The organism is Nonomuraea sp. NPDC052129 (assembly GCF_040680095.1).
In the GTDB taxonomy this organism is placed as follows: Bacteria; Actinomycetota; Actinomycetes; order Streptosporangiales; family Streptosporangiaceae; genus Nonomuraea.
In genome coordinates this window covers 57,672-109,969 of sequence record NZ_JBFAVX010000043.1, presented here as the reverse complement: position 1 = coordinate 109,969, position 52,298 = coordinate 57,672, and the positions used below count along the sequence as shown (strand labels likewise).

Sequence of the window (52,298 nt, the reverse complement as noted above, 5' to 3'; positions counted from 1 at the left end):
TCGTGGTGGCGGGGGCCCCCGGGTTCGCCGCCGTCCCGGCGGTGTTTGACTTTGACTATCCAGCCCGAGCCCCGCGCGTGGGGGGGGGGGGGGTCCCCCGCCCCCACCGCCTGCCACCGGTGAGCCCACCACCGATGGGCTGGAGAGAGTCATGACCAGGAAGACGCTCAGCCGCAGGGTTCTCGCCGCCGGTTTTCGCGGCGTTGACGATGACGGTGGGCCTGTCGGCTGTGGCCGGCGCGACCTCGACGACGGCCGTACGGTCGGCGGGTACTTCGACGGCCTGGGTGTCACCGGAGTATGGAAATCCGAATCCAGCGAGATTTTCGCGGGGACCCATGGGTCTGCCGAATACCTGACCCGTGACTGCCTGGACGGGCGGCTGTACTCACGTAGTGTGCGCGTTAACTGGTTCACCTCGTTCCTCGCCGCCATTTCCTATGATGCCGACGGCGCCGATCCGGACTTCCGGGTCGATATCAACGGCAATTCAGAAGAGCACGCGACCGTGCGGTTCACGCTGCGGGCGGCATAGCTTCAGGTCGGCAAGTTATTCGGAAGCGATGGTCCACGTACGCCTTGACGGCTTCCTTGGCCGAAGTTACTTTGTGCGCATGATCAAGAGGAAAAAGCGGAAGCGTACGTTATGAGAGGGCCGTTCCGCAGTTGGCGGCACGTGCTCACCACCCTCTTACTCGTGGCGGCGACCCTGGCCATAGGCCAAGGCGCCGCGTACGCCGACTACCCCGGCGACCCGTGCAACGAGGCGGCGCAGGACGACATCGTCACCGTCAGCGGCGAGACCTGGGAATGCGCCTACGACGGGGACATCGACGACTACATCTGGAAGCCCACGTTCGAGGAGCTGGGACCGCCCGACTACTGGATCTTCAGCTACGGCTGGGCCACGTCCACCACGGGCGGCTATGAGCACGGCACCCGGTCGCGGGTGGAGTTCCTGCCGGACGGCGTTCACACCGGGGCCGACGGCTTCTCCCATCGCGACGGCAGCCGGTGGCGCACCACGCAGGTCAGCGAGAGTCTCCTCTACTACTGGGACGGCGGCGCCTGGGCGCAGTGCGGCGGCACCGGGCAGGTGTCGGGCTCGTCCTCCTTCACGTTCGCCCCGACCTGGGGCTGGGGCGGCGCCTGCGGCGAGGACCGCTACTACGCGACGACCGCCTGGTCGTGGCAGTGGACCGGCTCGGCGTGGAACGGCTCCTCGGCCTGGTCGGGCTTCCTCTGGGCGCCGTGCCGGGGCTGCCTGGCGGCGACGGACCCGCCGCCGCCACCTACCGGACGGCCCTCGGCCGACCCGCCCGCACCGCCGATCGGGCCACCTAGCCGCCTGAAGCTGCGCCCGCCGACCGGCACGACCCCGAAATCGGTCCGGATGTGAGGCTCAGGCGGTCCAATGAGCTTGGCCCGCCGTGCAGAACGCCGCCACCCGGCGGGTGGCGGCGACCTCTTCGGCGAAACGGGCTCTGGCCTTCGCCCTTTCCATCCGGTCGAGCCTGAGCGGCTTGCCGGCCGCCCCGGGTGCCGTCCTTCTTCGAAGACCTCGCAGGCGGCTCCCTGTCCGCCGGAGCCGAGCCGTCCGCAGAGCCGGTGATCGCCCACCTGCCGGTCAGCTCCTCGGGCGAATGGCGCTTGAACCATCGAGCCCCCCGCTTTCGATGGAGGAAGCCACCACGCGCGCCTCGGGCCGCAGGTGGGATCCAGCGTAGATCGGGTGACTGGCCGGGCACCTCAGGGCCCGGCCAGGGGATAGCCCTAGGACGGATCTTCGGGACGGTCCCTCGGGCACAGGCGGTCGAGCTGGTGGCGGAGCGCCGCCAGCGCGTCGTCGGCCGAGCGTTGGCCCGCCAGCACGCCCGAGCTCAGCCCGGCCGACATGGCGAGCAGCGCGACCGCCTCCAGCCGGGGTTCGGCGACGCCGGCCTTGCCGAGCTGCGTGGCGATGAACTCCTCCATCGCGTCGGGCGCCGTCAGGAACGGCAGGGCGGCCAGCGCCGGGTCCGTCATGGCCAGCACCGCATAGGAGGTGTAGATCAGGTGGAACGTCCGGCTCTGCGGATCTGTCGGCAGCGCCTCCACCAGGACCGCCTCGACCACCTCGCGCGGAGTGGGGCCGATGGCCGCGAAGCGCTCCTTGAGCCGGTCGGCCATCCGGGCGACCAGTTGCTCAAGGGCGAAGGCCATCAGCTGCTCCTTGGTCGCGAAGTAGTGCTGCACGAGGTGCAGTGAGACCCCGGCCTCCGCGGCGACCGCACGCATCGTGGCCGCGTGCAACTCTCGCTCGGGCTGGAGCGGGTCCATCTGGTCGGGCAGTCGTACGGGGGCTGGCTGGCGCTCGGCCCGGCCGTGTACGGGTCGAGCAGGACGGGCGCGCTCACCCTGCTCGACCCGGGTGGCCTGGAGAAGGTGCCGCTACGGTTCCTCCTCGCGCTCGTCGCGGCTCTGTTCGCGATGCGGGCGCCGAGGTCGTGGAGACCATGGCTGGCCCGGTTGCTGGCCGACCACGCGCTCGTCGAGCGAGCCGAGATCATGGCTCCGGTCCTGCTCGGCGTCCGTGGCTTCCGCCCGCATCGCAGTCCCGCCAGGCCGTACACCGACGAGGAACTGCGGCGGATCACCGTGCCCACGCAGCTCATCCTGGGAGGTCGCAGCAGGCTGCTACGGCCGCGCCGCGCGCTCGCGCGGGCGCGGCGGCTGATCGCCACGCTCCGTCACGCGGAGATCGTGCCGGGTGTCGGGCACGGCGTGCCACAGGAGGTTCCCGAGCTGGTCGTCGAACGGATTCTGCGGTTTCACGGACGGGAGGGATTGCGTTGACGAGTAGAGCACTGGTTCTCGGCGGCGGCGCCGTCGTCGGGATCGCCTGGGAGGTGGGGGTCCTGGCGGGCCTCGCCGCCAAGGGCGTCGACCTGCGTGACGCCGATCTCGTTGTCGGTACGTCGGGCGGGTCCCTCGTCGGCGCGCAACTCGCCGGCGGGATGGGTGTCGAGGACATGTACGGCAGGCAGATCGCCCCTCCGGTGGGCGAGCCGATCCCGAAGGTGTCACCGTTCGGGGTGTTCCGCTTGGTGTGGCAGCTGAGCAGGGCCAAGGACACCAAGGACTTCGGCGCCCGGATGGGCCGCATCGCGCTGGCCGCCAGGACCGGGTCCGAAGAGGAACGCCGGTCGCAGATCGCCAGGTGGCTCGGCGACGTGCCCGACTGGCCGCGGACCCGGCTGGTGATCACCGCGATCGACGCCGAGTCGGGGGAGCCCGTCGACTTCGACGGCGGCAGCGGCGTGGACCTCGTATCGGCCGTCTCGGCGAGCACCGCGGCTCCGGGCGTGCGGCCTCCCACGACCATCGGCGGGCGACGCTACATCGACGGCGGCTTGCGTTCGGCGGCCAACGTCGACCTGGCCACGGGGTACGACCGGGTCGTGGTCATCGCGCCGATGACCCGGGGCGGCGGTCGCGTCATGAAGGGCGTGACGGAGCAGATCGCCGGACTCGGCCGGCGGTCGCGCGTCACGTTGGTCGAGCCCGATCCGAAGACCTGGCGCTCGATCATCGGCCGCTCGGTCGGCAATCTGCTGGAGCCAGCGCGTCGCGCCCCGGCCGCCCTGGCCGGCCGAGAGCGGGGCGTCGAGCTCGCCGCCGAGGTCGCGGCGGTGTGGAACGACTGACCGTCAGGCGTGGCGAGCCCGGTCGGCCGGCAACCGCTGTTCGCGGAGCCGTGCTCCCTCGTACGGGCCGTGTTCTTCTAGAGGGGAGGTCCATCTCGATCGCCGATGGAGGCGCGATGCCCGCAGGATCGACCGACCACGACGTGATCATCATTGGTGCCGGATTCGCCGGCCTGTACATGCTCCACCGCCTGCGCGGCCTAGGCATGGCCGCCCGCGTCCTGGAGGCGGGTAGCGGCGTCGGCGGCACCTGGTACTGGAACCGCTACCCCGGCGCCCGCTGCGACGTCGAGAGCCTGCAGTACTCCTACTCCTTCGCCGAGGATCTCCAGCGCGAATGGACCTGGACCGAGCGGTACGCCGCCCAGCCCGAGATCCTCCGCTACCTCGATTACGTCGCCGACCGCTTCGACCTGCGCCCCGACATCCAGCTGGACACCCGCGTCACGGCCGCCTCCTGGGAGGCGCCCGGAGCATGGAGCGTCGAGACCGGCGGCGGCGAGCGTCTGTCGGCCCGCTATCTCGTCACCGCGGTCGGCTGCCTCTCGGTGGCCAATGTGCCCGCTCTGCCCGGTTCCTTCCGGGGGCCGAGCTATCACACGGGACGGTGGCCGGCCGAGGGCGTGGACCTGTCCGGGCGGCAGGTGGCGGTGATCGGCACCGGCTCGTCGGCCATCCAGTCCATTCCGGTCATCGCGGAGAGCGCCGAGCACGTGACGGTGTTCCAGCGGACGCCCAACTTCAGCGTCCCCGCGCACAACGGGCCGCTGTCGCCGGAGTACGACCAGTGGTTCAAGGCGAACCACCAGGACCTCCGCCGTCAGCTGCGTACCTCTCACAGTGGTCTCCTGGCCAACCCGAACCCCGACTCCGCCCTGGCGGTGACGGACGAGGCGCGGGGGCAGGAGTTCGAGGCGCGCTGGGAGCGGGGCGGCCTGGGCTTCCTCGGCTCGTTCTCCGACCTGCTGACCAATGAGGAGGCGAACAGGACGGCCGCCGGCTTCGTCCACGGCAAGATCCGGGCCACGGTCCAGGACCCGGCCGTGGCCGAGCTGCTCCTTCCCAGCGGCCACCCCATAGGAAGCAAGCGGCTCTGCGTCGACACGGGCTACTACGCCACGTACAACCGCCCGAACGTCACCCTCGCCGACCTCAGTACCGCGCCCATCCGGGAGCTCACCCCCGGCGGCGTGCGTACGGCCGAGCGGGAGCATCCGGTGGACGTGATCGTGTACGCGACGGGGTTCGACGCGATGACCGGGCCGCTGCTGGCCATCGACATCCGGGGCGAGGGCGGGCTGTCGCTGCGGGACAAATGGCGGGCGGGGCCCAGGAGTTATCTCGGGCTGATGAGCGCCGGTTTCCCCAACCTGTTCACGATCACCGGGCCGGGGAGTCCGTCGGTGCTGAGCAACATGATCGTCTCGATCGAGCAGCACGTGGACTGGATCGCCGAGTGCCTGGAGCGGCTGGACGGGCAGGTCATCGACGCGGATCCGCAGGCCGAGGACACGTGGGTGGGGCAGGTGAACGAGATCGCGGCGCTGACGCTGTTTCCGCGGGCGAACTCCTGGTACATGGGGGCGAACATCCCCGGGAAGCCTCGGGTCTTCATGCCGTACGTCGGCGGTGTCGGCGTATATCGGGATAAATGCAGTGAGGTGGCTGACAAGGACTATCAGGGATTTCTCCGCAGCTGAGAAGCCGCCCGGCCGCCGGGGGGACAGGTGATGACCTGGCCGCTCACCAGGTCATCACCGATGCTCAGATCAACTGCCGGATCGGCTGCCGGGGTGCCCGGTGCCGGGATGCCCGGATCAGCTGCCAGGCTGCCAGGGCGGCCGGGTCAGCTGCCGGCGATCTGCTCGCCCGCGTAGTCGAGCAGCTTCTCGGCCGTGCTGAAGCGGCGCGCGTCCTGGTCCCCGAGGAGCACGCCCACCACCTGCCTGCCGCCACGCTCCGCCGCGAACAGCAGGCAGTAGCCCGCCGCGTTCGTGTAGCCGGTCTTGACCCCCAGCACCCCGTCAGCCTGCGTGAGCAGTTTGTTGGAGTTGCGCCAGGTGTGCGCCCGGTGCGCGGATGTCTTGGCCACCTTGTGCACCGCGCGCCCGACGACCGTCTTGAACGTCGTGTCGCGGAGTGCCGCCTGCGCCAGCTTGGTCTGGTCGACGGCCGTGGAGTAACCGCCGTTGCTGGGCACGGGCAGGCCGTCGGCGTTGGTGTAGCGGGTGTCGGCGAGGCGCAGCGTCTTGGCCGCGGCGTTCATCTTGGCGACGAATGCCGCGTTGCCCGGCCCGTACGTCCTGGCCAGCGCGTTGGCGGCGTCGGCCCCCGACGGGAGCATGAGCCCGTACAGCAGGTCCCTGACCGTGAGCCGCTCGCCCTTCTTCAGCGAGGCGGTGGTGCCGCCGTACTTGGTCGCGTGCTTGACGTCAGCCGCGGTGATCGTGATGGTGTCGCCCAGTTTGGCCTCGCGGAGCACCACGTACGCCGTCATCACCTTGACGAGGCTGGCGACCGGGACGCGGCTCGTCTCCCGCTTGTTGAAGTGGATCGTTCCCGCTGAATCGACCACATACGCTGATTTTGCCGCCACAACGGGCGGGTCCGCCGCCTGCGCGGCCGCTGCGGGCGACGAGATCCCCACGACCACGGCGAGTGCGGCGCCGCCGATGAAACCCCCAATATGCATGCCGACATGGTCGCAGGTGATCACTGCTTAATTTGCCGAACTCTGTCCCAAGTTGAGGACACTCAGGCGGCCAGCACCTTGTCCGCCCGCTTCTTCCGGCGCCACACGACGAACCCGACCACTCCGCCGACGAACAGCACCGCCAGGACCGCCGCCGTGATCGGCGACCGCGCGGCGACCTGGAGCCAGGCCCAGACCAGCGCGCTCAGGCCGAACCACCAGATAGGCGCCCAGGTCAGGCAGCCCAGCGCGCTGGCCACGAGGTACCAGGGGTAGGAGACGCGCAGGGCCCCGGCGACCCACGGCAGCGTGTGCCGGAGCATGGGCACCCAGAAGCACCCGTAGACCGCGAACGCGCCCCACTTCTCCACGACCCGCTCGACCTTCGCGATCCGCTCGCGACCGAGCCGGACGCCGATGCGCGAGTCGTAGAGCTTCTCGCCGAGCCTGCGGCCGATCCAGTAGTACGCCTGGAACGCACCGAACAGGGCGATGATCAGCACGACTCCCAGCCAGATCGGCCCCACGGGTTCGATGGTGATCGCCAGCTGTCGCATCAAGGACCCCACCCCCCGTCGCGTGCTTTAGGTCAGCCTTACCTTAGTTGAAGGGGCAAGTCGTCGCCACAGCAGGGTGCAACTCGTCGACAACCAGGGTTCAACCACCTTCGCGTACCACTGTAGGTGAGCAAGAAGGAGCGTTGATCATGGCAACGAGAAGCACCGCGGTTCTGGCCTCCGGAACGGCCAGCACGGCCAAGCTCTTCGTGGCGGCCCTTGCCTTCACCGGAGCCTATGTCGGTTTCTCGGCCTATGACACCGCCAACTCCGCGCCGCACCCGGCGCAGACGGTCACCCTGTCGGCCCGGGAGCTGCCCATCACCTCCCCGACCACCGCCCGGACGCCCGAAGCCGCCAAGCCGGGCAAGATCAGCGTCAGCGCGCTGCCGGTCGGCGACGCCGGGTGTGTCAAGGCGTTCGTGGCCCGCAGCGTGGTGGTCAACTCCGAGCCCGACCACACCGTGTTGTACGGCTGGGAGCTGTCCCGCTGGAGCCCCGGCACCAACACCTGGCACTCCTACTTCGTCGACTACGACGGCTTCGCCGGTAGCACGAAGACCGTCCGCTGGAACCCCAGCATCGCGAACAACCCCGGCTGGTATCGCATCGAGCTCACCGTCGAGGGCGCCAAGACCATCAAGAGCGACCGCTTCCAGGTGAGTTGCTGACCGACCGCCGCGCCGCCTCCACCCAGCGCGGCACGCCGACCCGCTCGGCCACCTCCAGCGCCTTCTCATAGTGGGCCCGCGACGCGTCCGGCTGACCCAGCCGCACCGCCAGGTCGCCGAGCGTCAGGGCCACCGGCCAGAGCGCCACGACCCCGGTGCCGGCGCCCGCGATGCGGTCGGCGAACGGCTTGAGCTTGTCGTAGCAGTCGATCATCCGTTCGCGGTCGTCGAGCAGCATCCCGGCCAGCGCCCGCCAGGTCATCGCCAGCTCGTACAGGAAGTCGGGCCGCACCGGCGGGCGTACGGCGGCCACGGCCTTGGCGTCGGCCACGCGACCCGCGGAGGCGAGCGCGAGCGCGTAGGCGTCGAGAGTCCACTTCGCGCCGCGCTGGTGGGCCGCCGCGATCTGCCCGACCGTCTCGGCCGCCCGGCCGTCGACCAGGTGCAGGCAGAACGTGGTGATCAGCGGCAGGTCCTGGCGGCCCTCCAGCATGCCCGCCCGCTCGGTCATCCTGGCCGCGTCGGCGTAGGCCCGCTCGGCGCCGCGGTAGTCGCCGGCGATCATCAGCCGCTGACCGGAATACCAGGCGCAGACGGCCGCCGGCGCCGACAGGTCGTACTGTCTGGCCAGCCGGTCGGCCGCGGCGGCGTGCTCGTCGGCGATGGCGAACTCGCCGCGGGCCGCCGCGCATTCGAGCAGCACCAGGTGGGCCAGCGCCTGCGTGGCCATCTGCCCGGAGCGCTGGGCGACCTCCAGCAGCTCGCGGCCGATGCTCTCGCGGGTGTCGACCGCCGGGATGTCGTAGGACTGGCGCAGCCGCCCGCTGAGGGCCGCCGCCAGCAGCGTCGGGTCGCCGCTCTGCCTGGCCAGCTCCAGCGCCTCCAGCGACGCCTGCCGCCCCCGCTCGGGCGAGGAGGAGCCCTCCAGCTCCAGCGCCAGCGTGGTGAGCAGGCTCGCGCGCAGCGTCTGCTCCCCTTCGGGGAGCTCCATCAGCGCCTTCTCGGTGACGTCGACGATCTCCCACGCGGTGCGGGTGAAGTCGCGGGCCATCCCCTTGTGCGGTACGGCGAGCGAGGCCGCCACCCGCGCGGTGATCTCCAGGTCGCCCAGCGGCAGCGCGGAGTCCATGGCCTGGCGGCGCAGCAGCCGCGCCGCGGTCATGTCGCCGCACAGCGCCAGGGCCCTGATCTGGCGGAGCATGAGCTGCAACCGGTCCTTGGTGTCGCCGCCGGTGCGGTCGAACGCCGCGATGGCCTGCTCCCACAGCGTGGCCGCCTCGCGGTGGGCGAACCTGCGCTCGGCCTGCTCGGCGGCCAGCCCGGCGTAGTGGACGGCCTTCTCGGCGGCGTCGGCGAGGAAGTAGTGGTGCGCCAGCGCCGCCACGTCGGACGGCGTGCGCCGCTCGATGACCGACGCGACCGCCGCGTGCAGCCGGGTGCGGCGCAGCCGGGAGGCGTCGGAGTAGATCGTGTCGCGCACCAGGTCGTGATCGAACCTGAGCAGCCCGGGCCCCGGCTCTGTCACCAGCCCGGCCAGCAGCGCCGCCTCGACCGCCTCCACCACGGCGTCCTCGTCGCCCGCCACGTCGACCAGCACGTCGACGTCGACGTCGCGGCCGATCACCGCCGCCTGCAACAGGATCTGCTGGGCTCCGGCGGGCAGCCGGGAGATGCGTCGCCGCAGGACGTCGCGCACCCCGGAGGGCACCCGCGACAGGACCTCGACCGCGCTGGCCCGGTCGGCCGCCCCCTCGGAGTCGAGCAGGCGTACGGTCTCGCGCACGAAGAACGGGTTGCCGCCGGTGCGCTCGACGATGGACTCGACCGCGTCCTCGTCGATCTCGCGCACGCAGGTGGCCCTGACCAGCTCGCCCACGGCCTTGGGGTCGAGGCCGGACAGCCCGACCCGCACCGGGCCGAGCCGGGCGAGCGCGGCCAGCACGTCGGACTGGCGGTCGTCGAGCTCGCTCTCCCTGCAGGTGACCACGAGCAGCACCCGGCTGGTGGCCAGCAGGCTGGGCAGCGCGCGCAGCAGCGCCAGCGTCTGGTCGTCGGCCCAGTGGAGGTCTTCGAGCGTGAGCAACACCGGCGCGCGCCGCGCCACCCCCGCTAGGTAGCCGCCGACCGCCCGGTGCAGCCGGAAGCCGCCGGACACCTCGTCGTCGTCGGGATCGGGGTCGGCGTCGTCGAGCAGCGGCGCCAGCAGCTGGGCGTATTCGCCCGCGCCGGTCATCCCCACCAGGGCGCGCAGGATCTCCACCCACGCCCAGCCCGGTGGTGTCGCGCTGGAGTCGGGGCAGGCGCCGGAGGCGGTGATCCAGCCGTCGCCGGTTAGTTTGCCGTCGAGTTGGCGCAGCAGTGTGGTCTTGCCCGCGCCCGCGACGCCCGCGACGATCGCCACCTGGAACCTGCCGGTGCGGGCGGCGGCCGTGGTGAGCCTGGCCAGCTCGGCGTCGCGGCCGACGAACGGCTCGGGCTCCAGCGGCGGCGGCTCGACCGGGGCGGCGGGCCGGGGTGGCCAGGTGTCGGTGGGCGCCTGCACGGGCCTGGACGGCCGTGGCGCGACGCTCAGCTCCAGCTCGGGCGCCTGGGCCAGGATGTCGGACTCCAGCTTGCGCAGCGCCGGCCCCGGGTCGATGCCCAGCTCGTCGGCCAGGATGCCCCTGGCCCGGCGCAGCGCCGCCAGCGCGTCGCCCTGCCGGCCGCAGCGGTAGAGGCCGAGGCCGAGCAGCCGCCAGCCCTCCTCGCGCAGCGGGTGCTCGGTGGTGAGCGCCTCCAGGTCGGGCACGGTCTCGGCGGGCAGGCCGAGGCGCAGCCCGGTGTCGGCGTGCCGCTCACGCGCCACCAGCCGCAGCTCGGTCAGCCTGTTGACCTCGGCCTCCGCCCACTGCTGGTCGGCGAAGTCGGAATAGGGGGTGCCCCGCCACAGGCCGAGCGCCTTCTCCAGGCGGGCGCGCGCGGACTGCGGATCGCCCTCCTCGAGGTGCTCGCCCGCCGCCCTGACCAACTGCTCGAACTTGAGCGCGTCGACCTGGTCGGGCGCCACCCGCAGCGCGTAGCCGGAGGCGACGGTCACCAGCAGGCGGTTGGGCCCGCCCCGTGGACGGCCCGGCTCCAGCACCCGGCGCAGCCGGGAGATGTAAACCTGGAGCCCCGACTGGGCTCCCTTGGCCGTGTCGTCATCCCACAAGTCGTAAAGGAGCGTGTCAACCGGCACGACCTGACCTCTGGCCACGAGAAGTCGGGCGAGGACGGCCCGCTGCCGCAACCCGCCGAGGTCGAGTTCGTCGTCGTGTTCGTACGCCTCGACTGGCCCCAGAACTCGGAACGCCACCATGTCAGCCGCCACGCTATGCGGGCTTCCGAATCAGGCACAAGGGCCGTGATTGATTAACGCCTGTTCGGTTTGGGATTGTCACTGGGGGGCCTTCGAGATCGCGGACGGGGGCTCCGCGTCGGCGTTCCTGGCGTTGCGCCTGCGCAGTAGCGCCCACGCGCCTAGAGCGAGGCCGCCGAACGGGATCTCGATAGTGTAAGTCCAGAAGCCGAAAAGCAGTGCGGTCGCCGTCGCCGGGGCGGGTGCCACGCCGAAGGCGTAGAGCAGCGCGGCGACACCGCTCTCCATGATCCCCGCGCCGCTCGGCGTGACCAGCGCGCTGGTCAGCACGCGAGACAGGGCGAAGACGGCGATCGACTGGGCCAGCCCCGGATAGGCGCCGGTGGCGTGCATGCAGACGACCATGATCGCCCACTGGAAGCCCAGGAAGAAGACCATGGCCAGCGACAGGCCGATCGAGCGCGACCTCACGATCTCGGCGGTGTCCTTGCGCAGCCGCTCGAGCGCCTCGGAGGCGTGGAACTTCAGCCTGAGCAGGCGTACGAGGAAGTCGAGGCCCTTGCCCAGGAGGGCGGCGGCGCGGTCCCAGTAGAGGGCGGCGGCCACCACCAGGCAGAGCGCCAGGATCGACACCGCGCCCACCCAGCCGGCCTTGGCCACCGTCGGGTTGGGCGCCTTGCCGGCCGCCAGCAGTGCGATGATGCCGACGGCGGGCAGGATGAATCTAAACAGAGTGTTCCAGATGCCGCTGACCAGGGTCATCACCACGATCGAGCGGTTGGCGAACCCCCAGCCCCTGGTCATCGCGAACGTCAGCGCCACCCCGGCCGCGCCGCCGAACGGCAGCAGGTTGCTCACCGCGCTGCCCGCCGCGTTGAGCGAGAGCGCCTGCAGGTTGTTGAGACCTGGCAGCGAGTTGGTGAGCACGAAGGTGTAGGCCAGCAGACTCAGCAGCCAGACCGCGGTCATCAGGGCGATGGTGCCGAAGCTGAGGCTGTGGAAGAGCGCGCCGATCTCGCGCCAGGACACGGGCTTGCCGGTCAGCGAGTGGACGATCTGCGGCAGGTAGACCACGAGGGCCAGGGCCAGCGCCAGGGAGAGCGCGGACAGCGTGATCTGGAGCCATCTGTTCTTCATCGGGGTACAGTCTGCCGCTCGCGGGGGCGGACCGGATCATACTCGGGACTCATTTCGGCCACCGGTCCAGAGGATGACTGAGGCGGGTGCCGGGTGGAAGATCACGCCGTACGTACCACTCGGTGCCGAAGACGAGCCGGTAGAGCGGGCCGGGCACCTTGAGCATCACGGCCAGCGTGCGGTCGCTGTCGCCGCCGGTCGCCTGGGAGGCGTGCGCGGACATGGACGCCCGCTTCTGTTTCGCATATTTCCGGACATTTACCCGGTGGGTGATCGTCTCACTCGCCGAGTAAGCGCTCTCGAAGGTCCGTACGTCGAACTCGGGCGGGAACCGGTAGAACTTCCCCGCCAGCTTCAGCAGCCTGACCAGCGGGTCGCGGTTGACCGTCGCCTCCAGCACGACCGCCGTGCCGGCGATCTCCGCCGCCCGCCGCCCCACCCGGTGCACCTGGACGTGGTCGGGATGGCCGTAGCCGCCCGCCGGATCGTAGATCGACAGCAGATCGGCCTGCTCCTCCTCCAGGATGGCGGCCAGCTTTCCGGCGGCCTTCTCGGAGTCGGCGTCGATGAAGGCGTCGTCGGGCCGCTCCTCGGCGCGGCCGCCCTGCGGGCTCAGGCCCGAGTCGCCGTAGCCGAGGCACTCGACGCGGGCGCAGCCGAGCAGGGCCGCCGACTCGTACAGCTCCTTCAGCCGGGTCGCGCGCAACTCCTCGCCCGGCCCCATCTCGGCCAGGCCGCGCTCGCCGGCGGTCGCCACCACGAGGACCACACGGTGTCCCTCGGCCGCGAGCATCGCCATCGTGCCTGCCGTCAGCAGGGCCTCGTCGTCGGGATGGGCGTGGAAGAACACAGCGGTACGTGGAGGCACAACGCCCAGATTAGTCTGGGAGGGGTGCGGATCTTTCACGTGAGTGACTGTTACCTGCCGCGACTCGGGGGGATCGAGGTTCAGGTCGCCGACCTCGTGCGTACGCAGCGCGAGGCCGGCCACGCCGTCGATGTGGCGACCGCGACCAAAGGAGAGGCGCTGCCCGGCGTGCACCGGATCGTCGCCAGGATGCCCTTCGACCTGCCGGTTCACCCGTTCGGAGTGGGACATCTCACGCGGCGGCTGACCTCCACGCGGCCCGACGTGGTGCACGTCCACATGGGCGCGGTCTCGCCGTTCGCCTGGATGGGGGTGCGGGCCGCGAAACGGGCCGCAATTCCCTGCGTCGTGACCGTGCACAGCATGTGGGATCCCGTCACGCGCGGCGTCTACCGGTTGCTGCGACTGGTCTACGGCTGGCAGGACTGGGGGCTGGTGGCCACCACGGTCAGCAACGCGGCGGCGGCCCCGATCCGGTCGGTCGCGGGGGAGGGGGTGCCCGTGCACGTGGTGTCCAACGGCCTCGACCTGTCGGGCTGGCGGCTGTTCTCCGGGTCGCCGCCGGAGCCGCGCGAGGAGGTGCACATCGTGGCCGTGGGCCGTCTGGCGCCGCGCAAGCAGCCGGTCCGGCTGCTCAAGTTGCTCGACATGGTGCGCTCCCGGGTCCCCGAGGGCATTCCGCTGCGCGCCACGGTCATCGGCGACGGCCCGGCCCGCGCCCAGATGGAGCGTTACCTGGCCAGGCACGGCATGACGGGCTGGGTCTCGCTGCCGGGACGCTACACCCGCGAGCAGATCGCCAAGGTGCTGGAGTCGGCCGACGTGTTCGTGGCGCCGGCGCCACGCGAGTCGTTCGGGATCGCCGCGCTGGAGGCCCGCGCCGCCGGGCTTCCCGTGGTGGCGCGGGCGCAGAGCGGGGTGGCCGACTTCGTCCGGCACGGCACGGAGGGGCTGCTCGGCCGCAGCCTGGGCGACCTGGCCGCCGCCGTGGCACGCCTGGCCACGGATCCCGAGCTGCGGCAGCGCATGATCGTCCACAACCGCGCCGTCCCGCCGTCGGCGGGCACCTGGCCGATCGTCCTGGCGGGCTTCGACCGGGCGTACGCGGAGGCCATCGGCTGAGCCGACCGGGTCACGTACGACGTAGCACCACATAACCATCGCGATCGAACACCTTCGTATATCCCTCGGTCACCAGCCGGTCCACCTGGGCGCGCTGATCGTCGGGGGAGCCGAACGGGAACTGCCAGCGGGCCGTGTCGGCCGCCACCCACGCGGCGCCGCGCGGCTGCCCGGTCCAGAGCAGGACGGTGGTGCGGGAGGTCAGGGCCGGGCCGAGCGAGTTGGCGGCCTCCACGGTGACGCCGGTGGGCACCGTGGCCACCGCCGCGGCGGCCGATTCGGTCCTGATCTCCTCCGCCTTGTAGAAGGCCGGATGGTAGAGCTGGTCCAGGGCGAACTTCGGCACCAGGGTGAGCGCGACCACGAGCGCGCCCGCCGACCAGGCCAGCTTGAGCGAGCGGTCGTCGGCGCGCTTGATCCGGCGCAGCAGCCTGGACAGCCCGTCGACCCCCGCGAGGAGCAGGATCACCACGGTGAAGGCGTTGTACTGGAAGTCCGCCCGCCACCACGGCTCGCGGTCCGACAGCATGCGTTCGAGCACGTGCGGCAGCGCGACCAGCGACAGCGGCGACAGCAGGCAGAGCAGCAGCGTCGGCCAGGCCAGCAGGAACAGCGTGTCGACCTTGGTCTCCTCGCTGAACGGCAGCAGCAGCGCGTTCAGCGGGTCGCGCAGCAGCGTCAGGATCGCGCTCGGCGCGTCGGGCCCCAGGTGGCCGTAGGCCCAGAAGTCCTGGCTCTGGCCGCCGAGCAGCGAAATGAGCGCGCCCCGGGTGAGCATGACCCCGCCGAGGCCGATCGCGGCGCAGCACATCCCGCGGAACCTGTCGCCGGTGAGGAAGAGGTAGAGGCCGAAGCCGATCACCGTGAGGCCCATGTCCTCCTTGACCAGGAGGAGCGCGCCCATCGCCGCGAAGGCGGGCAGCAGCCGCCCCGCGTGGTAGCGCTCGATCATGATCGCGGTGAGCAGCGGGACGAACATCACCTCGTGCGCGTCGAACGCGATCGCCTGCGCGACGGGCCACGACAGCGCGTAGGCCACGGCGACCAGGTAGGCCGGGGCGGTGCCCAGCATCCGCCTGGTGAACAGCCAGATGAACGGGATCGCGGCGGCGAACAGCAGCGCCTGCGCCACGATCAGCGAGGCCGGGCCGTCATGGATCCAGTAGAAGGGCGCCAGCAGCGCGTAGATGGGCGAGAAGTGGTCGGCGAGCTGGAGGTAGTCCAGCCCCCGGCCGTGGAAGACGCCGACCATCGGGATGTACGGCGGCCGGAAGTGCGCGTAGTTGCGCACGGCCTGGTCCACGATCACCAGATCGAACGTGCTGGCGCGATAGGTGGCCAGCTTGACCAGGCCGAGTACGGCGTAGACGGCGGCCGAGACCACGGCGATCAGCCCGACGCGCAGGCGGTTCGGCGTGATCCGGGCCGTCCAACGGGCAGCGCCTGCTGCCAGAGCTTCCCCCGTCACGGGCAGCAAGCGTAGACCGATTCCATCTGGACCGCGTTCGCGGAAAAGTGCCCCCTGGACCGCGTTCGCGACAAGGCCGCCGCGCCGCGCCGCCCCCCGCGGCCGGTGCGGCATGCCGACGGAAGCGTCAGGTGCAGGCGCTCTGGATCTTCGTTACGAAGCTCTGCAGCTTCTGGACAGAGTCCATCGAGCCGGTGGGGTCCTTGGCGTCGATCTTGATGCCGTCGAGCCCGGTGGCAAGGTCATTGAGCGCGGCGGCGAGGTCGCCGTCGTACTTGCCGGCCAGGGTCTTCACCTTGGCGGCGGCCTCATCGCCGGCCTTCTCGAAGGCCTTGGGATCGGTCGCGGCCGTGGTCATGCTTCCGTTGAAGTCAGTCATGATCTTCGTGACTTCGCTGCCCATCTGGTTGCAGTCGACAGCGTTGCCGATGGCACCACAGGCGGTGGTGAGGCCGGCAAGAGAAAGCGTCGCGATCGCGATGGCGATGCGACGACGAGGGGGTGTCATTTCCGTGCCCTTCGTTGCGTTTAGCGACGAAGCGACATTATGGAGTAAACCTTGACAGGTGCTTGCACCCCACTAGCACCATCAGTATCAAGTCGTTGTAAAGCGGGCGACCAACTCTTGACAGCTCCTGGGCCCGACCAGACGATGTCGCATATAGAGCAACTCGGTGCGTAATACGCAACAAGGGGTGCCGGTTGACCACATCGAGCTTGATCTCCACGCTGCCGGGCCATGCCTACACCGACCCCGCGACGTTCGCCGAAGAGCAGGCCAAGATCTTCGAGAGCCTCTGGTTCTGCGCGGTCCGGTCCGGCGAGCTGGCCCGGCCGGGGACGTTCAGGACGGTCCAGGTCGGAAGCGAGAGCGTGCTCGTGGTCCGCGGCCGCGACGGCGAGCTGCGCGCCTTCCTCAACGTCTGCCGGCACCGCGGCGCCCGCCTCTGCCTGGAGGAGGCGGGCGAGGTCAGGCGGACGATCAGGTGCGCCTACCACGCCTGGTCGTACGACCTGGACGGCCGATTATCCGCCGCGCCCAACCTGGCGAAGATGCCCGACATCGACCGGGTGGAGTACGGGCTGATCCCGGTGAGCCTGCGCGAGTGGCTCGGCTACGCCTGGGTCTGCCTGGCCGACGAGCCGCCCTCGTTCGAGGAGACGGTGACGAGCGCGGCCACCGAGCGCCTGGGCGATCCGGCCGCGATCGAGCACTACCACGTCGACAAGCTCGCCCTCGGGCGCCGCATCGTGTACGACGTCAAGGCCAACTGGAAGCTCATCGTCGAGAACTTCATGGAGTGCTACCACTGCGCCACGATCCATCCGGAGCTGACGGCAGTGCTGCCCGAGTTCGCCGGCGGCTACGCCGCGCAGTATTACGTGGGCCACGGGGCGGAGTTCGCCGAGCGGGCCGAGGGGTTCACCGTGGACGGGAGCCCGGGGTTCGGCAAGCTGCCCGACGTATCGGCCGAGCAGGACCGGCGCTACTACGCGATCACCGTCAAGCCGCAGGTGTTCGTCAACCTGGTGCCCGACCACGTGATCCTGCACCGCATGGTGCCGCTGGCCGCCGACCGGACGATCGTGGAGTGCGACTGGCTCTACCACCCCGACGTGGTCGCCTCCGGCGCCGACCTGTCGCTTTCGGTCGAGCTGTTCCACCGGGTCAACGAGCAGGACTTCGCCGCCTGCGAGCGGACCCAGCCCGGTATGTCGTCACGGGCCTACCGGGCGGGCGGGGTGCTGGTGCCGAGCGAGCACCACATCTCGATCTTCCATCAGTGGGTGAACCAGCGCCTACGCGGATAGCGGATCGCCAGGTTGCCGTACTTCGCCTGGCCGCTCACCACCAGATAGAGGGCTCCCGGCTGAGGCCGGCCCGGCACCTCCGACGTCGCGGTGTTGCCCCACTCCGTGCGGAACCTGTCGATATCGGCCGCGGCACCGTCGGGCAGCACGATCTTGGCCGAACCGTACTTGAGGTCGAGGTCGATCTCGATGACCGGATGGGAGATGACCGCCTCCGACAGGTCGAGTTCGACGCTGCCGTACTTGGAGGCGACCCTGAGCCGGCGGGGGACCGCCCAGTCGCCTGATCGCTTGATGTGGCCGTTCTTGGACTCCAGTTCCACCACCTCGTCGGCCACGGGCCCGTCCACCGCGGGCCCGTCAGCCGGCAGGTCGGCGGTCAGGCCGGCCAGATCGCCGTATGTTCGTGCCGTGAGGGCCAGTTCGAGCCGGTCCTCCAGCTCCAGCTGGGTGAGACGGCCTTCCATGAACGCTTCCTGCAGCTTGCGCGCGCCACGCTCACGGTCGGCATCTGAGACGCGCATCTGTAAATCCGACATGTTCCGAGCATAGGTTCGCCCGCTTCAGAACGGGAGGCGTCGGCCGGAGGGCGTACGCAGATCGAGAGGGAGCGGCCGGGGGGAGGGCTTCGTCGGCCGGACGATCTGGAGTCTCTTCATAACACATGGATACCCAACGGATTGCCGTAAAGACCTCATGGCGGGGTAGCTTGAAGTGTGATGGCGGCGGACCCCTTCGTACACCCGGCACTCTTCTATCGAGGCGATCGGGAATATGTGGCGGCTACCACGGCTTTTGTCCGCGAAGGGCTCAGCTCGGGAGAGCCCGTCGCCGTCGCGGTTCCGCCCCGGAATCTCGCCCTGATCGAGGCCGGTCTGGGGCGCGACGCCGACGAGGTGCTCCTGCTCGACATGACCAGCGCCGGGCGCAATCCAGGACGCATCATCCCCGCCGTGCTGCGCGAGTTCGCGGACCGCCACCCCGTCGGTCACGTACGGATCATCGGCGAGCCCATCTGGCCGGGCCGCACGGTGACGGAATATCCCGCCTGCGCCCAGCACGAAGCCCTGATCAACTACGCCTTCACCGGGCGCCACGTCACGATCCTGTGCCCGTACGACCTCGACGGGCTCGACCCCGAGGTCATTCGTGAGGCCGAGCAGACCCATCCCGTGCTGCGCGACGGCTCCGGCGAGTGGCACAGCGGCGACTACGCGCCCCAGAAGGTCGTCGACGGGCACAACCAGCCGCTGGACGAGCCCGCCGACTTCCTCTCGCTCCGCTTCGACCACACCAACCTGGCCGCCGCGCGCGGGCTGGCCGCCGGGCGGGCCGCCGAGCTCGGGTTCAGCCGGGCCAGGCTGGACGACATCCGCCTGACGGTCGCCGAGCTGGGCGCCAACAGCCTCGATCACGGCGGCGGCGCCGGGCTGATCAGGGTCTGGGCCGAAGCCGACCGGCTGGTGTGCGAGGTCAGTGACTCGGGCCACATCATCGACCCGCTGGCCGGGCGGATGCCGGTCGATCCGCGCACTCCCGGGTCGCGCGGCCTGCTGATCGTCAACCTGCTCAGCGACCTGGTCCGCGTGCACACGCGAGCGGGCGCCACCGTGATCAGGGCCTACTTCGACCTGCCGGGCCCAGGAATCAACCCCTGACCCGCGGCGGTACCGCTGGCCCTACCGACCCTGAGGTGGCGGGCTGGACCCAGGGGCGGGTTCCCGCAGGTCAGCGGGCCGGTATCCGAAGTGCTACGACCTAGGTATTAAGGGGCGCTTCAGGGCCTGTTCGGGTCGATCTCCGATACTCCGGAAGCCCGTATTCCACGACCTTTGAAGCATGAAGGCATTGCTTGTCAGTGGATTCGCGGCCATCGGAACCGGCGCCGGCGCCATGCTCACCTTGCACGCGGAATCGGGGCTGGACCCCATGCACAGCGTGATCAGTGAGTACGCTTTTCAGCCCTTGGGATGGCTGCTGCCGACCTCGCTGACGCTGTTCGCGGTCGGCTCGGCACTGATCGCCGAGTCGCTGCGCCGGGCGGGCGCGAGCGTCTGGGTCGTGCTGCTGCTGCTGGCGTGGGGCGGGAGCATGTTCCTGATCGGTGCCTTTCCCACGGACCGTCCGGGGGTGCCGCTTTCGCTGTCGGGCGGCATCCATAGATATGCCGCCTTCGCCGCCTTCCTGGTGATGCCGGCCGCGGGGATGCTGCTGGCCAACGCGCGAGTCCGGTACGCCAGGGCCGTACGGGTCCTGAGCGCGGTGGCGCTGGGCGCGCTGCTGCTCGTCGTGGTCCCGTACGTCGTGCGGATGTTCGGCATCGAGTTGTCCAACGACGACATCCCCGCCGGGCTCACCCAGCGGGTCGTGGTCCTCACCGAGATCGGGGTGCTGGCCCTGGCCGGGATGTCGCTGCTCAAGCCCGCGGTTCAGCGCTCCCAGGGTGGCGTGTCGCCCATCTTGGCGTAGTACTTGGCCAGGTTCTTCTTGACCCTCTCGATGTCGCCCTGCGGGATCTTGACCCCGCCCCTGGCACCGTCCACGACCGCGGCGGCGGCGATCACGGCCCGTGGGACGACTTTCAGCTCACCACCGACGACGTCGGCGATCGGCAGCTTGTAGGCGCCGAACTCGTCGGCGTCGTCGCTGTCGTACCAGAGGAAGGCCTGGCGGTACTTCTCGTCGGGCTTCTTCTCGGCGTCCGCCCACTTACGCACCCGCTTGTCGGCCGCGGCCGCGTCCCATTCGCGATCACGGTCGGCGAGAGGCAGGTCCCGGAACTGTGTGACAGTCATATCCGCTGGCTACCCGGCTCCAGGGCGTGAAACGGGCTGATCTGGAAAGAGCTCGCCTATGGAAGCAACTGAGCAGACCATTCTGATCGCGTACGACGGCTCCGACGACGCCAAGGCGGCGATCGCCTTCGCGGGCACGCTGCTGCCCGGCGCGCGCGCCGTCGTACTGACCGTGTGGGAACGCCTGGCGCTGGCGTCGGCGCGGGCGTCGGCCGGGCTGATGATGACCATCGACGATTCGCCCGTCGAGGACGAGGCCGTCGGGCAGGCCATGAGGGAGCTGGCATCGCAGGGCGCGGAGCTGGCCAGACAGGCGGGGTTCGACGCTTCGCCGCGGTGTGAGCCGGACGCGTTGTCCGTGTGGTCGTCCATCGTGGACGTGGCGAACGAGATCGAGGCCACGTTGATCGTCACCGGGACGCGGGGGCAGGGCGGGGTGAAGTCGCTGCTGCTCGGGAGCACGTCCGACCGCGTGCTGCACCACGCGCGCCGGCCGGTGCTGGTGGTGCCCACGCCGGAGTAGTTCTGGCGGCGACGTGCTGCCTAGATTTTCGGATGCGCCGGGTTCATCCGGAACACTACGATGAGCGCATGACGTCGCGACTGGTGATGATGGCCCCGTAGGGGGCTTCCACCGACGACGTCTTGTTCGAGGCCCTGCTAGCGGGGCCTCGCATCGTGTCCGGGGCCTCTCGGGAGACACACGATGTACATCACGACCACCATCCCTTACGTCAACGCCCGCCCGCATCTGGGGCACGCGCTGGAGTTCGTGCAGGGCGACGTGCTGGCCCGGCACTACCGGTTGCGCGGCGAGCCCGTACGCTTCCAGACCGGCACCGACGACAACTCGCTGAAGAACGTGCTGGCCGCCGAGGCGGAAGGCGTCCCGGTGCGCGAACTGGTCGATCGCAACGCGGCCGCCTTCGAGGGGCTGCGCGAGTCGTACGACCTGTCCTTCGACTCCTTCATCCGGACGAGTCACCATCCGGGGCATCGCCCGGGAGTCGAGCGGATCTGGCGGGCGATCGACGGCGACCTCTACCAGCGGCACTACGAGGGGCTCTACTGCGTCGGCTGCGAGCAGTTCCACAACGAGGGGTCGTGCTCCGAGCACGAGGCGCCGTTGCAGCACATCTCTGAGCGGAACTGGTTCTTCCGCCTCTCGCGCTACCAGGACGCGCTGCTGGACCTGATACGCGGTGGGCGCCTCAGGATCGAGCCGGCCGCGCGGCGGAAGGAGGTGCTGGCGTTCATCGAGGCGGGTCTGGCCGACATCAGCGTCTCGCGCGCCGCGGACCGGGCCCGCGGCTGGGGCATACCCGTGCCGGGCGACCCCTCCCAGGTGGTGTACGTGTGGTGGGACGCCCTGGCCAACTACGTCACCGCGCTGGACGGTGGCGACTACGACCGCTGGTGGGCGGCGGAGCCGCGCAAGATCCATCTGATGGGCAAGGGCGTGATCCGCTTCCACGCGGTGTACTGGCCCGCGATGCTGCTCGCGGCGGGCCTGCCCCTGCCCGCTGAGATCTTCGTGCACGACTACCTGACCGCCGGCGGCCGCAAGATCAGCAAATCGGCCGGGACACCCGCCGACGCCGAGGCGATCGCGCGGGCCTGCGGCGCCGACGCGGTGCGGTGGTGGCTGCTGCGCGAGGTGCCACGGGTCGGCGACGCCGACTTCACCGTGGAACGGCTGGTCGCCAGGGCCGACGAGGATCTGGCCAACGGCGTCGGCAACCTGGTCAACCGGGTCGTCACCATGGTGCACCGCTTCCAGGACGGCGTGGTGCCCATTGTCGCCGTCGACGGGGAGGCCGGACATGGGCTCGTTGACGCCTGCGAGAGCGCACCGGGGCGGGTGCACGAGGCGCTGGAGGATTTCGACTTCCGCCGCGCCGCGGCCGCGGTCTGGACGATCGTCGAGGAGGCCAACAAGTACGTCGAACGCGTACAGCCGTGGCGCCAGGAGCCCGATGACAGGGCGACCTCGCTGGCGACGCTCGTCCACGCGTGCCGGGCGCTGGCCGGACAACTGGCGCCCTTTCTGCCCACCGGGGCGGCGCGGGTGGCGGCGGCGGTGAGCGGGGAACGGCTGCCCAGGCCCCAGCCGCTGTTCCCGCGGCTGGCTGGTTGTTGACGGGGTGTAGGGCGCGGCCTAGGTTGGCGGCACCGACCAGCCGGTATGGAGGCGCTCATGCCCACCGTCAACACCGTTCGCGGTCCCGTCGATGTCGATGAGCTTGGTCAGACCCTGATGCATGAGCACATCTTTGTTCTCTCTACCGAGTTTCTCGACAACTACGGCAAAGGTGCTTGGTGGGACGAGGAGTTCCGGGTCGCAGACGCCATCGGCAAGCTCCAGGCGGTGGCGGCGAAGGGCGTGCGGACGATCGTGGACCCGACGGTGTGGGGCCTCGGACGGTACATCCCCCGCATCCAGCGCATCGCCGCCGAAGTGCCGGATCTGCACATCATCGCCGCGACCGGCATCTACAGCTTCGAGGAACTGCCTCACCAGTACGACCACCGCGGCCCCGGCCTGCTCCTGGACATGCCCGACCCGATGATCGACGACTTCGTACGCGACCTCACCGAGGGCATCGCCGACACCGGGGTCAAGGCGGCGTTCCTCAAGTGCGTGGTCGAGCAGAAGGGTCTGACGCCCGGGGTCGAGCGGATCGGCCGGGCCGTCGCGCGGGCGCATGCGCGTACCGGTGCGCCGATCACCGTCCACACGAACTCCTTCACCCAGAGCGGGCTGACCGCGCTCGACCTCTTCGCCACGGAGGGCGTGGACCTGACGAAGGTCGTCGTCGGGCACGCGGGCGACACCAACGATCTCGACTACCTGATGCGTCTGGCCGACACGGGCGCCACGCTGGGGATGGATAGATTCGGGTTGGATGCCTACAATGCGACGTCCGACCGGGTGGCCACCATCGCCGCCCTCTGTCAGCGGGGATACGCTGATCGGATGGTCCTCAGCCACGACACCGCCTGCTTTATGGACTACTTTGTGGAGTCTTGGGATGACGCACTTCGCACGATGGCGCCCAACTGGCGCTACGATCACATCCACGATGAGGTCTTGGCCGCACTGCTGGACTCGGGTGTGACCGGCGATCAGATCGAGCAGATGCTGGTGTCCAACCCAAGACGCTACTTCTCGTAAAGTGGTGACATCGGGCGAGCAATGCGGGTAGGTGGAACTGGGTGACTTCGGAGCAGGCCTTGTCGATCAGCCTCGGGCTCCAGGGACCGTGTGTCATCGCCAGGCTCACGGGAGACTTCGACTTCGGGTCCGCGGCCGAGGTGCGTGATCGCGTCACCAAGGCGCTCGACCTGACCCAGCCACCCTTACTAGTCATCGACATGCAGGCGGTCAGCGTCTGCGATTCTTCCGGGCTTTCCGTGCTCGTTTATCTGCACAAGGCGGTGACCGCCTCCGGCGGCCGGCTGTTGCTTTCCGGGCTGAATGGCAGGTGTAAGCACCTTTTCGCGATCACCGCCCTCGACAAGTTCTTCGACATCCGCACCACCGCCGAACTCGCCATCGCGGAACTCAATGAACCGGGGAGTTCGCCGCCGTTTACCGGGTAGTCGCATTGGTATGTCGGCCGAAGAGCCCGACCTGCTCGGCATGTATCTGGAGCAGATCGGAAAGACACCATTGCTCTGCGCCGCGGACGAAGTGGACCTGGCACGACGGATCGAGGCGGGGCTCTACTCGGGCTACCTGATCAGCCGTGGCGAGGGCACACCGGAGCTCGAACACGTCCGCCGCGACGGGCAGCGTGCTAAGGACCTGCTCATCAGGTCCAATCTCCGGCTGGTGGTGGCCGCCGCCAGACGCTACGCCTTTCGTGGGCTCCCACTCCTCGACGTCATCCAGGAGGGCAATCTCGGGTTGATCAGGGCCGTGGAGAAGTTCGACTACAAACGTGGCTACAAGTTCTCCACCTACGGGATGTGGTGGATCCGCCAGGCCATCGAACGCGGCATCCACGACAAGAGCCGCACCATACGGCTGCCCACGCACGTCGCCGAAGAGCTGGCGCGACTGAGCAGGATCGCCCGGCAACTGGCCGCCGACCTGGGGCGCGAGCCCCGGGAGGCGGAGCTCGCCAAGGCCGCGGAACGCTCGCTCCGCCACGTCGCCGTGCTACGGCGGCTCGCCCAGGAGACGGTCAGCCTGGACGTGCCCGTCGGCGAGAACGGCGAGGGGAACATCGGCGACATGATCCCCGACGAGGACGGTCTCCAGGTGCAGGAGTTCACGGAGCGCCGCGCGTTCAACGCCGAACTGCACCAGGTGCTCACCTCGCTCCCGCCGCGAGAGGCATTCGTCCTCAGACTCAGGTACGGCCTGGCGGGCAATGAAGCCCGCAGCTATACCGAAATCGCGGATCGTCTCGGGCTCACCAGAGAGCGCATCAGGCAACTGGAGAAACAGGCGTTGAAACGCCTGCGACAGCTGCGTCCATTGCTCGCCTGGGCTTCGTGACGAGAGGTAATACGAGAGGTAATAGGGGTGTGGTCGGAAGACCGATTGACTCGGCCATTTTTCTGACGGTTAATCGGGGCCCTGATGCCGCTTTCAATGGCTTTCGACGGTTTTCGACGGGCGGAAGCGGCGGCATGTTGACGCTATGGGGGCAACATGGTCAAGGGTCTCGTCTGCTTCTTCTTAGCGGCCACGGTTTTGGCGGTGCCGACGGCGGTGCTTGTGGCGCCGGCCGCTGGGGACGCCGCTTCCCCGGCACCCGCCTTCACGAGGGTGGCCGCTTTCACGGGGGCTTCCGCTTTTGTCGGGGTGGCCGCGAGTCCGACGGCCACCCTCTCCAGCACCGCCAAGCCACACCTGGTCAAGTACAAGATCTACTTTGGCCGATGCAAGGACACATGCCTGGTCAAGGTGCGGATCACCAACATCTCCCGCAAAACCCTCTATGCCGTCAGCCTGAACGCCCGGCTCAAGGTCAACGGCAAGAAGGTCGGGTCCTGCTACGACTACGTCGGCACCATCCGCGCCAAACGCACCCGCTGGGGGTCATGCACCGTCAGAACCCGTACGCTCTCGAACATGTGGAACCGGTGGCTCGACGGCGGGATCCGCTTCGACCGTGACGTCACCACGGTCGTGCACTCCGAGTATTACCGCTGACCAGGACGCCAGGGGTCGCACCCGGTCCGGCCTCTGACCGTCAGGAGGTGACCATCAGAGCGAGGCCGATGAGAACCACGACCGGGACGAGCCAGACCACGGCCTCTGCGGCGAACTCCTTGTACATTACGTTGATCTCCCTTGAGACGCCCGTGCGGGGGCGGCGGTAAAACGTCCAGTGCGCAGCATAGCCGCCCGTACCTACTACTCCAGTTGTAGATGGTGATGTTCGTCGTCACTGCCGCGACTTGCCGCAGGTAGCGGACTTGCTGGGCAGCACCCGTTTGTCTCGCCCTCTGAGAAGGGCGCGGCCCGCCTGTAGTTACCGGTCGTTCTGGGCCATCTCGGGCCGCAGGTCCGATACGTGCACGATCAGGGCTCTGGCGAGGGTGTATTCCAGCGTGTGGCGGTCGGTCAGTGGGACGTCGTGGAGAGTCGGTGGACCGGAGGGGGAGACGACAATTCCTTTCACACCCCACGGTTTGTAGTCGGGCGAGGTGTAGACGTGGGCCTGGTGCTGGAGACGCGGGCACGCGTCCAGCGCCTCGGGGATGCACCGCATGCAGGTCGGTGGCTTGCTGAGGCGGCCGGACGCGGGGGCGTCTTCTCGTGGAAAACCCAGGACGGGCGCCCGGTGCCGGGGTCCAGCGCGGGACCTTCGCACACCTGGCACAGCCGGTGCAGCATGCATGTCCGCTGCCGGAGCGTGTGCATCTCCTGGTAGTTGACCTTCCCACGCCGATCGCACTTCTGCCGGGCCCACAGTACGGACAGGTTCCAATCGTCTGCCCGGGGATCGGTGTAGGACAACCGCCGCCCGCTCAGCGCCCACATGTCGTGGATGACGACTAGGTCGAGCGCGACGGTCTCCTTGTTGTAGGCGGCGACGTACGGCACCCGGGCGGCAACCGTGGTCCCATGACTGTCCATGCCGGGAACGGTAGGAAGAGCCGCCCGGGAGCCACCATAGAAGTTGCGCGAAGTTGCTTGACGGCTCCGCGAAGTTGAGCGATGTTGTTGACGCAGGACGATGGAAGCTCGGACACGGAGCACCCGCCTCGGGGAACCTTGAGAGATCAGTCTCCGCCGAAAGGAACGGGTCATGGCACGTCGACTGCGCTTCAATGGCTCCGGGCTCCGGTGAGGGCGGCTGTCCCGCCGTGCATGAAGACCTCGACACGGGTGAGATCATCGTCCACGGACCGCGACTTACCGACCCCGACGTCATCGCCCAGCTTCAGCACCTCGACGAGGACGAGATCCCCATTGTGGTGCCGCGCAACACGCTGATCGACTTCGGTCCGCGCGACCGGGACACCCAGCCACGCATCCTCGACCCGGAGCGATTCGCCCAGCTCTTCGAGAACTTCCAGCACAGCGCATGGCATCTGGAGGTGCGCGCACGCTACGCCTCCGACGAAGCCACCGAGACCTACGCCCAGTTCGTACGAGGTGAGACGCCCACTTGGGACCTCACCACCCCGTGGAGCACCACCATCCGCGCGAAGACCGAGGACGGCGCGGCCGTCGGCCGGGTGCGCATCGTCGACAACCCGCCTACCACGGGACAGTTGTACCTTCTCGCGCACGCGGCGAAGAACGCTGCTCTGGGCGAGGATGTTCGCAACATGTGGCGCGGATGCCGAGCGCGTGTACCTCCCGGACGAAGATTTCTGGATCTTCGACTCCCACATCGTCGCCCGGTGCCTCTTCGACGACGGCGACAACCTCACGGGCGCCGAACTGATCACCGAGCCGGCGGCCGTCGATCAGTACAAAGCCTGGTCGGCGAAAAGTAGCCAAATGATGAGCCCAGGCCGTAGCCCGGCGTCATCGTTCGCTTTGGGCGATGCGTTTGCGGAGGCCGGCCAGCGACTCGTCGGCCATCAGCGCGGGCAGGCGCGGCGCGTCGGCGTCGATTCGCTGGAGCACCTCCGGCTCGGCGCCGTGGAAGCGGCTCCACGCGCGGACCACCTCGGGCATGGCGGAGACAGCCGCGTCCGTCAGGATCGCCTCGCGCGGCAACCAGGAGGTGAGGAACCGTGAGACCCGGGCCGGACTCCACCACAAGGGCCGATCGCCCACGAACTCGACCAGTTTCTCGAACGCCTCCTGCGCTCCCGGCAGGTCTGGCAGATCCAGGAACCGGGACAAGGTGTCATCGGGCGCCTGCCGTACCGGATCGGGGACGGCCTGCGCACGGGCGAGCGCCAGCGGGCGGACGGCGGGCAGGCTCTCGGCGATCGGTGCCCCCATGACGAGGTCGGTCATCTCGAACGCGTCCAGCACCCGCCCCGCCACCACCGCCGGATCCGCCGGCCGCAGGTCCAGGTCGTCGAGGAACTTCGGCTCCTCGACTGTCGCGTCGACCGCCAGGCCGCCGTTGACCTGGTCGATGCCTACGATCAGGACGTGCGGCTCCTTGCCGTCGGGGTAGCGGAAGCGCAGGGCGGCCAGGGTCTGCTCGCCGTAGCGGTCGGCTTTGCCGTACCACGCCTGGTCGCACACGACCTGCCCCATCCGCCCGACCCACTTGGGCAGTCCCCGCGCGGCCTCCCTCCCCGCCTCCCGCAGCGTCTCCCGAAGCGTCTTCTCTCCTCCCGGCTCCCGCGCGGTCGCCTGTCCCGCTGGCCGCTCCGTCTCGTCGTCCTGGGTTGCCGTCTCGTCGTGCCCCAGAGCGGCGGTCTCCACGGTGGCCAGGGCAGCCAGCGTGAGGCGGGCCTCCGGGCCGCCGTCTTCGGTCAACTGCCGGACGAGCGGCTGGACCTCCGCTGGGCGCAGTGTGGCCGTGAGCCGCGCCGCCCAGAGCTCGGTGCGCAGCGGTGAGCGCCACCTGAGCAGGTCGCGGGCCTGGGTGATCGCCGTGGTGTACGCAGATGTACTCACCCTCCGACCGTATCGCCCCAGCGGGCCCGGCCGGCTCGCCAAGGTTGCGCTGGCAGCGGACCCACCCCGACGGCGGGCGACCCCTGGCGGCGGAGCGCACGCGCGAAGTGCTGGACAGGCGCCGGTTCTATTCTGATATGTTGCGTACGTTCAGTACGGACTGAACGTACGAAACTTTCGCGGAGGCAGGATGCCGACACAGGATGAGCTCGAGTTCGTGGATCACTTCGGCCTGTTCTTCGAGACCGCCGGTGGCAGCCGTACGGCAGGCCGGATGTTCGGGTGGTTGCTGATCAGCGATCCGCCAGAGCGGTCGATCACCGAACTGGCCACCGAGTTGCAGGCCAGCAAGGCGTCGATCAGCACGGTGGTACGCCAGATGCAGCAGGCCGGCTTCGTCGAGCGGGTGCCCGCTCCGGGTTCGCGGCAGCACCACTACCGCCTCAAAGAGGGCGGCTGGCTGCAGATCGCCCAGGCCCGGCTGGGCTTTCTGACCACCGGCAAGGACTTGACCAAGCGTGGCATGAAGCTGGTCTCCGGTGACCCGGCGCGACAGGAACGGCTGCAGGAGTTCGCCGACTTCCTCGGCTTCATGGAGAAGGAGTACGGCGACGAGATGATCCGTCGCTGGGAGGCCTACCGCAGAGGAGAGCGGTCATGACGACGAATGTGATCTCGGTTTCCGGCTTAGTGAAGCGATTCGGCCGGGCCACGGTTCTGGACGGGCTGGAGCTGAATGTCGCGCCTGGCGAGGTGCACGGCTTCCTCGGCCCCAACGGCGCCGGGAAGACCACCACGGTTCGTGTTCTGCTAGGCCTGCTGCGCGCCGACTCCGGCGACGTTCGCCTGTTCGGCGCCGACCCCTGGGAGAGCGCGGTGGCGTTGCACCGCAAGCTGGCCTATGTTCCCGGCGATGTGAACCTGTGGCCGAACCTGACCGGTGGTGAGGTGATCGACCTGTTCGGCCGCCTGCGCGGCGGTATCGACCGGGCTCGCCGCGCCGAGCTGCTGGATCGGTTCGGCCTCGATCCGAAGAAGAAGAGCCGCACCTACTCCAAGGGCAACAGGCAGAAGGTGGCGCTGATCGCCGCGTTCGCTTCTGAAGTGCCGCTCTACATCATGGACGAACCCACATCCGGTCTGGACCCGCTGATGGAGGCGGTGTTCCAGGAGTGCGTGCTGGAGGCCAAGCAGGCGGGCAAAACGGTCCTGCTCTCCAGCCACATCCTGGCCGAGGTGGAGGCCCTGTGCGACCGGGTCAGCATCGTGCGCGATGGCCGGACCGTCGAACACGGCACCCTGGCCGAACTGCGCCACCTGACCCGGACCAGCATCACCGTTGAGACCGCCACCCCGCTGAGCGGCCTGGCCGACCTTCCTGGAGTGCACGATCCGTCGGTGAACGGAACCAAGGCCACCCTGGCCGTCGACACCGCCGAACTGGACCATGCGATGGGATACCTGCATCGGTTCGGCATTCGCTCCCTCGCCTGCGCGCCTCCGACGCTGGAGGAGCTGTTCATGCGCCACTACGACCGCTCCTCCGGCGGGGCGGCGGATCAGGTTGGAGCGGCACGATGAGCACCGCCCCTCTCCTTGTGCCCCGCCACGCGTCCTTCGCCGAATCCGCGTTCGCTGGGACGTGGTCCGCCGTACGGCTCATCCTGCGCAGGGACCGGATCCTGCTCCCGGTGTGGATCCTCGGTCTCGCCGCGATCACTTCGAGCACCGCGGCCGGTGTCATCGGGCTGTACTCCTTGGCGGCCGACCGGCAGGAGTGGGCCGACGGGGTCGCGGGCAATCCGATGGAGCTCGCGCTGGTCGGGCCGATCTTCGGCTCGAGCAGCGGTGCGATCACCAGCTGGCAGGTCGGTGTGCGAAGCCTGCTCGGCGCGGCGCTGGCCGGCCTGCTCATGGTCATCAGGCACACCAGGACCGAAGAGGAGACCGGCCGCCGCGAGTTGCTCGGCTCCACGCCGTTCGGCCGCCACGCTCAGCTGGCCGCGGCGCTGCTGGTCACCGTGGCGGCAAGCTGCCTGGCGGGTCTGCTGACGGCGGTGGCGCTGGCCCGGCTCGGCTTTCCGCTCGCCGGAGCGCTCGCGCTGGGAGGCGCCATCGCGAGCATGGGACTGTTCTTCGCCGGGGTCGGCGCGGTCACCGCTCAGCTGTCGGCCGGCGCGGGTTCCGCCCGCGGGATAGCTCTCGTCGTGCTGGCCGTCGCGTACGTGTCGCGCGCGGTCGGTGATGCCGGTGGCGGTGACTCCCCGCTGTCCTGGCTGTCGCCGTTCGGCTGGGCGCACCGGGTCCGGCCGTTCGCCGGGGAACGATGGTGGGTCCTGCTGCTCCCCGTGATCGCTACGGCGCTCCTCGCCGGCGTGGCCATCGCGCTGTCAGCGCGCCGGGACATCGGCGGAGGTCTGATCGCCTCCCGCGAGGGCCCGGCTACCGCGTCCAACAGCCTGCGCGGTCCGCTCTCCCTCGCCTGGCGGCAGCATCGGACCGGCCTCGCGGGTTGGGCCGCCGGCTTCTGCTGCGCGGGGTTCGCCCTGGGCGGTATCGCACTGAGCGTCACCGAGCAAGCGGGCCAGAGCGAGCAGCTCCAGGAACTGATCGCCTACCTTGGCGGCGGGGGCCGGCCGGTGGACGGCGTCTTCGCGCTCTTCGTGTACATCCTGGCGCTCGCCGCGGGCGCCTACGGCGTGCTGGCGGCGCTTCGGCCACATGCCGAGGAGGCGTCCGGACGGGCTGAACCGATGCTGGCCGCCCCAGTCGGTCGCGTTCGGTGGCTGGGCGGCCATCTGCTCATCGCAGCCATGGGCTCGGCCGCCCTGCTCGCCGTCCTGGGCCTGGCCACCGGCCTCACCTACGGCCTGGCGAGCGGCGATGTGCCGGGGGAGCTGGCGCGGATGCCGGTCGCCGCGCTCGCGTACGCGCCCGCGGTCTGGGTCATGATCGGGATAACCGGTGTTCTGTACGGCCTGACGCCACGGGCCGCCACCGCGGGTGCCTGGACCATTCTCGTGCTCAATGTCCTGGTCTTCTTGATCGCGCAAGTGCCGGGGATGGATCCCTCGATCGCCTATGCCTCGCCATTCATCAACGTCCCGAAGCTGCCCGCCGCCGCGCTGTCCGTCAGCCCTCTCGCAGTGTTGGTGCTCATCGCGGCGGCGCTGGCGGCGGGTGGGTTGTTCGGCTTCACTCGCCGCCGCATCACATGACGGACCAGGCCGGCACGCGGCATCTGATCAGACCCAGATGGATCCGACTGCTGCGCGGCTGAAGGTCACTTCGAGCTGCCGTCGGATCAGACTCAGGTGGATCCGACGGCAGCTCGATTCAAGGTCACTTCGAGTTGCGGTCGTCTCCGGTCAGGCCGGCCTTGCGGAGGGCTTCGGCCATGGCGCCCGAGGGGGCCGGGCGGCGTGCGCCACCGCCGCGCTGTCCGCCCTCTCCACGACCCCGCTGGCCGCCGTCGCCACGCTGACCGGCGTCGCCCCGCCCGCGCTGGCCACCATCGCCGCGTCCGCCGCCACCGCGCGCACCGTCACCGCGTCCGCCGGACCCGTCACCGCGTCCGCCATCACCCCGCGCGCCGCCTCGGGGCCCGCCGTCGCCACGGCCGGCCGTTGCTCCGCGTCCGCCGTCTCCGGCAGTCCCACGACCCGCCGAGCCCCGGCCGCCGTCTCCAGCCGAGCCGCGGCCCGCGCCGCCCTGGCCGCGGGAAGTGCGGCCCTCGGAGGTGGTCTCGTCGTCCAGGCGCAAGGTCAGGGAGATGCGCTTGCGGGGGATGTCGACCTCGAGGACCTTGACGCGGACGATGTCGCCGGGCTTGGCGACGTCGCGGGGATCCTTCACGTAATTTCGGGACATGGCGGAGACGTGGACCAGGCCATCCTGGTGTACGCCGACGTCCACGAACGCGCCGAAGGCGGCCACGTTCGTCACCACGCCCTCCAGGATCATCCCGGGCAGCAGGTCGGAGATCTTCTCCACGCCCTCCTTGAAGGTCGCGGTCTTGAACGCCGGCCGTGGGTCACGGCCGGGCTTCTCCAGCTCGCGCAGGATGTCGGTGACCGTGGGCAGGCCGAACGTGTCGTCCGTGAACTCCTGCGGCTTGATCGCCCGCAGCGTCGCCGTGTTGCCGATCAGCGTCTTGAGGTCGGTCTGGACCGAGCTGAGGATGCGCCGGACCACCGGGTAGGCCTCGGGGTGCACGCTGGAGGCGTCGAGCGGGTCGTCGCCGCCCGCGATGCGCAGGAAGCCCGCGCACTGCTCGAACGCCTTGGGCCCGAGCCGGGCCACGTCCTTCAGGGCCGCGCGGGTCTTGAAGGGGCCGTTGGAGTCGCGGTGGCGCACGATGCTCTCGGCCAGGGTGGCGCCGATGCCCGACACGCGGGTGAGCAGCGGCGGCGACGCGGTGTTGACGTCGACGCCCACGGCGTTGACGCAGTCTTCGACCACCGCGTCGAGCGAGCGGGACAGCTTGGTCTCGGCGAGGTCGTGCTGGTATTGGCCGACGCCGATCGACTTGGGATCGATCTTGACCAGCTCGGCCAGCGGGTCCTGGAGGCGGCGCGCGATGGAGACCGCGCCACGGATCGACACGTCTAGGTCGGGCAGTTCCGCGGAGGCGTAGGCCGAGGCGGAGTAGACGGACGCGCCCGCCTCCGATACGACGATCTTGGTCACCGACGGCATGTGCTTGACCAGCTCACCGGCCAGCTTGTCGGTCTCGCGGGAGGCGGTGCCGTTGCCGATGGCGATCAGCTCGACGCCGTGCTTCTGCGCCAGCGCGCCCAGGACGGCCAGCGACTGGTCCCACTGCCGCTTCGGCTCGTGCGGGTAGATGGTGGCGGTGTCGACGACCTTGCCGGTGGCGTCGACCACGGCCACCTTCACGCCGGTGCGCAGGCCCGGGTCGAGGCCCATGGTCGTGCGGGTGCCGGCGGGGGCGGCCAGCAGCAGGTCGCGCAGGTTGGTGGCGAACACCCGCACCGCCTCGTCCTCGGCCGCCTGCCACAGCCGCATCCGAATGTCGATGCCCAGGTGCACGAGGATGCGGGTGCGCCAGGCCCAGCGTACGGTCTCGTTGAGCCAGCGGTCGGCCGGGCGGCCCTGGTCGGAGATGCCGAATCGGGAGGCGATGCGCATCTCGTATTCGGGGCTGTCGTCGGGCTCCAGCGTGACGGAGAGGATCTCCTCCTTCTCGCCCCGGAACATGGCCAGGATCCGATGCGAGGGCAGCTTGGTGAACGGCTCCCCGAACTCGAAGTAGTCGGAGAACTTCGCCCCCGCCTCCTCCTTGCCCTCACGGACCGTGGACAGCAGCCGGCCACGGCCCCAGAGCTGCTCGCGCAGGCCGCCGATGAGGTCGGCGTCCTCGGCGAAGCGCTCGATGAGGATCGCCCGCGCGCCCTCCAGCGCGGCGGCTCCGTCGGCGACGCCCTCGGTGACGAACGTCTCGGCCAGCGCGGCCGGGTCGAGCGAGGGATCGGCGAGCAGCTGGTCGGCCAGCGGCTCCAGACCCAGCTCGCGGGCGATCTGCGCCTTGGTGCGCCGCTTGGGCTTGTAGGGGAGGTAGATGTCCTCGAGCCGGGCCTTGGTGTCGGCCGCCATGATCTGGGCCCGCAGCTCGTCGTCGAGCTTGCCCTGAGACTCGATGGACTCCAGGATCGCCGTCCTGCGCTCCTCCAGCTCGCGCAGGTAGCGCAGCCGCTCTTCGAGCGTGCGCAGCTGGGCGTCGTCGAGGGCGCCGGTGACCTCCTTGCGGTAGCGGGCGATGAACGGCACCGTCGCGCCGCCGTCGAGCAGCTCGACGGCCGACAGAACCTGCCCGTCGCGTACGCCGAGCTCTTCCGCGATCCGCTGGTGAATAGAGAGCACTTGCCTGCCTTTCGATGGTCCCGCCGGTCAATTGTGCAGGACGGTGCCGTCTTTCATGACCAGAGTGCGCGCCGGGTGCGTGATCACGGCCTCGGCCGCGCCGCTCGCGGGGACGACGACGAGGTCGGCCCGGTCGCCGGGAGCCAGCCCGTAGGCGTCGAGGCCGAGCACGCGGGCGCCGCCGTAGGTAGCCGCCTCCAGGGCGAGCTCGATGTCCTCGTCCCTGCGGAACGTGCTGCGGTAGGCCACGTGCATGGCGCGCTCGAGCATGTCGCCGCTGCCGTAGGGGCCCCACAGGTCGCGGATGCCGTCGTGACCGCACGCCACCGTGACGCCCGCGGCCCGGAGCTTCTTGATCGGCGGCACCGGGAAGCTGTAGACGGCGGCCGTCGCCAGCGCCACCCCGGCCTCGGCGAAGCCCTGGGCCAGGCGGTCCTGGTAGGCCTCGTCGAGCTGGCCGAGCGCGTAGGCGTGGCTGACCGTCACCCTGCCCGCCAGCCCGAGCACCCTGGTGCGCTCGGTGATGAGCTCCAGCTCCCAGGCGCCGAGCGAACCGCCGTCGTGGAGGTGGATGTCGAGCCGCGCGCTGTAGCGCTCCGCCAGCCCGAAGACGATGTCGAGGTGGCGCACCGGGTCGCGGTCGATGCCCGCCGGGTCGAGCCCGCCGACCGCCTCCACGCCGCTCTTGAGCGCCGCTTCGAGCAACTCGGCCGTGCCGGGGTTGGTGAGCACGCCGTGCTGCGGGAAGGCGACCTGGCGCACGTCGATGGGCGAGCCCGCCGCCGCCTCCCGCACGGCCTCCACGCCGCGCAGGCCGACCAGCGGGTCGATGTCGGTGTGAGTACGGACGTGGGTGGTGCCGTAGGCGCTCATCCGCGCCAGCAGCGCGGCGACGCGTTCGACGCTCGGCACGCCCAGCTCGGCGCGGCGGCCCAGGTCGTTACCGATGCGACCGGCCAGCGTGTCGGCGGCGGAGTGGGGCACCCAGGGCCCTCCGTAGAGGGTCTTGTCGAGATGGCAGTGAGCCTCGACGAGGCCGGGCAGCACGAGGCCGCCGGTGATGTCGAACGAGCGCGCGGCGGGCGCGTCGATCCCGGTCGCGACCCGCTCGATACGGCCGTCGCGGACGAGGATGTCGGCAGGCGCCTCGTGACCCCACGGCCGCCCGCCGTGGAGGAGCACATCCGTCATGCCCAGCACCCTAAAGGGCGGCACCGACGTTTCCGCGATTCCGCCCAAGGTCATTTCCCGTACGGCGGGGCGTTGTCAGATTGTGTCGAGGTGGGAGACGTTCGCCTGGTCTGGGGCGTCCGTGCTCGGTACACCGGCCAGCCAGGCGTCGAGGATCTCGTCGAGCACCACCTCGGACGTCAGCCGCAGGCTCAGCGCCAGCACGTTGGCGTCGTTCCACTTGCGGGCCCCGTCGGCCGTGTAGGCGTCGACGCAGAGCGCCGCCCGTACGCCCGGCACCTTGTTCGCCGCGATCGAGGCGCCCGTGCCGGTCCAGCAGCACACGACGGCCTGGTCGGCGCGTCCCTCGCTCACGTCGCGCGCGGCGAGCTCGGACGCCCATGCCCAGTCGTCGCGTTCCTCCGGGTTGAGCGCGCCGTGCGTGACCACCTCGTGCCCGCGGGTACGCAGCAGCTTCACGACGCGCTCGGCCACGCCGTCCAGGCTGTCGGTCGCCACCGAAATTCGCATGATCGCTTGCCTTTCCGGAAATGTCGGGACGGCCCCCGCCATCACGGCCCCTATGTCGTCGCGACCACAGCACTTATGCCGCCGCCGCCACCGCAGGTATGCCCGCCACGAGCTTCGCCGCGCGGAGCCGGATCGCGCAATCGGTTTGCCGGTTCACAGACCTGAGTTGGTCCACGTAACGCCGACCTGACTGGCGCAATGAGTGGCTATGTGCTTGGTTGTGTCGCCATATGACCATCGACATCAGTGACATTCCCGCCCTCGCCCGGGGATGCGCCGTGCTGGGCACCGGAGGTGGCGGGGACGTGCGTACCGGTTCACTGGCGGCGATCCGGGCGATCCAGACGTACGGGCCGGTGCCGCTCATCGAACTGGCGGACCTGCCCGCGGACGCGCTGGTCGTGCCGCTGTCCGGCATCGGCGCGCCGACCGTCAGCCACGAGATGATCCACGGCGAGGACGAGCCCAAGCGGATCGCGGAGGAGATTGAGCGGATCTTCGGCCGCCCGCCGGCGGCGGTCATGTCGTCGGAGATCGGCGGGGCGAACGGCGTCGCGCCCGTCGCCTGGGCCGCCCAGCTCGACCTGCCGCTGCTCGACGCCGACGGCATGGGGCGGGCGTTCCCCGAGGTGCAGATGGTGTCGATGTACGTGGCGGGGCTGCCGGTCGACCTCGTCATCATGTCCGACATCGTGGGGAACATCGTGACGATCCGCCCCATCGACGGCCTCTGGTCCGAGCGTCTGGCGCGCGCCGTCTGCGTGGCGGCGGGCTCGCACGCGCTGATGGCCGACTACGTGCTCACCGCCGCACAGGCACGCGGCGCGGTCATCGAGGGTACGGTCACCCGCGCGCTGGCCGTCGGCCGGGCCACCGAGGGCGCGGCGGAGCCGCTGCGCGCCCTGGCGGAACGGCTCGGCGCGGCCCGGCTGATCACCGGCAAGCTGACGGACGTCGAACGGCGCACCACCGGCGGGTTCGTCAGGGGTACGGCCATGATCGAGGGCACCGGTGACGACCGGGGCCGCACGCTCACGCTGGAGCTCCAGAACGAGAACCTCGTCGCCCTTGAGAACGGCCGCCCCAGGGCCATGGTGCCCGACCTGATCACCGTGGTCGACACCGAGACGGCCGCCGCCGTACAGACCGAGAGTCTGCGCTACGGCCAGCGCGTCACGGTGCTCGCCTGGCCGTGTGACCCGCTCTGGCGGACGCCCAAGGGGCTGGAGACGGCGGGGCCGCGCGCGTTCGGCTACGACCTGGAGTACGTGCCGATCGAGGAGCTGGCGAAGGGGGAGCCGCGTGACTGAGGGCGGGCTGCGGATCGGGATCGACGTCGGCGGCACGAACACGGACGCCGTCGTGCTGGACGCCGCCGACCGGGTGGTGGCGAAGGCCAAGCGGCCGACGACCCCGGACGTGACCGAGGGGTTACGGGCGGCCCTGGACGCGGTGCTGGCCGATGTGGCCACGTGGGAGCGGATCACCCGGGTCATGCTGGGCACCACGCACGCGACCAACGCGATCCTGGAGCGCAGGAACCTCGGCCGGGTGGCCGTGCTCCGGCTCGGCGCGCCCGCGACCACCGCCGTGCCGCCGCTCTCCGACTGGCCGGACGACCTGCGCAAGGCCGTGTCCGCCGGTGAGGTCATCGTGCCGGGCGGACACTACGTCGACGGCCGCGAGATCGGCTCGCTCGACCTCGGCGCGATCCGCCGGTTCCTGGACGGCGTACGGGCCGACGCCGTGGCGGTGACCGGAGTGTTCAGCCCGGCCAGCGCCGACCACGAGCGGGCGGTCGAGGAGCTGGTCCGGAACGAGTACGGGCTGCCCGTCTCGGTGAGCCATGAGATCGGCTCCCTCGGGCTGCTGGAGCGGGAGAACGCGACCGTGCTCAACGCCGCCCTGTACGGCGTGGCGGCTCATGTGACCGAGGCCCTGGTGACGGCGCTGGCCGAACGGGGGCTGGGGGCGCGACCGTACCTCGCCCAGAACGACGGCACGCTCATGACGGTGGCGCACGCCGCCCGGCTGCCGGTGTCCACGATCGGCTCCGGACCGGCGAACTCGCTGCGCGGGGCGGCGTTCCTGTCGGGGGTACGTGACGCGATCGTGGCCGATGTGGGCGGCACCTCCACGGACCTGGGCGTGCTCGTCGGCGGCTTCCCGAGGGAGTCGGCGGCGGCGGTGGAGATCGGCGGGGTGCTGACGAACTTCCGGATGCCGGACATCCTGGCCATCGCGCTCGGCGGCGGCACCGTGGTCCGGCCGGGTGGGGCCGGTGTGCGGGTGGGGCCGGACTCGGTGGGGTACCGGATCGCGGAGGAGGCGCTGGTCTTCGGCGGCGCCACGACGACGGTCACCGATGCCGCCGTGGCGGGCGGCCGCGTCCCGGCGAACGCGGCTGACTGGCGCGACCGGCTCGAAGCCGCCGCCCACGCCTCCAAAGCCGCAACCCACGGCGAGGCCGCGAAGCCCGCGGAAACGGCGGCGTACGGCGCGGGCGACATGTCGGAAACATTCCGCGACACTCTGCAAAGTGCACTGGCCGTCGCCGACGCCATGGTGATCGACGCCGTGGACCGGATGGCGCTCGGCCGGGCCGACCGTCCGCTGGTGGCGGTGGGTGGCGGCGCCTTCCTGCTGCCCGCCGAGATCCCCGGCGTGAGCGGCGTCATCCGTCCCGAGCACGCCGAGGTGGCCAACGCCGTCGGTGCGGCCATCGCCCTCGCGAGCGGCAGAGTCGATACGATCTTGCCTGCGGGCGAAAGCCGGGCAAAGGCGATCGAAAGAGTCAAAGAGGAGGCGGCGGCTCGTGCCGTGGCGGCGGGTGCGGACCCGGCCAGGGTGGAGATCGTCGACCTGCTCGAGGTGCCGCTGAGCTATCTCTCAGAACCCGCGGTGCGGGTACACGTCAAAGCCGCCGGACCTCTGTCCCGGTGACAGATCGAAAGGACTCCCCACCCATGCGCTGGCACAAGCGTTTGCTCGTCGCCGGGGTCACCGGGGCCGTGGCCATGACCGCAACCGCGTGCGCGGGCGGCCAGGTACGCGGTGCGGACCGGACACCGAAGCCGAGCGCCACGACGAGCGAGTCCGCCGTCGCCGCCACCAAGGCCAACGACGCCACCTTCGTTTACGCGCCCAACCTCGACGTGGTCACCGACTGGGACCCGGCGACCTCGTACTCCAACGAGATCATCGCCATGTCCAACATCTACGAGGGCCTGACCAGGTACAACACCCAGTCGCAGAAGCCCGAGCCGCGGCTGGCCACCGAGTGGACGTCGGCCGACGGCGGCAAGCAGTGGACGTTCAAGCTGCGCCAGGGCGTGAAGTTCCACACCGGCGCCCCCATGGACGCCGAGGCGGCCAAGAAGGCCATCGAGCGCACGATCAAGATGAACGCGGGCGCCGCCTACATCTGGGGCTCGGTCAAGACGATCGAGACGCCCGACCCGGCGACGCTGACGTTCAAGCTGAAGTACGCGGCTCCGCTCGACCTGATCGCCTCCTCCGGCTACGCCGCCTACATCTATGACACGGCCGCCGCCGACAAGCTCAAGGATGGCAAGACCGACGCCGGCACCGGCCCGTACACCATCGACACCTGGCAGAAGGGCAAGGAGACCGAGCTCACGCTGAAGGCGTACGAAGACTACTGGGGCGGCTGGACGCCTGAGCAGTACAAGAAGATCGCCTTCCGGGTCACCCCTGAGATCACCACCGCCTGGCAACTGCTGCAGAAGGGCGAGGTGAACTTCGTCGAGCGCCTCAACCCGCAGCTCTTCGAGCAGGCGGGCGCGACCCAGGGCGTGCAGACCTCGCAGAGGCCGTCCTTCCAGAACCTGCTGCTGCTGTTCAACACCGCCACCGGCCCGATGAAGGACGTCAAGATCCGGCAGGCGCTCCAGCTCGCGCTCGACTACGACGGTCTCGTGGCGGCGCTGAAGGGCGCGGGCAAGAAGAGCACCGGCCTGGTGCCGCAGGGCCTCATCGGCTACACCGCCAACATGGAGCCCAAGCAGGACCTGCCCAAGGCGCAGGCGCTGCTGGCCGAGGCGGGCTACGGCCCCGACTTCCCCGAGCTGAAGCTGAAGATGACCTACGCCCAGGGCGACGAGGACCAGAAGCTCCTGGTGACGCTGCTCAGCTCGGCGCTGAAGCAGCTCAACGTGAGCCTGGAGGCCAAGCCGATGGCCTGGAACGCGCAGTGGGACCAGGGCAAGAAGCAGGGCCAGGACATCTTCGTCATGTACTGGTATCCCGACTACGCCGACGCCTACTCGTGGTTCCTCAACGTGTTCAGGAGCGCGGACAAGCCGCAGTTCAACCTCTCCTACCTGAAGAACGCCGAGATCGACAAGGAGATCGACGCGCTGCCGCAGCTCACGGCCACCGACAAGTTCGCCGCCGAGCAGTCGTACGCGACCATCCAGAAGCAGATCATCCAGGACCAGGCCGCGGTGGCGGTGCCGTACGTGCAGACCTACCAGCGCGCGCTGACGGCGGACGTGCAGGGGTACGTCGACAACCCGGCCTATCCCAACGTGGTCTTCTTCTACGATCTCAAGCCCGCAAGCTGAGCCGTGCCGCGCTATCTGGCCCGCCGCCTCGGCCAGGCCGTCCTGGTCGTGGCCGGGGTGGTCGTGCTGACGTTCGCCATCATGCGGCTGGTGCCCGGCGATCCGGCGGTCGCGTTCGCCGGGCCGAAGGCGACGCCCGAGGAGCTCGCCGCGGCCCGGCTGCGGTTCGGGCTGGACGACGCGATCCCGGTGCAGCTCTGGAACTACGTCAGGGACCTGGCCACGGGCGACTGGGGCACCAGCCTGCGGACCCGGCAGCCGGTCCGCGACGACCTGCTGCTCGCGTTCCCCGCCTCTCTGGAGCTGGTCGGTACGGCGCTGCTCATCGCGATCGCGGTGGGCATTCCGGTCGGCGTGCTCGCAGCCCGCTATAAGACGAAATTTCCGGACTTTGGGGTGCGGGTCGTTAGCATGCTGGCCGTCTCGGTCCCGGTGTTCTGGCTGGCTCTGACGCTGCAGACGGTGTTCGCCAGCAACCTGGGCTGGTTCCCGGTCGCCGGCGAGTACGACTCCACGCTCGACACCACCAGCCCGCTGACGCTCTGGACCAACATCACCATCGTCGACGCGCTCATCACCGGCAACTGGCCGATCTTCACCAGCACGCTCGAACACCTGGTGCTCCCCGCGCTGGTCGTGGCGGCCTACCCGGCGGGCGTGATCGCGCAGATGACCAGGGCGGCGCTCATCGAGGAGTCCGGGCAGGACCACGCCCGGCTGGAGCGGGCGCTCGGCTTCGGGGAGACGTCGATCCTGACCAGGTTCGCGCTGCGGCCCGCGCTGAACCCGGTGCTGTCCCTGATCGCCCTGGTGTTCGCGTACGCGATCGTGAACGGGTTCCTGGTCGAGGCGGTGTTCAACTGGCCGGGGCTGGGCCGGTACGCCGTCGAGTCGATCCACAGCCTCGACACCCCGGCCATCGCGGGCGTCACGCTGCTGGTCGCGATGGTCTATGTGCTGGCCAACCTGGTCGTGGACCTCCTCCAAGGCGTGGTGGACCCGAGAGCGAGGGCCCGATGAGCGTGGGTCCGACGAGCCAGGAGGACCGCTTGGAGCCGCGCCCCGAGGACGCTCCGGAGGCGGTGCGGCTGCGTCGTACGCTGCCGAAGATCACCGACCGGTTCGCCGCCGCCGGGGCGGTGCTCATCGTGCTCATCCTGCTGGCCACGGTCCTGGCGCCGTGGCTCGCGCCGTACCCCGTGGACCGGCTCGCTCCCGTCGACGCGCTGCTCCCGCCGAGCGGCGCGCACTGGTTCGGGACCGACAAGGTCGGGCGGGACGTGCTCACGCGGGTCCTGTACGGCGGGCGAACCTCCCTGACCATCGCCGTGGCCGTCCTGGCGGTGTCGGCGGTCGTGGGCGTCACGCTGGGCGTGGTGGCGGGCTACGCCGGCGGCTGGGTGCGGGACGTCATCATGCGCGTCACCGACGTCTTCCTGGCCTTCCCCGCGCTGCTGCTGTCGCTGGCGCTGGCCGTGGTGCTGCAGCCCAGCGTGACGACCGCGATCGTGGCCATCGCGGCGACCTGGTGGCCCTGGTACGCCCGGCTGTCCGCCTCCGTGGCGGCCTCCATCTCGACGCGTGGCTACGTGGACGCGGCCCGCTGTCTGGGCGTGCCCGCGCCCATGATCGTCCTGAGACACGTCCTGCCGAACTCCCTCACCCCCGTCCTGGTCCAGATCTCCCTCGACGCGGGCGGGGTGATCCTCACCGCCGCCGCGCTGTCGTACCTGGGGCTCGGCGCGCAGGAGCCGACGGCGGAGTGGGGGCTGATGGTGGAGCAGGGACAGACGCTGTTCACCACGAACTGGTGGGTCGTGACCTTTCCCGGGCTGGCGATCCTGGTGACGGCGTTCGCCTTCAACGTGCTGGGGGAAGGGCTGCGCAACGCCCTGGATCCGCGAAGGGTCGTCAAGTGATCGAGGTCAGGGATCTTCAGGTGCGGTACGGGGAGCGGCTGGTTGCCCACGTGCCGGAGCTGGACGTGCGCGCGGGGGAGTGCGTGGCGATCGTGGGGGAGAGCGGGTCGGGCAAGTCGACCACGCTGCTCTCGCTCCTGGGCCTCACTGAGGGCGCCCACGTGTCCGGAAACATCCGGGTCTGTGGGGTCGAGGTGCTCCAGGCGCCGGAACGGCGGCTCCGCGAGATCAGGGGTGCCAGGGTGGCGCTCGTGATGCAGTCACCCCAGGCCGCGCTCAGCCCCACGACCCGCCTGGGCACCCTGATGCGCCGCGCCCTGAAGCTGCACGGCCGCGGCGGCGACCAGGGGGCCGAGCGCGGGGCGGGGCGGGAGGTCAGGCAGGGGAAGGTGCGGCGGGTCATGGTGGAGGCCGTTGAGGCGGTCATGCTCGATCCGGGCATCCTGCGCCGCTATCCGCACGAGATCTCCGGCGGTCAGGCGCAGCGGTTCGCGATCGCGCTGGCCATCGCGCTCGGCGCCGAGGTGATCCTGGCCGACGAGCCCACCAGCGCGCTTGATGTCACCGTGCAGGCCGAGGTCGTCGGCGTGCTGCGGCGGCTGCGCGCGGAGCGCGGCCTGGCCCTGCTGCTCGTCTCCCACGACCTGGCCCTGGTTTCCACGATCGCCGACCGGGTGCTGGTCATGAAGGACGGCGCGGTCGTGGAGAGCGGCCCGGCCACCGAGGTGCTCGCCGCGCCGTCCCATCCGTACACCCGTGAGCTGCTGGAGGCGCTGCCGTGACGATGCTCAGGGCGGAGGGGGTGACGCTGGGGTACGGCAAGACGCCGGTCGTGCACGATGTCACGCTCGACCTCACCGACGGCGGCGTCGGCCTGATCGGGGAGAGTGGCTCGGGCAAGACCACGCTGGCGCGGGCCTTCCTGGGCCTGCTAACCCCCACATCCGGAAATATCTGGTACGGCCAGCAAACCCTGAAAAAAGCTGACATGAGGGCGTTTCGCAGAGACGTCCAACCGGTCTTTCAAGCCGAAGCCCTCGACCCCAGGATGCGCGTCGGCGCCTCCATAGCCGAAGCCCTGCCCAGGAACGCCAGGCACCGCGTCCCCGAGCTCCTGGACCAGGTCGGCCTCTCCCCGGACCTGGCCACCAGGCGCCCGCACCAGCTCTCGGGCGGCCAGCGCCAGCGCGTGGTCATCGCCAGGGCGCTCGCGGTCGGCCCCCGGCTGCTCATCCTCGACGAGCCCACCAGCGCGCTCGACGTGACCGTCCAGGCCAGGATCCTCGACCTGCTGGCCGGCCTCGACACGGAGCATCTGCTCATCACGCACAACCTGGCCGTGGTCGGCCGGCTCTGCCGCACCTCGCACGTGCTGTTCGCGGGGCGCGTCGTGGAGTCGGGGCCGACGGCCGACATTCTGGCCAGGCCCGCGCATCCGTACACGCTGGCGCTGCGTGACGCCGTACCGAAGCTCGGGGGAGAGCCGCCCGTGGCCAGGGGCCGGACGGAGGCCCGCCCTGCGGAGACGGGCTGCCCGTTCCAGCTGCGCTGCCCGCTGGCCGTGCCGGAGTGTGCGACGGCGCCCGCACTCAGGGAGGTCGGGGGCCGTCAGGTTGCCTGCCACCGCGCCGAAGACGTGCTGCGCTGAAAGCGCTCACGCAGCCGGGCTTGAGGGCGCTTACTTGGCCGTGCTGTCCGCGAAGCGGCCCTGGAGGTGGGCGCACAGGTCGTCGGAGAGTTTGGACAGCAGCCGCTCCAGCTCCGCCCGCTCGTCCGTGGGCCAGTCGGCGATCGCGGCGTCGAACCAGTCGACGGTGATGCGGCGGCATCGGGCAGCCGCCTCGGCGCCCTCATCGGTGAGCGCGATTCGCCAGGCCCGGCCGTCGTCGGGGTCCTTGACCCGGGACAGCAGCCCGCGCTGCTCCAGCGACGAGACGTGCCGGGTCACGTGTGGGCTCTCCACCTGCAGGCCCTCGGCGATCGCGCCCACCCTGCGCGGCTCACCGGCGTCGAGGAGATAGACGAGGATCTGTACGTCAGGACGGTCGAGCCGGACGCCGGCCGCCTGGGTCAGCTGATCATGCGTCTTGGCGCGGTTGAGGGTGGTCACCAATCGCCTGAAGGCCGACACGGTCTTGCTGAGATCTTCACCCATCGCTTTGATTACCTAACTTACGTATGTATCATCGTCTCTCGGTTACTTACCCAAGTTATCTAAGGAGCCGACATGGCGACAATCGTCGCTTCCGCGCCGCCTGAGACGTCCGAGCGGAGCCCGTGGCCCGCGGTGGTCGCGCTCGCGTTCGCGGCCTCCATCGCCGCCTTGCAGAACACGGCCGTGGTCCCCTTGCTTCCCGTGCTCCAGCGCGAGCTGCACACCTCGCTCTCCGCCGTGAGCTGGACGCTCACGCTGAGCCTGCTGGTCGGCGCGGTGTCCACGCCGTTGCTGTCCAGGTTCGGCGACATGTACGGCAGGCGGCCGATGATCCTCGGCGCGCTGGCCCTCCTGGTGATCGGCTCTCTCATCGGGGGACTGGCCACCTCGTTGCCGTGGCTGCTCCTGGGCCGGGTTTTGCAGGGATTCGTGGCGGCGCTGGTGCCACTGGCGATCGGGGTGGTCCGCGACATGCTGCCCAGGCAGCAGCTGGCCACCGGCATCGGGGTGCTCAGCGCCACGATGGGGTTCGGCAGCGGGGGCGGGATGATCCTCGCGGGACTCGCCTCGGGTGACTACCACGCCGTGTTCTGGATCACCGGCGCGATCACGGTGGTCGCCGCGGTGATCGTCGCCTTCCTGGTGCGCGACCGGGCTCCGGGTCGCGGCGGGCGGCCGGACCTGGCCGGGGCGTTCCTGCTGACCGTGTGGCTGGTCGCGCTGCTGCTGGCCATCAGCGAGGGCGGATCGTGGGGCTGGGGCTCGCCGGGGGTGCTCGGGCTGTTCGCGGTCGCGGTGGTGGTCGCGGTGGTGTGGGTGGCCGTCGAGCGGCGGGTGGCCGAGCCGCTGGTGCAGATGTCGATGCTGGTGCAGCGCGGCACGATCGGCGCGACGGTCGCCTCGATGCTGCTCGGGTTCGCCTTCTTCACCGTCATGACGGGCATCTCGGGGTTCACCCAGGCGCCGGCCTCGGGGCTGGGGGCCTCCACCTTGGAGGTGGGGTTCTACCTGCTGCCCAGCACGCTGTTCATGCTGGTGATCTCGCTGTTCGCCGGGCGGTTCATGCGCAGGTTCTCGGCCTCGTCGATGGTGGCGGCCGGTGCCGGGGTCGTCGCGCTCGCGGCGATCTGGCTGGTCTTCGCGCACCGCACCGGGGGTGACATCTACGTGGCGACGTCGCTGCTGGGCATCGGGCTCGGGGTGGGCTACGCGGCTCTCGGCACCATGGCGGTCGAGCACGTCGCCCCGGACAAGACGGCGCTGGCCGCCGGGGTCAACGCGCTGGTACGCATCGTGGGTGGCAGCACCGCGGGCGCGGTCATCGCCGCCGTCCTGGCCGCTCAGCCGGGCGTACTCGGATATCAGTGGGTCTTCGGGGTGGCCGCCGTCGCGGGCGGGGTGGCGGCGGCCTTCGCCGCCGTGTTCGGCCTGCTCAACCGCCGCGTGGCGGTCGCGGCGGGGTAAGTGCGGCGTGCGGGTGACGCGGCCCGGGGGCGCTCAGAGCGCCTTCAGGCCGCTGATCACCTCCAGCAGCACCGTGGCGTCGGGCGCGGGACGCGGCGGCTCGACCTGTACGAGCTGCTGCGCGTGCAGGTCACCGACGAGCACCCGGACCACGCCGATGGGCAGGTTCAGCTCGGCGGCCACGTCCACGAGCCGGGTCGGTTTCGTGCACTTCTGCATGATGATCAGATGCTCGGGGCCGAGACCGGCGGGCGGCGTCAGGCCGCCGGCCGTGATGATCACCGCGATGAGGTCGATGGCCTTGCTCGCGGGGACGGTACGGCCCCTGGTCAGTAAGTAGGCGGGGACGATAGGACCCGCGTCCTCGTCCAGCCACCGCTCGTCATTCACTGGGCACCACCCGCATGGGCCGGGCGGCGGGCTCCTTGGCGCGGCTCTCCGGCTCGGCCGGCGGGTCGCTCACGTGTTCTGCCGGGATCAACACGATCGCGGTGGTCCCTCCATATGGTGAACCGCGTAACGTGACGCGGATGTCATGCCTGGCGGCCAGGCGGGAGACGACGAAAAGGCCGAGCTCGTCACTGTCGGCCAGGTCGAACTCCGGTGGGCTGGCCAAGCGCTCGTTGCACTCGGCCAGCTTCTCTTCGCTCATCCCGAGACCGCGGTCCTCCACCTCGAAGACGAAGCCGCGGGCCGCCGCCTCGCCGCGCACGACGACCGTGGTGTGCGGCGGTGAGCTGACGGTGGCGTTCTCGATGAGCTCGGCGATCAAGTGAATCACATCTCCGACGACCGGTCCGGCCAAGCGCTGCCCGGGCATCGGCTCGACGGTGACGCGCTGGTAGTCCTCGACCTCGGCCGCCGCGCCGCGCGCCACGTCCAGCAGCGGCACGGGCTTGCTCCAGCCGCGGCCGGGGGTGGCGCCCGACAGGATGATCAGGCCCTCGGCGTGCCGACGCATGCGGGTGGTCAGGTGGTCGAGGCGGAACAGGTCGTCGAGGGCGTGCGGATCCGTCGTACGGTGCTGCATTCCCTCAAGCTGGATCCGCTGCCGGTGCAGCAGGGTCTGGCTGCGCCTGGCCAGGTTGCGGAAGACGTGGCCGACACCATCGCGCAGCTGCGACTGCCCGACCGCGGCCTCCACGGCCGTCTGCTGGACGGTGGAGAACGCCTGGCCGACGTCGGCGATCTCGACGGTCGTGCTCGCCACCGACAGCTCGGGCACCTCGACCTTCTCACCCTTGCGCAGCTTGGCCACCACCTGCGGCAGCCGTTCCTGGGCCACTTCGAGCGCGGCCTGCCGGAGCCCGAGCAGTTCCTTGGACAGCCGCGTGCCCATCCGCAGCGAGAAGGCGATCGACACGATCACCAAGACGAAACACGTCCCCGCCAGCACGAACGACTGATAGAGCACCGAGTCCGCCACCGGCTCCGCCCGCGCGGAGAGCATCGTGCTCGCCTGCATCTGGGCTTCCTGGAACGACTTGGCCAGCGTGTCGGCCGTGGTCAACCAGGACTTCGGGGCGCCGCCCGCGATGATCTGGTCCTCCATGAGCCGCATCCGCTGATAGGCGGCCGAGGTGATCAGCGACACCTGCGTGTCACGCAGGCGCGGGTCGAGCTCGCCGAGCGCCTGGTCGATGAGGAAGCGCCGGTTGCCGACCCACTGGGTGAACAGCCTGCGCTCGGCGATCGAGGTCGGCCCGACCGCGATGGCCTGCTCCCTGGTGAGCAGTTCCTTGGCGTACCCCATGTCGATGACGATGCGCGACTGCTCGTAGATGGGGATGTCGTCGATGAACGCCACCCGCCGATGCAGGCCGAAGAGCGCGTCGGTCATCGCGTTGTAGGACTCGACCGCGCGCAGGCGGTCGGACAGGCCCGCGTCGATCTCGGCCCTGACCGCGTCCAGCCGATCCATCTGCGTGAGCACGGAGTCGACCTGGGTCCGGATCGTCTCCGAGGAGTTCATGGACAGACTGGAGAGCTTCTTGAAGTCCGCGTCGGCCACGTCGGTCTTGGTGCGCTGCGCCGCGGTGGCCGACCGGTCGGCCGAACTCCCCGTACGCAGCAGCTTCACCGAGGCCAGGCGCTCGCGCTGGATCTCGTTGATGAGCTTGTACGCGGGCAGCCGCAGGTTGGTCCAGAGCGTCTTGTACTGGCGCAGTTCCAAGCTCTGGCTCGCGCTGACGGCGGTGATGACTCCCCACAGCACCACCATCGAGGCAAGCGGAACCAGCAGTAGGCCGATGATCTTCATGCGGATCGTTCGGCTACGACCCATGGCACCTCATTCCGGTCGGTCCCCTGCTGGCAACCCCGGACGGGACAAGCCCAGAGGATAGCAATTCGATCTCTGGATTGGCTAATTTTTCGGGACTTTTGGACTTTTGGCGGGCATCGTGCAGTAGGTTTCGGCGTACATCCGTCACAGAGGGAGATGCGTTGCGCCGTCGTCTCGCAGCGGTCGCCGCGCTGGTGCTCTCCATCGCCGCGTGTTCGACCCCTACAGAGGTACGGCAGGCACCGGCCGGAGAGTCGCCGTTCGTGTACGTCCAGAACCTGGACGTGATCACCGACTGGGACCCCAGCCGCTCGTACTCCAACGAGATCATCGCCCTGCAGAACGTCTACGAGACGCTGACCGTCTGGAACCCGGTGACCAAGAAGTCCAGCCCCCGGCTGGCCACCGCGTGGCGCTCGTCGCCGGACGGCAAGACGTGGACGTTCACGCTGCGTTCGGGAGTCACTTTCCACACCGGCCGGCCCCTGGACGCCGCGGCGGTGAAGGCGTCGATCGAGCGGACCATGAAGGGTGCGACCGGGGCGTCCTACATCTGGGACGCGGTGTCCGGCATCCGGGCCGACGACGCGGAGACCGTGACGTTCACCCTCAAGTACCCGGTCCCGCTGGACCTGGTCGCCTCCTCCGGCTACGCCGCCTACATCTACGACACCCAGGCCGCGCCCGATCTCGGCAAGTGGTTCCAGGAGGGCCGGGACGCGGGCTCAGGCCCGTACACGGTCGCCAGCTGGCGCAAGGGCAAGGAGAAGGAGCTCACGCTCAAGTCGTACGACGGCTACTGGGGTGGCTGGAGTCAGCCCCACTACCGCACGGTCGAGTTCCGCGTCATACCCGACCCCGAGCGGGCCTGGAAGATGCTGGTCCGCGGCGACGTGAGCTTCGTGGACCGGCTCAACCCGCGTCTGTTCGCCAGGGCGTCGGTCACGCCGGGCCTGCGCACGTCCGAGCGGGCGTCGTTCCAGACGGCGATGCTGCTGTTCAACACGGCCGCGGGCCCCATGGCCGACGTACGGGTACGGCGCGCGGTGCAGAAGGCCGTCGACTACCAGGGCATCATCCAGGCGCTCAAGGGCGCCGCCTCACCGACCAGCGGCATCGTGCCGGAAGGGCTGCCCGGCCACACCCCGGGACGAGCGCCGAAGCAGGACCTCGTGGAGGCCGCGCGGCAGCTCCAGCTGGCGGGCTACGGCCCCACCGGCCGGCCTCTGCGGCTGCGGCTCACCTACGCCGAGGGCGACAACGACGAGCGACTGCTCGTGACCAGGCTGCAGGCCACGCTCAAGGCGCTCAACGTCACGCTGGACGCGCGGGCGATGCCATGGAACGCCCAATGGGAGCAGGGCAAGAAGCGCGGCCAGGACATCTTCGTCATGTACTGGTGGCCCGACTACGCCGACGGCTACTCGTGGTTCGGCAACGTCTTCCACAGCGCCGAGCCGCCCGTCTTCAACCTGGCCTATCTGAAGGACAAGAAGACGGACGCCCTGCTCGACACGCTGCCCGAGCTCACGGTGACCGACAAGGCCGCCGCCCAGCGAGGCTTCGCGCAGGCCACGAGCCGCATATTGGACCAGCAGGTCGCCGGGGCGCTGCCTTGGGTGGTCAACTACCAGCGGGCGTATCTTGGCGGCATTCAGAACTATGACGACAACCCGGCTTATCCAGACGTGGTATTCGTCTACGACCTGCGCCCGGCCGGCTGAGCTGTGCTTATGGCCTCACTTCGTGAGGCGGTGCTGCTTCTTGGACGCGGTCGCGCAGTCGTTGCTTGATCTCTTCGGGGGTGTAGGCGCGACGGCGTCGTTCGGCCCGCGCGATCGCCACCCCGGTGGCCGCGACTCCCGCGACCCCGGCCAATCCGAGTACCTTCCACCAGCGCATGTGCCTAGGCTATCCGTGTGCTGACTCTCGACGAGGCCGTGAGCCTGACCAGGACCGGCGATCTGTGGGTCTTCCGCGGGCGCTCGGTGCCGGACCGCGCCATCCAGACGATGACCAACAGCCCGATCAACCACGTCGGCATGGCGATCGTCGTCGAGGACCTGCCGCCCATGATGTGGCACGCCGAGCTCGGCAGATCGCTCCCCGACCTCTGGTCGGGCAGCCACCAGCGTGGGGTGCAGCTGCACGACCTGCGCGACGCGGTCACCGTCTGGGCCAACAGGTACGGCCAGCGGGCCTGGCTCCGCCAGCTCGAACCCGAGGCGACCCCCGAGATGGAGGACGCGGCCCTGCGCGCGGTGGCCCGGCTCGACGGCACCCCGTTCCCCTCCACCGCGAGATTGGCGGCCCGCTGGGCCAGGGGGCGGGTCCCGCTGCTGCGGCGCCGGCTGGGGGAGAGCACGCTGGAGAGCGCCTACTGCGCCGAGATCGTCGCGATCACGTACGAGGAGATGGGGCTGCTGCCCGGCGGGCGCCGGCCCAACTGGTACGACCCGGGCCGGTTCTGGAGCGGCGACTCACTCGACCTCGTGGGTGAGCACAAGCTGGGCAACGAGATCACGGTGGGCGTCGAGCGGACCGGCTGACCCGCGATTTCAGTGGTGCGTCGTGGCGCGGGTGCGTCGCAGTGCCAGTGGCAGCGTGGCGGCGACCAGTGCCGCGGTCACGGCGAAGCCCACGGGGTAGCCCGTGTGCCCGATGAACAGGCCGAACCCCATCGCGCCGACACCCATCCCCGCGTCGTAGGCGAGGTTCCACAGGGCGCTGACCGGGCCGGCGGGGCCGCGTTCGAGCATCAGGGCCAGCGTGGCGTTCTGCAGCACCCCGAACCCGATGCCGAACAGCGCCATCCCGGCCACCACCGCGACCGGCTCGGCGGACCAGACCTGGAGGGCGACGCCGACGGCGGTGACGAGGACGCCGGGCACCAGCAGCCGCTCCGAGCCGTGCCCGTCCCCGACCTTGCCCGCCCACCAGCGGGCCAGCGGCGTGCCGAGCGACTGGGCGAGCAGCGCGCCCGAGGCCAGCTCCGGCGACCCGGCCAGCGGCAGGAACGTCACCAGCACGCCGACGGCCAGCGTGACCGCGGCGAAGATCAGCGTGGGCCGCACCTGACTCCGCAGATCGAACGTCCCGGCCGCCTTGGCACCAGGCCCAGTGGTGGGCGCTGTGTCGGTCTCTGCGGCGGGTCTGAGGGCGGGCAGTCCGAGTACCGCGACCAGTCCGGCCAGCGGGATCAGGCCGCCCACGACGAGCACCGGGGTGAAGCCGAGCACTCCCGCCGCCCACAGGCCCAGCGGCAGCCCGATGACCGACGGGACACCCACCGCCACGCCGTACAGGCCGAGTCCCTCGCCACGCCGTTCGGTGGGCACCAGCTCGGCGGCCAGCGCGGTGCCCGCGACGACCAGGATGCCGAGCCCGCCGCCGCGCAGCAGGGCCACCGCGAGGATCAACGGCAACCCCGCCGAGAGGGGGAGCAGCAAGGAGGGCAGGCCGAGCAGCACCAGACCGAGCGACAGCACAGCGCGGTAGCCGTACCTCGACAGCAGCCACGGAACGGCCAGTTCCAGCAGGACCGTGGACAGCATCATGGCGCCGGTCGTAAACCCCACACCGGACTCGCCCGCGCCGCCTGACGCCGCGTAGAGCGGCATGGCCGCGAACAGCAGGTAGAACCCGAGCAGCCCACCGGCCGCGGCGGCCATGGTCATGAGCAGCGGACGGGTGAGCAGCGAGCCAGATGGGGCGGGGTGGGTCAACATAACTCAAACGGTGCCGGAGGCGCGTCTTAGGCACATCCGGCATGATGCGTAGCCGCCTCTTCATAATGGGTTTTGTGTTCGTCGGACGTCAGAAGCAGCTCGCCGCGCTGGCGGCCGCCCTGGAGCGCACTCCGGGCGCGGTGCTCGTCGTCGGGGAGGCGGGCATCGGCAAATCGGCCCTGGTACGCGAGTTCACGGGCGGCGTCGATGCGCTGGTGGCCGAGGGCGGCGCCGACCCGGGGACGGCCCTTCAGACGGCGGCCGCGCATGGGGTTCAGGCGGGCGTGCATGGTGTTCAGGGCGGTATGCCGTACGCGGTGTTCGTGCCGGTGCTGCGCCGCCTGGTCCGGGAGTATGGTGCTGAGCTCGTTCCCGGCGGC

The 52,298-nt window shown here is 70.0% G+C and carries 51 protein-coding genes and 1 pseudogene (1 of these 52 only partly in view); 31 read left to right on the top strand and 21 right to left on the bottom strand.

From position 1 onward, the window contains the following. Positions 1-151: 151 nt before the first annotated feature. Positions 152-535, top strand: coding sequence for a hypothetical protein (locus AB0L53_RS52355; protein WP_364012294.1), 384 nt, complete (start codon positions 152-154; stop codon positions 533-535). A gap of 162 nt (positions 536-697) precedes the next feature. Next, positions 698-1,399, top strand: coding sequence for a hypothetical protein (locus AB0L53_RS52350; protein WP_364012291.1), 702 nt, complete (start codon positions 698-700; stop codon positions 1,397-1,399). Between the two features lie 374 nt (positions 1,400-1,773). Here AB0L53_RS52350 and AB0L53_RS52345 read toward each other — a convergent pair whose 3' ends face one another. Continuing rightward, positions 1,774-2,277, bottom strand: a complete 504-nt coding sequence (locus AB0L53_RS52345) for a TetR/AcrR family transcriptional regulator (RefSeq protein WP_364012288.1) — start codon at positions 2,275-2,277, stop codon at positions 1,774-1,776. A 9-nt stretch (positions 2,278-2,286) separates the two neighbouring features. Between AB0L53_RS52345 and AB0L53_RS52340 the strand changes: the two genes are divergently transcribed. From AB0L53_RS52340 to AB0L53_RS52330, 3 genes are all read left to right on the top strand, one after another. After that, positions 2,287-2,835 carry an alpha/beta hydrolase gene (locus AB0L53_RS52340; RefSeq protein WP_364012285.1) on the top strand — a complete coding sequence of 183 codons (549 nt, stop codon included), beginning with the start codon at positions 2,287-2,289 and terminating at the stop codon, positions 2,833-2,835. Next, positions 2,832-3,686, top strand: coding sequence for a patatin-like phospholipase family protein (locus tag AB0L53_RS52335; protein ID WP_364012283.1), 855 nt, complete (start codon positions 2,832-2,834; stop codon positions 3,684-3,686). The genes AB0L53_RS52340 and AB0L53_RS52335 overlap by 4 nt, the downstream gene beginning before the upstream one ends. 116 nt (positions 3,687-3,802) lie before the next feature. Then, positions 3,803-5,386: an NAD(P)/FAD-dependent oxidoreductase gene (locus AB0L53_RS52330; RefSeq protein ID WP_364012280.1), complete on the top strand. Its 1,584-nt coding sequence runs from the start codon at positions 3,803-3,805 to the stop codon at positions 5,384-5,386. A gap of 146 nt (positions 5,387-5,532) precedes the next feature. On the opposite strand, the gene AB0L53_RS52325 is transcribed toward AB0L53_RS52330, so the two are convergent. Then, the gene (locus AB0L53_RS52325; protein WP_364012277.1) at positions 5,533-6,378 is read right to left on the bottom strand and encodes a serine hydrolase; all 846 of its coding nucleotides are present in this window, start codon (positions 6,376-6,378) and stop codon (positions 5,533-5,535) included. 62 nt (positions 6,379-6,440) lie between these two features. Then, positions 6,441-6,935, bottom strand: coding sequence for a VTT domain-containing protein (locus tag AB0L53_RS52320; protein ID WP_357956329.1), 495 nt, complete (start codon positions 6,933-6,935; stop codon positions 6,441-6,443). Between the two features lie 149 nt (positions 6,936-7,084). On the opposite strand from AB0L53_RS52320, the gene AB0L53_RS52315 reads away from it, so the two are divergent. After that, positions 7,085-7,606 carry a hypothetical protein gene (locus tag AB0L53_RS52315; protein ID WP_364012274.1) on the top strand — a complete coding sequence of 174 codons (522 nt, stop codon included), beginning with the start codon at positions 7,085-7,087 and terminating at the stop codon, positions 7,604-7,606. On the opposite strand, the gene AB0L53_RS52310 is transcribed toward AB0L53_RS52315, so the two are convergent. The 3 genes from AB0L53_RS52310 to AB0L53_RS52300 form a co-directional block, all read right to left on the bottom strand. Beyond that, on the bottom strand, positions 7,575-10,943 hold the full coding sequence (locus tag AB0L53_RS52310; RefSeq protein ID WP_364012271.1) for a BTAD domain-containing putative transcriptional regulator: 3,369 nt from the start codon (positions 10,941-10,943) through the stop codon (positions 7,575-7,577). The two genes, AB0L53_RS52315 and AB0L53_RS52310, sit on opposite strands and share 32 nt — an antisense overlap. 78 nt (positions 10,944-11,021) lie before the next feature. Next, a complete protein-coding gene (locus AB0L53_RS52305; RefSeq protein ID WP_364012268.1) occupies positions 11,022-12,080 on the bottom strand; it encodes a lysylphosphatidylglycerol synthase domain-containing protein in 1,059 nt (352 codons plus the stop codon). A gap of 49 nt (positions 12,081-12,129) precedes the next feature. Next, entirely contained in the window at positions 12,130-12,948 is an 819-nt protein-coding gene (locus tag AB0L53_RS52300) for a PIG-L family deacetylase (RefSeq protein ID WP_364012265.1), read from the bottom strand. Positions 12,949-12,987: 39 nt separating this feature from the next. Between AB0L53_RS52300 and AB0L53_RS52295 the strand changes: the two genes are divergently transcribed. Next, on the top strand, positions 12,988-14,070 hold the full coding sequence (locus AB0L53_RS52295) for a glycosyltransferase family 4 protein (protein ID WP_364012262.1): 1,083 nt from the start codon (positions 12,988-12,990) through the stop codon (positions 14,068-14,070). A 10-nt stretch (positions 14,071-14,080) separates the two neighbouring features. Here the strand turns inward: AB0L53_RS52295 and AB0L53_RS52290 are convergent, their stop codons facing one another. Beyond that, positions 14,081-15,538 carry a DUF2079 domain-containing protein gene (locus AB0L53_RS52290; RefSeq protein WP_364012259.1) on the bottom strand — a complete coding sequence of 486 codons (1,458 nt, stop codon included), beginning with the start codon at positions 15,536-15,538 and terminating at the stop codon, positions 14,081-14,083. 127 nt (positions 15,539-15,665) lie between these two features. Further along, complete coding sequence (locus AB0L53_RS52285; protein ID WP_364012256.1) at positions 15,666-16,046, bottom strand: hypothetical protein; 381 nt, start codon at positions 16,044-16,046, stop codon at positions 15,666-15,668. A gap of 194 nt (positions 16,047-16,240) precedes the next feature. Between AB0L53_RS52285 and AB0L53_RS52280 the strand changes: the two genes are divergently transcribed. Continuing rightward, positions 16,241-17,350, top strand: coding sequence for an aromatic ring-hydroxylating dioxygenase subunit alpha (locus AB0L53_RS52280; protein ID WP_364012253.1), 1,110 nt, complete (start codon positions 16,241-16,243; stop codon positions 17,348-17,350). Here the strand turns inward: AB0L53_RS52280 and AB0L53_RS52275 are convergent. After that, positions 17,320-17,889: a DUF1707 domain-containing protein gene (locus AB0L53_RS52275; protein WP_364012251.1), complete on the bottom strand. Its 570-nt coding sequence runs from the start codon at positions 17,887-17,889 to the stop codon at positions 17,320-17,322. The two genes, AB0L53_RS52280 and AB0L53_RS52275, sit on opposite strands and share 31 nt — an antisense overlap. 180 nt (positions 17,890-18,069) lie before the next feature. Between AB0L53_RS52275 and AB0L53_RS52270 the strand changes: the two genes are divergently transcribed. Together AB0L53_RS52270 and AB0L53_RS52265 are read left to right on the top strand one after the other, a co-directional pair. Continuing rightward, complete coding sequence (locus tag AB0L53_RS52270; protein WP_364012248.1) at positions 18,070-19,008, top strand: anti-sigma factor RsbA family regulatory protein; 939 nt, start codon at positions 18,070-18,072, stop codon at positions 19,006-19,008. A gap of 181 nt (positions 19,009-19,189) precedes the next feature. Continuing rightward, entirely contained in the window at positions 19,190-19,819 is a 630-nt protein-coding gene (locus AB0L53_RS52265) for a DUF998 domain-containing protein (protein WP_364012245.1), read from the top strand. Here AB0L53_RS52265 and AB0L53_RS52260 read toward each other — a convergent pair. Further along, positions 19,780-20,145, bottom strand: coding sequence for a hypothetical protein (locus AB0L53_RS52260; protein WP_357955959.1), 366 nt, complete (start codon positions 20,143-20,145; stop codon positions 19,780-19,782). The genes AB0L53_RS52265 and AB0L53_RS52260 overlap by 40 nt on opposite strands. A 58-nt stretch (positions 20,146-20,203) precedes the next feature. Between AB0L53_RS52260 and AB0L53_RS52255 the strand changes: the two genes are divergently transcribed. From AB0L53_RS52255 to AB0L53_RS52230, 6 genes are all read left to right on the top strand, one after another. After that, a complete protein-coding gene (locus AB0L53_RS52255; RefSeq protein ID WP_364012241.1) occupies positions 20,204-20,668 on the top strand; it encodes a universal stress protein in 465 nt (154 codons plus the stop codon). 183 nt (positions 20,669-20,851) lie between these two features. Next, entirely contained in the window at positions 20,852-22,285 is a 1,434-nt protein-coding gene (locus AB0L53_RS52250; protein ID WP_364012238.1) for a methionine--tRNA ligase, read from the top strand. Positions 22,286-22,330: 45 nt separating this feature from the next. Continuing rightward, positions 22,331-23,320: a phosphotriesterase-related protein gene (locus tag AB0L53_RS52245; protein ID WP_364012235.1), complete on the top strand. Its 990-nt coding sequence runs from the start codon at positions 22,331-22,333 to the stop codon at positions 23,318-23,320. Between the two features lie 41 nt (positions 23,321-23,361). After that, positions 23,362-23,748: an STAS domain-containing protein gene (locus tag AB0L53_RS52240; protein ID WP_219530398.1), complete on the top strand. Its 387-nt coding sequence runs from the start codon at positions 23,362-23,364 to the stop codon at positions 23,746-23,748. Positions 23,749-23,758: 10 nt separating this feature from the next. Next, a complete protein-coding gene (locus AB0L53_RS52235) occupies positions 23,759-24,652 on the top strand; it encodes a sigma-70 family RNA polymerase sigma factor (RefSeq protein ID WP_358544513.1) in 894 nt (297 codons plus the stop codon). A gap of 156 nt (positions 24,653-24,808) precedes the next feature. Further along, a complete protein-coding gene (locus AB0L53_RS52230) occupies positions 24,809-25,312 on the top strand; it encodes a hypothetical protein (protein ID WP_364012231.1) in 504 nt (167 codons plus the stop codon). Positions 25,313-25,634: 322 nt separating this feature from the next. Here AB0L53_RS52230 and AB0L53_RS52225 read toward each other — a convergent pair whose 3' ends face one another. Further along, on the bottom strand, positions 25,635-25,784 hold the full coding sequence (locus AB0L53_RS52225; RefSeq protein ID WP_364012228.1) for a hypothetical protein: 150 nt from the start codon (positions 25,782-25,784) through the stop codon (positions 25,635-25,637). After that, a complete protein-coding gene (locus AB0L53_RS52220; protein WP_364012225.1) occupies positions 25,781-26,242 on the bottom strand; it encodes a hypothetical protein in 462 nt (153 codons plus the stop codon). The genes AB0L53_RS52225 and AB0L53_RS52220 overlap by 4 nt, the downstream gene beginning before the upstream one ends. 194 nt (positions 26,243-26,436) lie before the next feature. On the opposite strand from AB0L53_RS52220, the pseudogene AB0L53_RS52215 reads away from it, so the two are divergent. Next, positions 26,437-27,040 (top strand): annotated as a pseudogene (locus tag AB0L53_RS52215) (DUF6879 family protein); the annotation flags it as partial. A gap of 102 nt (positions 27,041-27,142) precedes the next feature. Here the strand turns inward: AB0L53_RS52215 and AB0L53_RS52210 are convergent. Further along, on the bottom strand, positions 27,143-28,198 hold the full coding sequence (locus tag AB0L53_RS52210) for a hypothetical protein (protein ID WP_364012222.1): 1,056 nt from the start codon (positions 28,196-28,198) through the stop codon (positions 27,143-27,145). A gap of 190 nt (positions 28,199-28,388) precedes the next feature. Here AB0L53_RS52210 and AB0L53_RS52205 point away from each other — a divergent pair, with 190 nt between their 5' ends. From AB0L53_RS52205 to AB0L53_RS52195, 3 genes are read left to right on the top strand one after another with little or no spacing between them, the layout of a single operon-like run. Further along, positions 28,389-28,859 (top strand): MarR family transcriptional regulator, encoded by a 471-nt coding sequence (locus AB0L53_RS52205; protein ID WP_364012219.1) that lies wholly within the window; start codon positions 28,389-28,391, stop codon positions 28,857-28,859. Then, on the top strand, positions 28,856-29,779 hold the full coding sequence (locus AB0L53_RS52200) for an ABC transporter ATP-binding protein (protein ID WP_364012216.1): 924 nt from the start codon (positions 28,856-28,858) through the stop codon (positions 29,777-29,779). Before AB0L53_RS52205 ends, AB0L53_RS52200 begins: the two co-directional genes overlap by 4 nt. Beyond that, positions 29,776-31,416: an ABC transporter permease gene (locus AB0L53_RS52195; RefSeq protein WP_364012213.1), complete on the top strand. Its 1,641-nt coding sequence runs from the start codon at positions 29,776-29,778 to the stop codon at positions 31,414-31,416. The genes AB0L53_RS52200 and AB0L53_RS52195 overlap by 4 nt, the downstream gene beginning before the upstream one ends. 124 nt (positions 31,417-31,540) lie before the next feature. Here AB0L53_RS52195 and AB0L53_RS52190 read toward each other — a convergent pair whose 3' ends face one another. The 3 genes from AB0L53_RS52190 to AB0L53_RS52180 form a co-directional block, all read right to left on the bottom strand. Next, complete coding sequence (locus AB0L53_RS52190; protein WP_364012210.1) at positions 31,541-34,081, bottom strand: Tex family protein; 2,541 nt, start codon at positions 34,079-34,081, stop codon at positions 31,541-31,543. A 27-nt stretch (positions 34,082-34,108) separates the two neighbouring features. Continuing rightward, positions 34,109-35,272, bottom strand: coding sequence for an amidohydrolase (locus AB0L53_RS52185; RefSeq protein ID WP_364012207.1), 1,164 nt, complete (start codon positions 35,270-35,272; stop codon positions 34,109-34,111). A 75-nt stretch (positions 35,273-35,347) separates the two neighbouring features. Next, a complete protein-coding gene (locus tag AB0L53_RS52180) occupies positions 35,348-35,782 on the bottom strand; it encodes an RpiB/LacA/LacB family sugar-phosphate isomerase (RefSeq protein WP_364012204.1) in 435 nt (144 codons plus the stop codon). 230 nt (positions 35,783-36,012) lie between these two features. Here AB0L53_RS52180 and AB0L53_RS52175 point away from each other — a divergent pair, with 230 nt between their 5' ends. Genes AB0L53_RS52175 through AB0L53_RS52145 form a run of 7 tightly spaced genes read left to right on the top strand, consistent with a single transcriptional unit; the run spans position 36,013 to position 43,935 of the window. Beyond that, positions 36,013-37,092: a DUF917 domain-containing protein gene (locus AB0L53_RS52175; RefSeq protein WP_364012201.1), complete on the top strand. Its 1,080-nt coding sequence runs from the start codon at positions 36,013-36,015 to the stop codon at positions 37,090-37,092. Beyond that, the gene (locus AB0L53_RS52170; RefSeq protein WP_364012198.1) at positions 37,085-38,725 is read left to right on the top strand and encodes a hydantoinase/oxoprolinase family protein; all 1,641 of its coding nucleotides are present in this window, start codon (positions 37,085-37,087) and stop codon (positions 38,723-38,725) included. The genes AB0L53_RS52175 and AB0L53_RS52170 overlap by 8 nt, the downstream gene beginning before the upstream one ends. 23 nt (positions 38,726-38,748) lie before the next feature. Then, entirely contained in the window at positions 38,749-40,368 is a 1,620-nt protein-coding gene (locus AB0L53_RS52165; RefSeq protein ID WP_364012195.1) for an ABC transporter substrate-binding protein, read from the top strand. Between the two features lie 3 nt (positions 40,369-40,371). Then, complete coding sequence (locus AB0L53_RS52160; protein ID WP_364012192.1) at positions 40,372-41,388, top strand: ABC transporter permease; 1,017 nt, start codon at positions 40,372-40,374, stop codon at positions 41,386-41,388. Continuing rightward, on the top strand, positions 41,385-42,287 hold the full coding sequence (locus AB0L53_RS52155; RefSeq protein WP_364012189.1) for an ABC transporter permease: 903 nt from the start codon (positions 41,385-41,387) through the stop codon (positions 42,285-42,287). The genes AB0L53_RS52160 and AB0L53_RS52155 overlap by 4 nt, the downstream gene beginning before the upstream one ends. Beyond that, on the top strand, positions 42,284-43,069 hold the full coding sequence (locus AB0L53_RS52150) for an ABC transporter ATP-binding protein (RefSeq protein WP_364012186.1): 786 nt from the start codon (positions 42,284-42,286) through the stop codon (positions 43,067-43,069). The genes AB0L53_RS52155 and AB0L53_RS52150 overlap by 4 nt, the downstream gene beginning before the upstream one ends. Positions 43,070-43,071: 2 nt before the next feature. Further along, positions 43,072-43,935, top strand: coding sequence for an ABC transporter ATP-binding protein (locus AB0L53_RS52145; RefSeq protein WP_364012303.1), 864 nt, complete (start codon positions 43,072-43,074; stop codon positions 43,933-43,935). A 30-nt stretch (positions 43,936-43,965) separates the two neighbouring features. On the opposite strand, the gene AB0L53_RS52140 is transcribed toward AB0L53_RS52145, so the two are convergent. Beyond that, entirely contained in the window at positions 43,966-44,442 is a 477-nt protein-coding gene (locus AB0L53_RS52140) for a MarR family winged helix-turn-helix transcriptional regulator (RefSeq protein WP_364012183.1), read from the bottom strand. 72 nt (positions 44,443-44,514) lie between these two features. Here AB0L53_RS52140 and AB0L53_RS52135 point away from each other — a divergent pair, with 72 nt between their 5' ends. Further along, positions 44,515-45,906 (top strand): MFS transporter, encoded by a 1,392-nt coding sequence (locus AB0L53_RS52135; protein WP_364012180.1) that lies wholly within the window; start codon positions 44,515-44,517, stop codon positions 45,904-45,906. Positions 45,907-45,939: 33 nt separating this feature from the next. On the opposite strand, the gene AB0L53_RS52130 is transcribed toward AB0L53_RS52135, so the two are convergent. Together AB0L53_RS52130 and AB0L53_RS52125 are read right to left on the bottom strand one after the other, a co-directional pair. Then, positions 45,940-46,296: a DUF742 domain-containing protein gene (locus tag AB0L53_RS52130; RefSeq protein ID WP_357644254.1), complete on the bottom strand. Its 357-nt coding sequence runs from the start codon at positions 46,294-46,296 to the stop codon at positions 45,940-45,942. Continuing rightward, entirely contained in the window at positions 46,289-48,190 is a 1,902-nt protein-coding gene (locus tag AB0L53_RS52125; protein WP_364012177.1) for a nitrate- and nitrite sensing domain-containing protein, read from the bottom strand. Before AB0L53_RS52125 ends, AB0L53_RS52130 begins: the two co-directional genes overlap by 8 nt. Positions 48,191-48,351: 161 nt before the next feature. Between AB0L53_RS52125 and AB0L53_RS52120 the strand changes: the two genes are divergently transcribed. Further along, positions 48,352-49,914 (top strand): ABC transporter substrate-binding protein, encoded by a 1,563-nt coding sequence (locus AB0L53_RS52120; protein ID WP_364012174.1) that lies wholly within the window; start codon positions 48,352-48,354, stop codon positions 49,912-49,914. 7 nt (positions 49,915-49,921) lie between these two features. On the opposite strand, the gene AB0L53_RS52115 is transcribed toward AB0L53_RS52120, so the two are convergent. After that, complete coding sequence (locus tag AB0L53_RS52115; protein WP_364012171.1) at positions 49,922-50,092, bottom strand: hypothetical protein; 171 nt, start codon at positions 50,090-50,092, stop codon at positions 49,922-49,924. A gap of 20 nt (positions 50,093-50,112) precedes the next feature. Here AB0L53_RS52115 and AB0L53_RS52110 point away from each other — a divergent pair, with 20 nt between their 5' ends. Further along, the gene (locus AB0L53_RS52110) at positions 50,113-50,739 is read left to right on the top strand and encodes a hypothetical protein (protein WP_364012300.1); all 627 of its coding nucleotides are present in this window, start codon (positions 50,113-50,115) and stop codon (positions 50,737-50,739) included. A 9-nt stretch (positions 50,740-50,748) separates the two neighbouring features. Here the strand turns inward: AB0L53_RS52110 and AB0L53_RS52105 are convergent, their stop codons facing one another. Further along, positions 50,749-51,918, bottom strand: a complete 1,170-nt coding sequence (locus AB0L53_RS52105) for an MFS transporter (RefSeq protein ID WP_364012168.1) — start codon at positions 51,916-51,918, stop codon at positions 50,749-50,751. Between the two features lie 74 nt (positions 51,919-51,992). Between AB0L53_RS52105 and AB0L53_RS52100 the strand changes: the two genes are divergently transcribed. Continuing rightward, positions 51,993-52,298, top strand: the 5' portion of a protein-coding gene (locus AB0L53_RS52100) for an AAA family ATPase (protein ID WP_364012165.1). The gene runs 2,358 nt beyond the window's last position; the window shows 306 of its 2,664 coding nt (coding positions 1-306); the start codon lies at positions 51,993-51,995; the stop codon falls past the right edge of the window.

Bases quoted from the DNA above. Each gene is read 5' to 3' on its own strand.
- AB0L53_RS52250 (WP_364012238.1), top strand. From the start codon at position 20,852: ATGTACATCACGACCACCATCCCTTACGTCAACGCCCGCCCGCATCTG.
- AB0L53_RS52125 (WP_364012177.1), bottom strand. From the start codon at position 48,190: ATGGGTCGTAGCCGAACGATCCGCATGAAGATCATCGGCCTACTGCTG.
- AB0L53_RS52220 (WP_364012225.1), bottom strand. From the start codon at position 26,242: ATGGACAGTCATGGGACCACGGTTGCCGCCCGGGTGCCGTACGTCGCC.
- AB0L53_RS52285 (WP_364012256.1), bottom strand. From the start codon at position 16,046: ATGACACCCCCTCGTCGTCGCATCGCCATCGCGATCGCGACGCTTTCT.
- AB0L53_RS52185 (WP_364012207.1), bottom strand. From the start codon at position 35,272: ATGACGGATGTGCTCCTCCACGGCGGGCGGCCGTGGGGTCACGAGGCG.
- AB0L53_RS52180 (WP_364012204.1), bottom strand. From the start codon at position 35,782: ATGCGAATTTCGGTGGCGACCGACAGCCTGGACGGCGTGGCCGAGCGC.
- AB0L53_RS52245 (WP_364012235.1), top strand. From the start codon at position 22,331: ATGGAGGCGCTCATGCCCACCGTCAACACCGTTCGCGGTCCCGTCGAT.
- AB0L53_RS52305 (WP_364012268.1), bottom strand. From the start codon at position 12,080: ATGAAGAACAGATGGCTCCAGATCACGCTGTCCGCGCTCTCCCTGGCG.
- AB0L53_RS52310 (WP_364012271.1), bottom strand. From the start codon at position 10,943: ATGGTGGCGTTCCGAGTTCTGGGGCCAGTCGAGGCGTACGAACACGAC.
- AB0L53_RS52135 (WP_364012180.1), top strand. From the start codon at position 44,515: ATGGCGACAATCGTCGCTTCCGCGCCGCCTGAGACGTCCGAGCGGAGC.
- AB0L53_RS52320 (WP_357956329.1), bottom strand. From the start codon at position 6,935: ATGCGACAGCTGGCGATCACCATCGAACCCGTGGGGCCGATCTGGCTG.
- AB0L53_RS52105 (WP_364012168.1), bottom strand. From the start codon at position 51,918: ATGTTGACCCACCCCGCCCCATCTGGCTCGCTGCTCACCCGTCCGCTG.
- AB0L53_RS52345 (WP_364012288.1), bottom strand. From the start codon at position 2,277: ATGCGTGCGGTCGCCGCGGAGGCCGGGGTCTCACTGCACCTCGTGCAG.
- AB0L53_RS52325 (WP_364012277.1), bottom strand. From the start codon at position 6,378: ATGCATATTGGGGGTTTCATCGGCGGCGCCGCACTCGCCGTGGTCGTG.
- AB0L53_RS52165 (WP_364012195.1), top strand. From the start codon at position 38,749: ATGCGCTGGCACAAGCGTTTGCTCGTCGCCGGGGTCACCGGGGCCGTG.
- AB0L53_RS52195 (WP_364012213.1), top strand. From the start codon at position 29,776: ATGAGCACCGCCCCTCTCCTTGTGCCCCGCCACGCGTCCTTCGCCGAA.
- AB0L53_RS52330 (WP_364012280.1), top strand. From the start codon at position 3,803: ATGCCCGCAGGATCGACCGACCACGACGTGATCATCATTGGTGCCGGA.
- AB0L53_RS52145 (WP_364012303.1), top strand. From the start codon at position 43,072: ATGCTCAGGGCGGAGGGGGTGACGCTGGGGTACGGCAAGACGCCGGTC.
- AB0L53_RS52235 (WP_358544513.1), top strand. From the start codon at position 23,759: ATGTCGGCCGAAGAGCCCGACCTGCTCGGCATGTATCTGGAGCAGATC.
- AB0L53_RS52230 (WP_364012231.1), top strand. From the start codon at position 24,809: ATGGTCAAGGGTCTCGTCTGCTTCTTCTTAGCGGCCACGGTTTTGGCG.
- AB0L53_RS52355 (WP_364012294.1), top strand. From the start codon at position 152: ATGACCAGGAAGACGCTCAGCCGCAGGGTTCTCGCCGCCGGTTTTCGC.
- AB0L53_RS52275 (WP_364012251.1), bottom strand. From the start codon at position 17,889: ATGTCGGATTTACAGATGCGCGTCTCAGATGCCGACCGTGAGCGTGGC.
- AB0L53_RS52255 (WP_364012241.1), top strand. From the start codon at position 20,204: ATGGAAGCAACTGAGCAGACCATTCTGATCGCGTACGACGGCTCCGAC.
- AB0L53_RS52260 (WP_357955959.1), bottom strand. From the start codon at position 20,145: ATGACTGTCACACAGTTCCGGGACCTGCCTCTCGCCGACCGTGATCGC.
- AB0L53_RS52270 (WP_364012248.1), top strand. From the start codon at position 18,070: ATGGCGGCGGACCCCTTCGTACACCCGGCACTCTTCTATCGAGGCGAT.
- AB0L53_RS52140 (WP_364012183.1), bottom strand. From the start codon at position 44,442: ATGGGTGAAGATCTCAGCAAGACCGTGTCGGCCTTCAGGCGATTGGTG.
- AB0L53_RS52155 (WP_364012189.1), top strand. From the start codon at position 41,385: ATGAGCGTGGGTCCGACGAGCCAGGAGGACCGCTTGGAGCCGCGCCCC.
- AB0L53_RS52265 (WP_364012245.1), top strand. From the start codon at position 19,190: ATGAAGGCATTGCTTGTCAGTGGATTCGCGGCCATCGGAACCGGCGCC.
- AB0L53_RS52175 (WP_364012201.1), top strand. From the start codon at position 36,013: ATGACCATCGACATCAGTGACATTCCCGCCCTCGCCCGGGGATGCGCC.
- AB0L53_RS52205 (WP_364012219.1), top strand. From the start codon at position 28,389: ATGCCGACACAGGATGAGCTCGAGTTCGTGGATCACTTCGGCCTGTTC.
- AB0L53_RS52115 (WP_364012171.1), bottom strand. From the start codon at position 50,092: ATGCGCTGGTGGAAGGTACTCGGATTGGCCGGGGTCGCGGGAGTCGCG.
- AB0L53_RS52200 (WP_364012216.1), top strand. From the start codon at position 28,856: ATGACGACGAATGTGATCTCGGTTTCCGGCTTAGTGAAGCGATTCGGC.
- AB0L53_RS52315 (WP_364012274.1), top strand. From the start codon at position 7,085: ATGGCAACGAGAAGCACCGCGGTTCTGGCCTCCGGAACGGCCAGCACG.